This is a genomic window from Sulfitobacter sabulilitoris (assembly GCF_005887615.1).
GTDB classification, from domain to species: domain Bacteria; phylum Pseudomonadota; class Alphaproteobacteria; order Rhodobacterales; family Rhodobacteraceae; genus Sulfitobacter_E; species Sulfitobacter_E sabulilitoris.
The window spans coordinates 339,065-394,662 of sequence record NZ_VANS01000001.1; the positions used below are offsets into that span (position 1 = coordinate 339,065).

Annotated in this window: 57 protein-coding genes (2 of these 57 running past the window's edge); 32 read left to right on the forward strand and 25 right to left on the reverse strand. The window is 64.8% G+C overall.

Annotated features, from left to right (window positions below; all coding sequences use genetic code 11):
* The 13 genes from FDT80_RS01555 to cysE all read left to right on the forward strand — a co-directional run.
* Positions 1–457, forward strand: partial view of a head-tail connector protein gene (locus tag FDT80_RS01555; RefSeq protein WP_138660481.1) — the 3' portion only. The gene continues 143 nt to the left of window position 1, outside the view; only the last 457 of its 600 coding nucleotides appear in the window; its start codon lies off the left edge, out of view; its stop codon occupies positions 455–457.
* Positions 454–792, forward strand: a complete 339-nt coding sequence (locus FDT80_RS01560; protein WP_138660482.1) for a phage head closure protein — start codon at positions 454–456, stop codon at positions 790–792. Before FDT80_RS01555 ends, FDT80_RS01560 begins: the two co-directional genes overlap by 4 nt.
* Positions 789–1,199 (forward strand): DUF3168 domain-containing protein, encoded by a 411-nt coding sequence (locus tag FDT80_RS01565; RefSeq protein WP_138660483.1) that lies wholly within the window; start codon positions 789–791, stop codon positions 1,197–1,199. Before FDT80_RS01560 ends, FDT80_RS01565 begins: the two co-directional genes overlap by 4 nt.
* A 26-nt stretch (positions 1,200–1,225) precedes the next feature.
* Positions 1,226–1,639 (forward strand): phage major tail protein, TP901-1 family, encoded by a 414-nt coding sequence (locus FDT80_RS01570; RefSeq protein ID WP_138660484.1) that lies wholly within the window; start codon positions 1,226–1,228, stop codon positions 1,637–1,639.
* Between the two features lie 4 nt (positions 1,640–1,643).
* Positions 1,644–1,958, forward strand: a complete 315-nt coding sequence (locus FDT80_RS01575; protein WP_138660485.1) for a gene transfer agent family protein — start codon at positions 1,644–1,646, stop codon at positions 1,956–1,958.
* Between the two features lie 8 nt (positions 1,959–1,966).
* Complete coding sequence (locus tag FDT80_RS01580; protein WP_138660486.1) at positions 1,967–2,158, forward strand: rcc01693 family protein; 192 nt, start codon at positions 1,967–1,969, stop codon at positions 2,156–2,158.
* A complete protein-coding gene (locus FDT80_RS01585; RefSeq protein WP_138660487.1) occupies positions 2,155–2,814 on the forward strand; it encodes a phage tail tape measure protein in 660 nt (219 codons plus the stop codon). The genes FDT80_RS01580 and FDT80_RS01585 overlap by 4 nt, the downstream gene beginning before the upstream one ends.
* Before the next feature lie 18 nt (positions 2,815–2,832).
* On the forward strand, positions 2,833–3,465 hold the full coding sequence (locus tag FDT80_RS01590; RefSeq protein ID WP_138660488.1) for a DUF2460 domain-containing protein: 633 nt from the start codon (positions 2,833–2,835) through the stop codon (positions 3,463–3,465).
* Complete coding sequence (locus tag FDT80_RS01595) at positions 3,465–4,352, forward strand: DUF2163 domain-containing protein (protein WP_138660489.1); 888 nt, start codon at positions 3,465–3,467, stop codon at positions 4,350–4,352. Before FDT80_RS01590 ends, FDT80_RS01595 begins: the two co-directional genes overlap by 1 nt.
* Entirely contained in the window at positions 4,349–4,795 is a 447-nt protein-coding gene (locus FDT80_RS01600; RefSeq protein WP_138660490.1) for a C40 family peptidase, read from the forward strand. The genes FDT80_RS01595 and FDT80_RS01600 overlap by 4 nt, the downstream gene beginning before the upstream one ends.
* Positions 4,795–8,727 carry a baseplate multidomain protein megatron gene (locus FDT80_RS01605; RefSeq protein ID WP_138660491.1) on the forward strand — a complete coding sequence of 1,311 codons (3,933 nt, stop codon included), beginning with the start codon at positions 4,795–4,797 and terminating at the stop codon, positions 8,725–8,727. The genes FDT80_RS01600 and FDT80_RS01605 overlap by 1 nt, the downstream gene beginning before the upstream one ends.
* Complete coding sequence (locus FDT80_RS01610) at positions 8,727–9,032, forward strand: DUF7742 family protein (RefSeq protein ID WP_138660492.1); 306 nt, start codon at positions 8,727–8,729, stop codon at positions 9,030–9,032. Before FDT80_RS01605 ends, FDT80_RS01610 begins: the two co-directional genes overlap by 1 nt.
* A 107-nt stretch (positions 9,033–9,139) precedes the next feature.
* Complete coding sequence (gene cysE / locus FDT80_RS01615; RefSeq protein ID WP_138661745.1) at positions 9,140–9,952, forward strand: serine O-acetyltransferase; 813 nt, start codon at positions 9,140–9,142, stop codon at positions 9,950–9,952.
* A gap of 129 nt (positions 9,953–10,081) precedes the next feature.
* On the opposite strand, the gene FDT80_RS01620 is transcribed toward cysE, so the two are convergent.
* The 5 genes from FDT80_RS01620 to FDT80_RS01640 form a co-directional block, all read right to left on the reverse strand.
* Positions 10,082–11,416 (reverse strand): pyruvate dehydrogenase complex dihydrolipoamide acetyltransferase, encoded by a 1,335-nt coding sequence (locus tag FDT80_RS01620; RefSeq protein WP_138660493.1) that lies wholly within the window; start codon positions 11,414–11,416, stop codon positions 10,082–10,084.
* 11 nt (positions 11,417–11,427) lie between these two features.
* Positions 11,428–12,801: a pyruvate dehydrogenase complex E1 component subunit beta gene (locus FDT80_RS01625; protein WP_138660494.1), complete on the reverse strand. Its 1,374-nt coding sequence runs from the start codon at positions 12,799–12,801 to the stop codon at positions 11,428–11,430.
* A gap of 3 nt (positions 12,802–12,804) precedes the next feature.
* Positions 12,805–13,815: a pyruvate dehydrogenase (acetyl-transferring) E1 component subunit alpha gene (gene pdhA / locus FDT80_RS01630; RefSeq protein ID WP_138661746.1), complete on the reverse strand. Its 1,011-nt coding sequence runs from the start codon at positions 13,813–13,815 to the stop codon at positions 12,805–12,807.
* Between the two features lie 170 nt (positions 13,816–13,985).
* A complete protein-coding gene (locus FDT80_RS01635; RefSeq protein WP_138660495.1) occupies positions 13,986–14,285 on the reverse strand; it encodes an FtsB family cell division protein in 300 nt (99 codons plus the stop codon).
* Positions 14,286–14,508: 223 nt separating this feature from the next.
* Positions 14,509–15,702: a phosphoglycerate kinase gene (locus FDT80_RS01640; protein WP_138660496.1), complete on the reverse strand. Its 1,194-nt coding sequence runs from the start codon at positions 15,700–15,702 to the stop codon at positions 14,509–14,511.
* A 139-nt stretch (positions 15,703–15,841) separates the two neighbouring features.
* On the opposite strand from FDT80_RS01640, the gene FDT80_RS01645 reads away from it, so the two are divergent.
* From FDT80_RS01645 to FDT80_RS01655, 3 genes are all read left to right on the forward strand, one after another.
* Positions 15,842–16,348 carry a peptidylprolyl isomerase gene (locus FDT80_RS01645; protein ID WP_138660497.1) on the forward strand — a complete coding sequence of 169 codons (507 nt, stop codon included), beginning with the start codon at positions 15,842–15,844 and terminating at the stop codon, positions 16,346–16,348.
* Complete coding sequence (locus FDT80_RS01650) at positions 16,341–16,898, forward strand: peptidylprolyl isomerase (protein WP_138660498.1); 558 nt, start codon at positions 16,341–16,343, stop codon at positions 16,896–16,898. Before FDT80_RS01645 ends, FDT80_RS01650 begins: the two co-directional genes overlap by 8 nt.
* A gap of 105 nt (positions 16,899–17,003) precedes the next feature.
* Entirely contained in the window at positions 17,004–17,981 is a 978-nt protein-coding gene (locus tag FDT80_RS01655) for a DUF3179 domain-containing protein (protein ID WP_138660499.1), read from the forward strand.
* A gap of 124 nt (positions 17,982–18,105) precedes the next feature.
* Here FDT80_RS01655 and FDT80_RS01660 read toward each other — a convergent pair whose 3' ends face one another.
* The 4 genes from FDT80_RS01660 to FDT80_RS01675 form a co-directional block, all read right to left on the reverse strand.
* A complete protein-coding gene (locus FDT80_RS01660; protein ID WP_138660500.1) occupies positions 18,106–18,606 on the reverse strand; it encodes a bactofilin family protein in 501 nt (166 codons plus the stop codon).
* Positions 18,596–19,927 carry a M23 family metallopeptidase gene (locus FDT80_RS01665; RefSeq protein ID WP_138660501.1) on the reverse strand — a complete coding sequence of 444 codons (1,332 nt, stop codon included), beginning with the start codon at positions 19,925–19,927 and terminating at the stop codon, positions 18,596–18,598. The genes FDT80_RS01660 and FDT80_RS01665 overlap by 11 nt, the downstream gene beginning before the upstream one ends.
* Before the next feature lie 240 nt (positions 19,928–20,167).
* Complete coding sequence (locus FDT80_RS01670) at positions 20,168–20,971, reverse strand: ferritin-like domain-containing protein (RefSeq protein WP_138661747.1); 804 nt, start codon at positions 20,969–20,971, stop codon at positions 20,168–20,170.
* 8 nt (positions 20,972–20,979) lie between these two features.
* Positions 20,980–21,441, reverse strand: a complete 462-nt coding sequence (locus tag FDT80_RS01675) for a peroxiredoxin (protein WP_138660502.1) — start codon at positions 21,439–21,441, stop codon at positions 20,980–20,982.
* Between the two features lie 130 nt (positions 21,442–21,571).
* On the opposite strand from FDT80_RS01675, the gene FDT80_RS01680 reads away from it, so the two are divergent.
* From FDT80_RS01680 to lpdA, 5 genes are all read left to right on the forward strand, one after another.
* Complete coding sequence (locus FDT80_RS01680; RefSeq protein ID WP_246039799.1) at positions 21,572–24,949, forward strand: YhdP family protein; 3,378 nt, start codon at positions 21,572–21,574, stop codon at positions 24,947–24,949.
* Between the two features lie 9 nt (positions 24,950–24,958).
* Positions 24,959–26,035, forward strand: coding sequence for a tRNA preQ1(34) S-adenosylmethionine ribosyltransferase-isomerase QueA (gene queA, locus FDT80_RS01685; protein ID WP_138660503.1), 1,077 nt, complete (start codon positions 24,959–24,961; stop codon positions 26,033–26,035).
* A 100-nt stretch (positions 26,036–26,135) separates the two neighbouring features.
* The gene (locus FDT80_RS01690; RefSeq protein WP_138660504.1) at positions 26,136–27,392 is read left to right on the forward strand and encodes an MFS transporter; all 1,257 of its coding nucleotides are present in this window, start codon (positions 26,136–26,138) and stop codon (positions 27,390–27,392) included.
* Between the two features lie 97 nt (positions 27,393–27,489).
* A complete protein-coding gene (locus FDT80_RS01695) occupies positions 27,490–28,071 on the forward strand; it encodes a DUF924 family protein (RefSeq protein WP_138660505.1) in 582 nt (193 codons plus the stop codon).
* A 96-nt stretch (positions 28,072–28,167) separates the two neighbouring features.
* The gene (gene lpdA / locus FDT80_RS01700; protein WP_138660506.1) at positions 28,168–29,562 is read left to right on the forward strand and encodes a dihydrolipoyl dehydrogenase; all 1,395 of its coding nucleotides are present in this window, start codon (positions 28,168–28,170) and stop codon (positions 29,560–29,562) included.
* A 43-nt stretch (positions 29,563–29,605) separates the two neighbouring features.
* Here the strand turns inward: lpdA and FDT80_RS01705 are convergent, their stop codons facing one another.
* Positions 29,606–30,595, reverse strand: coding sequence for a hypothetical protein (locus tag FDT80_RS01705; protein ID WP_138660507.1), 990 nt, complete (start codon positions 30,593–30,595; stop codon positions 29,606–29,608).
* 286 nt (positions 30,596–30,881) lie between these two features.
* On the opposite strand from FDT80_RS01705, the gene uvrA reads away from it, so the two are divergent.
* Together uvrA and FDT80_RS01715 are read left to right on the forward strand one after the other, a co-directional pair.
* Positions 30,882–33,743, forward strand: coding sequence for an excinuclease ABC subunit UvrA (gene uvrA, locus FDT80_RS01710; RefSeq protein ID WP_138660508.1), 2,862 nt, complete (start codon positions 30,882–30,884; stop codon positions 33,741–33,743).
* Positions 33,744–33,803: 60 nt separating this feature from the next.
* Positions 33,804–34,535, forward strand: a complete 732-nt coding sequence (locus tag FDT80_RS01715; RefSeq protein WP_138660509.1) for a class I SAM-dependent methyltransferase — start codon at positions 33,804–33,806, stop codon at positions 34,533–34,535.
* 101 nt (positions 34,536–34,636) lie between these two features.
* Here FDT80_RS01715 and FDT80_RS01720 read toward each other — a convergent pair whose 3' ends face one another.
* The 6 genes from FDT80_RS01720 to FDT80_RS01745 all read right to left on the reverse strand — a co-directional run bounded on the left by FDT80_RS01720 (position 34,637) and on the right by FDT80_RS01745 (position 41,484).
* Positions 34,637–35,053: an excinuclease ABC subunit A gene (locus FDT80_RS01720; RefSeq protein ID WP_246039800.1), complete on the reverse strand. Its 417-nt coding sequence runs from the start codon at positions 35,051–35,053 to the stop codon at positions 34,637–34,639.
* 105 nt (positions 35,054–35,158) lie between these two features.
* Positions 35,159–37,087, reverse strand: a complete 1,929-nt coding sequence (gene mmsB, locus FDT80_RS01725) for a 3-hydroxyisobutyrate dehydrogenase (protein ID WP_138660510.1) — start codon at positions 37,085–37,087, stop codon at positions 35,159–35,161.
* Positions 37,088–37,095: 8 nt separating this feature from the next.
* A complete protein-coding gene (locus tag FDT80_RS01730) occupies positions 37,096–38,238 on the reverse strand; it encodes an acyl-CoA dehydrogenase family protein (RefSeq protein WP_138660511.1) in 1,143 nt (380 codons plus the stop codon).
* 60 nt (positions 38,239–38,298) lie between these two features.
* Positions 38,299–39,414 (reverse strand): carboxylate-amine ligase, encoded by a 1,116-nt coding sequence (locus FDT80_RS01735; RefSeq protein ID WP_138660512.1) that lies wholly within the window; start codon positions 39,412–39,414, stop codon positions 38,299–38,301.
* Between the two features lie 135 nt (positions 39,415–39,549).
* A complete protein-coding gene (locus FDT80_RS01740; protein WP_170311758.1) occupies positions 39,550–39,876 on the reverse strand; it encodes a cupredoxin domain-containing protein in 327 nt (108 codons plus the stop codon).
* Positions 39,877–39,984: 108 nt separating this feature from the next.
* Complete coding sequence (locus FDT80_RS01745) at positions 39,985–41,484, reverse strand: CoA-acylating methylmalonate-semialdehyde dehydrogenase (RefSeq protein ID WP_138660514.1); 1,500 nt, start codon at positions 41,482–41,484, stop codon at positions 39,985–39,987.
* Between the two features lie 181 nt (positions 41,485–41,665).
* Here FDT80_RS01745 and FDT80_RS01750 point away from each other — a divergent pair, with 181 nt between their 5' ends.
* The 3 genes from FDT80_RS01750 to coaD all read left to right on the forward strand — a co-directional run bounded on the left by FDT80_RS01750 (position 41,666) and on the right by coaD (position 43,682).
* A complete protein-coding gene (locus tag FDT80_RS01750; protein ID WP_138660515.1) occupies positions 41,666–42,562 on the forward strand; it encodes a LysR family transcriptional regulator in 897 nt (298 codons plus the stop codon).
* 58 nt (positions 42,563–42,620) lie between these two features.
* The gene (locus FDT80_RS01755) at positions 42,621–43,055 is read left to right on the forward strand and encodes a CBS domain-containing protein (RefSeq protein WP_138660516.1); all 435 of its coding nucleotides are present in this window, start codon (positions 42,621–42,623) and stop codon (positions 43,053–43,055) included.
* Positions 43,056–43,163: 108 nt separating this feature from the next.
* Positions 43,164–43,682: a pantetheine-phosphate adenylyltransferase gene (gene coaD, locus FDT80_RS01760; RefSeq protein ID WP_138660517.1), complete on the forward strand. Its 519-nt coding sequence runs from the start codon at positions 43,164–43,166 to the stop codon at positions 43,680–43,682.
* A gap of 150 nt (positions 43,683–43,832) precedes the next feature.
* On the opposite strand, the gene gap (FDT80_RS01765) is transcribed toward coaD, so the two are convergent.
* The 3 genes from gap (FDT80_RS01765) to gap (FDT80_RS01770) all read right to left on the reverse strand — a co-directional run bounded on the left by gap (FDT80_RS01765) (position 43,833) and on the right by gap (FDT80_RS01770) (position 46,213).
* Positions 43,833–44,831 (reverse strand): type I glyceraldehyde-3-phosphate dehydrogenase, encoded by a 999-nt coding sequence (gene gap / locus FDT80_RS01765; protein ID WP_138660518.1) that lies wholly within the window; start codon positions 44,829–44,831, stop codon positions 43,833–43,835.
* Positions 44,832–44,947: 116 nt separating this feature from the next.
* A complete protein-coding gene (locus FDT80_RS18805) occupies positions 44,948–45,091 on the reverse strand; it encodes a hypothetical protein (RefSeq protein ID WP_170311759.1) in 144 nt (47 codons plus the stop codon).
* Positions 45,092–45,211: 120 nt separating this feature from the next.
* Complete coding sequence (gene gap, locus FDT80_RS01770; RefSeq protein WP_138660519.1) at positions 45,212–46,213, reverse strand: type I glyceraldehyde-3-phosphate dehydrogenase; 1,002 nt, start codon at positions 46,211–46,213, stop codon at positions 45,212–45,214.
* Between the two features lie 199 nt (positions 46,214–46,412).
* Between gap (FDT80_RS01770) and FDT80_RS01775 the strand changes: the two genes are divergently transcribed.
* Positions 46,413–47,381 (forward strand): DUF808 domain-containing protein, encoded by a 969-nt coding sequence (locus FDT80_RS01775; protein ID WP_138660520.1) that lies wholly within the window; start codon positions 46,413–46,415, stop codon positions 47,379–47,381.
* 3 nt (positions 47,382–47,384) lie between these two features.
* Here FDT80_RS01775 and FDT80_RS01780 read toward each other — a convergent pair whose 3' ends face one another.
* The 3 genes from FDT80_RS01780 to tkt form a co-directional block, all read right to left on the reverse strand.
* Entirely contained in the window at positions 47,385–47,936 is a 552-nt protein-coding gene (locus tag FDT80_RS01780) for an HPF/RaiA family ribosome-associated protein (protein ID WP_138660521.1), read from the reverse strand.
* Between the two features lie 197 nt (positions 47,937–48,133).
* A complete protein-coding gene (locus tag FDT80_RS01785; RefSeq protein ID WP_138660522.1) occupies positions 48,134–48,676 on the reverse strand; it encodes a cytochrome P460 family protein in 543 nt (180 codons plus the stop codon).
* A gap of 171 nt (positions 48,677–48,847) precedes the next feature.
* Positions 48,848–50,863 carry a transketolase gene (gene tkt / locus FDT80_RS01790; RefSeq protein ID WP_138660523.1) on the reverse strand — a complete coding sequence of 672 codons (2,016 nt, stop codon included), beginning with the start codon at positions 50,861–50,863 and terminating at the stop codon, positions 48,848–48,850.
* Positions 50,864–51,134: 271 nt separating this feature from the next.
* Between tkt and FDT80_RS01795 the strand changes: the two genes are divergently transcribed.
* From FDT80_RS01795 to FDT80_RS01805, 3 genes are all read left to right on the forward strand, one after another.
* Positions 51,135–51,668, forward strand: coding sequence for a hypothetical protein (locus tag FDT80_RS01795; protein ID WP_246039802.1), 534 nt, complete (start codon positions 51,135–51,137; stop codon positions 51,666–51,668).
* A complete protein-coding gene (locus FDT80_RS01800) occupies positions 51,668–52,060 on the forward strand; it encodes a cell division protein ZapA (RefSeq protein ID WP_138660524.1) in 393 nt (130 codons plus the stop codon). Before FDT80_RS01795 ends, FDT80_RS01800 begins: the two co-directional genes overlap by 1 nt.
* A gap of 205 nt (positions 52,061–52,265) precedes the next feature.
* Complete coding sequence (locus FDT80_RS01805) at positions 52,266–53,087, forward strand: VOC family protein (RefSeq protein ID WP_170311760.1); 822 nt, start codon at positions 52,266–52,268, stop codon at positions 53,085–53,087.
* A 75-nt stretch (positions 53,088–53,162) separates the two neighbouring features.
* On the opposite strand, the gene grxD is transcribed toward FDT80_RS01805, so the two are convergent.
* The 3 genes from grxD to FDT80_RS01820 are packed head-to-tail and all read right to left on the reverse strand — an operon-like array spanning position 53,163 to position 54,017.
* Positions 53,163–53,525 carry a Grx4 family monothiol glutaredoxin gene (gene grxD, locus FDT80_RS01810; protein ID WP_138660526.1) on the reverse strand — a complete coding sequence of 121 codons (363 nt, stop codon included), beginning with the start codon at positions 53,523–53,525 and terminating at the stop codon, positions 53,163–53,165.
* Positions 53,522–53,767, reverse strand: coding sequence for a hypothetical protein (locus tag FDT80_RS01815; RefSeq protein WP_138660527.1), 246 nt, complete (start codon positions 53,765–53,767; stop codon positions 53,522–53,524). The genes grxD and FDT80_RS01815 overlap by 4 nt, the downstream gene beginning before the upstream one ends.
* 7 nt (positions 53,768–53,774) lie before the next feature.
* Complete coding sequence (locus tag FDT80_RS01820) at positions 53,775–54,017, reverse strand: BolA/IbaG family iron-sulfur metabolism protein (protein WP_138660528.1); 243 nt, start codon at positions 54,015–54,017, stop codon at positions 53,775–53,777.
* Between the two features lie 171 nt (positions 54,018–54,188).
* On the opposite strand from FDT80_RS01820, the gene FDT80_RS01825 reads away from it, so the two are divergent.
* On the forward strand, positions 54,189–55,157 hold the full coding sequence (locus FDT80_RS01825; protein ID WP_138660529.1) for an XdhC family protein: 969 nt from the start codon (positions 54,189–54,191) through the stop codon (positions 55,155–55,157).
* Positions 55,154–55,598 carry the 5' end (the start) of a molybdopterin-binding protein gene (locus tag FDT80_RS01830; protein WP_138660530.1) on the forward strand. 557 nt of this gene lie beyond the right edge of the window, so only the first 445 of its 1,002 coding nucleotides appear in the window; the start codon lies at positions 55,154–55,156; its stop codon lies off the right edge, out of view. The genes FDT80_RS01825 and FDT80_RS01830 overlap by 4 nt, the downstream gene beginning before the upstream one ends.

The following is a 55,598-nucleotide window of genomic DNA, read 5'->3' on the forward strand; positions in this document are numbered from 1 at the left end:
GGCGATCGAGGCGCGCAGCGGCAAGGTGTTGTTGCGACGCGATTTCAGCCTGTCGCTGAGTTTCTGGCGGGATCGCGCTGGCCAGTCGTTGCCGGTGGCGCCGGTCGTTGCGGTGGCGGATCTGACGCTGGTGGATCGCAGCGGGGCCGAGACACAGATCGCGCCCGCTGCCTATTGGCTGGAACGCGATGTGCAGCGGCCACGGCTGCGGCCGACCGGGTCGTGCCTGCCGGCCATCCCCAGTGGCGGATCGGTGCAGATCGCCTTTGAGGCGGGCTATGCCGCGGCCTGGACGAATTTGCCCTCCGACCTCAAGCAGGCGGTGCTGATGCTGGCGGCGCATTATTACGAATACCGCAACGACACGGGGCTAAGCGAGGGGTGCATGCCTTTTGGCGTCAGCAGCTTGATCGAGCGCTACAAGGTCGTGCGCATGGGCTTTGGGGCGGTGCGATGACGGTGCCGCGTCTGGACCGCCCTTTGGTATTGGAAGCCCCGCAGCGCGTGGCCGACGGGGCGGGCGGGTTCGTCGAAGTCTGGCAACCTCTGGGCACGCTGTGGGCAGGGGTGGAGACCCGGACCGGGCGCGAGCGGATTGAAGCGCGCGCGCCCGTGTCCGCCATGCGTTACCGGATCACTGTGCGCGGCGCGCTGGTGGGAAGCCCGCAGCGGCCCCAGCCACAGCAGCGGTTTCGCGACGGTCCGCGCGTCTATGTGATCGAGGCCGTGGCCGAGGCCGACAGCCAGGGCCGCTATCTGATCTGCTTTGCCGATGAGGAGGTGGCGGTATGAGCTATGGAACCGCAGGTGCGCTGCAAAGCGCAATTTATGGCGCTTTGGTGGCCGATGCGGCGCTGGATGCGCTGGTGTCGGGTGCGATCTATGACGCGGTGCCCAGCGGCACGCTGCCGGAGACCTACGTAAGTCTTGGGCGCGAGACGGCGCGCGATGCGTCGGACAAGTCCGGCACCGGGGCGGTGCACCAGGTCGATGTGGTTGTCATCACCTCGGTGCCCGGATTTGCGGGGGCCAAGGCTGTCGCGGCGGCGGTGTCGGACGTGCTGCATGACGCCGACCTGGTGTTGAGCCGGGGCCGGCTGGTGTCGCTGCGGTTCGAGCGGGCACAGGCGCGGCGGATCGAGCAAGGCACGGGGCGCGAGATCGTTTTGCGGTTCCGCGCCCGCGTCGAAGACGAATAACCCCTTTCAGATACAGGAGAATACGAATGGGTGCCCAGAACGGAAAAGACCTTTTGATCAAGGTCGACATGGCCACGGATGGCCAGTTTCAGACGATTGCGGGCCTGCGGGCCACGCGGGTGAGTTTCAACGCCGAGACGGTGGATGTCACATCGCTGGAGAGCCAGGGGGGATGGCGTGAACTGCTGTCGGGGGCAGGGGTGCGATCCGTCGCGATTTCGGGTTCTGGCGTGTTCAAGGATGAAGGCACGGACGAACGGACGCGGCAGTTGTTCTTTGACGGCGAAACCCCGGATTTCCAGGTGGTCATACCGGATTTCGGCATTGTCGAGGGGCCATTTCAGGTCACGGCGATCGAGTATTCGGGCAGCCACAACGGCGAGGCGACCTATGAGCTGAGTCTGGCCAGCGCCGGGGCGCTGACCTTTACGGTGCTGTAGAGCCATGAGCAATCCTTGGAGGGGAGATGTGACGCTGGTCATCGATGGCCAGCGTCATGTGTTGCGCTTGACCCTGGGCGCATTGGCGGAGTTGGAAGCCGCGCTGGAGACCGACACGCTGGTGGCGCTGGTGCAGCGGTTCGAGGGCAACGGCTTTGCCACCCGCGACGTGCTGGCGTTGTTGCAGGCAGGGCTGTCGGGGGGGCAGTGCAACCTGTCGCCAGACGCCCTGCTGCATGGGCAGATCGAAGGCGGGCCGATGGCCGCCGCGCGCGCGGCGGCGGAATTGCTCGCGCGGGCCTTCATGTTGCCGGAATGAGCGTTGGCATGGATTGGCGTGCCTTGATGCAGGTCGGATTGCGGGGGCTGGGGTTGTCGCCCGACGCGTTTTGGGCGCTGACGCCCGCGGAATTGCAACTGATGCTGGGCGACGACCGCGCGCAGGGGCCGCTGCTGGCAGACGGGCTGGAGGCGCTGATGGCGGCCTATCCCGACAATAGCGAAGGAAACCGGACATGATGGACGATGCGAATTTCAACGAACTTGAGGAGCAGGCCGGCAGCCTGAACCAGACGCTTGGGCAGACAACGAACCTGGTGTCGGGCTTTGACGGGGAATTGCGCCGGATGCGGGTTTCGCTGGAGGCGACCCACAAGGATGTGCGGGTGCTGGAGCGCGGTTTGTCGCGCGGGTTGCGCCGGGCCTTTGACGGTGTGGTGTTCGATGGGCTGAAGTTGTCGGACGCACTGAGCACGGTCGCGCAGAGCATGATCAACACCACCTACAACGCCGCGATCCGACCGATCACGAACCATATGGGCGGGTTGATCAGTCAGGGGGTGAACGGGCTGGTGCAGGGTATTTTGCCTTTTGCGCAGGGGGCGCCGTTCAGCCAGGGCCGCGTGATGCCGTTTGCCAGCGGCGGAATCGTCAGCGGTGCCACGCCCTTCGGCATGCGGGGCGGCATGGGCGTGATGGGCGAAGCGGGACCGGAGGCGATCATGCCGTTGGCGCGGGGGCCCGATGGGCAACTTGGCGTGAGGACCGCGGGCGGGAGGGGATCCACGATCGTGATGAACATCACGACGCCGGACGTCGCCGGGTTTCAGCGCAGCCGCGGCCAGATCGCCGCACAGATGACGCGGGCGCTGAGCCAGGGTCAGCGCAATCGCTAAACATAGGGGAGCACTCACATGCAATTTCATGAAGTCAGATTTCCGGCCTCGCTGAGTTTCGGGTCGGTGGGCGGCCCGGAGCGGCGCACGGATATCGTCACGCTGACCAACGGGTTCGAGGAACGCAACACGCCTTGGGCGCATTCGCGTCGCCGCTATGACGCGGGACTGGGAATGCGGTCTCTGGACGATGTCGAAGTGCTGATTGCGTTCTTCGAGGCGCGGTACGGCCAGATGTATGGCTTTCGCTGGAAGGATTGGTCGGATTACCGATCGGGCACCGCCACTGGTGACATCGCGTTTTTCGATCAGGTGATCGCGGTGGGGGACGGCGTGACGCGCGCCTATCCGCTGGTCAAGACTTATCGGTCGGGCGTGCACACCTATGTACGACCCGTCACCAAACCGGTGGCGGGCACTGTTCGCGTAGGCGTGGAGCAGGACGAGCTTCAGGAAGGGATCGATTATGAGATCGATGTGACCACCGGCATCGTCAGCTTTTCGCATCCACCCGATCCCGAGATGCAGATCCTGGCAGGGTTCGAATTTGACGTGCCGGTGCGGTTTGACACGGACCGTATTCAGACCAGCGTCGCCAGTTTTCGCGCGGGCGAGGTGCCGAACGTGCCGATCGTGGAGGTCCGGGTCTGATGGCGGGGATCGACGCGGCGCTTCGGGCGCATCTGGAGGGGGGGCTGACGACGGTCTGCCACGCCTGGGCCATCCTGCGCACCGATGGTGTGCGGTTCGGGTTCACCGATCATGATCTGCCGCTGGCTTTCGAGGGGATCTCGTTTCGTGCCGACACCGGCCTGAGCGCGCTGGCGCTGGCGCAAAGTACGGGGCTGTCGGTTGACAACACCGAGGCGGTTGGCGCGCTGTCCGACACGTCGATCCGTGAGGACGAGATCGAGCAGGGACGGTTCGACGGTGCGGAAGTGATTGCATGGCTGGTCAACTGGGCAGATCCGGAGCAGCGATGGCTGCAGTTTCGCGGAACCATCGGCGAGGTGCGCCGCGCGGGCGCGTCCTTTCGCGCCGAGTTGCGGGGTTTGACGGAGGCGCTGAACCGGCCCATGGGGCGGGTGTATCAGAAGCCTTGCACCGCTGTCTTGGGGGACCGTAATTGCGGCTTTGACCTGACGGCTGCGGGTTATGCGGCGGACCTGCCCGTGGAGGCGGCGGAAGACGCGCGCATTTTCACGTGGGGAGACCTGTCGGGGTTCGACGACGCGTGGTTTACCGGTGGCAGGTTCGAGGTGCTGGACGGTCCCGCGCGCGGATTGTGGGGAATAATCAAGCGGGACAGATTCAAGGACGGCGTGCGGAGTGTCGAGCTTTGGGAGCCGGTGCGGGGGCCGGTAACCGTGGGCACATTGGTGCGATTGATTGCCGGGTGCGACAAGAGGGTCGAGACCTGCCGGTTGAAGTTCAATAATTTCATCAACTTCCAAGGCTTTCCTGATGTTCCTGGCGAAGATTGGGTGATGTCTGTGCCGAAATCGACCGGGCGCAATGCCGGAGGGAGCCTGCGATGACCGCGCAGTCCGAGCGGGTGATCGCGATTGCGCGTACATGGATCGGAACGCCCTATGTGCATCAGGCATCGGTGCGCGGTGCGGGGTCTGATTGTCTGGGTCTGTTGCGTGGCATCTGGCGCGACATCTATGGTCACGAGCCCGAGGCGATCCCGGCCTATTCGATGGATTGGTCTGAGCCGCAGGGCGAGGAGCGGTTGTGGCATGCGGCGGCGACCCATTTGCGCGCCAAGGACCCGCGACGCGAGGCCGCGGGTGATGTTGTGCTGTTCAGGATGCGCGCGGGCGCAGTGGCCAAGCATCTGGGGCTTGTCGGTCGGGTGGGCGCGGGGGCTAGTTTCATACACGCCTATTCCCGCCACGGCGTGATCGAGAGCCCGCTGAGCGCCCCTTGGCGCAAACGCATTGTGGCGCGGTTTGAATTTCCCAAGGAGGGTGAGTGATGGCGACTGTGGTTTTATCGGCAGCGGGTGCCGCGATTGGCGGATCCATCGGTGGCACGCTGGCAGGTCTTTCGTCGGTCGTGATCGGGCGTGCGGTCGGCGCGACGCTGGGACGGGTCGTGGACCAGCAGTTGATGGGGGCGGGGTCGGATGTGGTGGAGACCGGTCGTGTGGACCGGTTTCGCATCACCAGTGCCGGAGAGGGCGCGCCGGTGGCGCAGCTTTACGGTCGAATGCGGCTTGGCGGGCAGGTCATCTGGGCCTCTGACTTTCAGGAGGTGGTGAGTGTCAGCGGCGGCGGAAAGGGAGGGCCGCGGCAACCCGAGACGCGCAGCTACAGCTATTCCGTCAGTCTTGCCATCGCGTTGTGCGAGGGCGAAATCACCCGTGTTGGACGTGTCTGGGCGGATGGCGAGGAAGTGGCGCCCGATGAGCTGAACATGCGGGTCTATACCGGCAGCCACGATCAGTTGCCCGACCCGGTGATGGAGGCGATCGAGGGGCCCGGTCTGGTCCCGGCCTATCGTGGCACCGCCTACGTGGTGCTGGAGGATTTGGGGCTGGAGCGGTTCGGCAACCGGGTGCCGCAGTTTTCATTCGAGGTTGCGCGTCCCGAGCAGCCCGATGCGCCGCAGGCACAAATCGATCCGACCTTTGCGCTGAAGGGCGTCGCACTTATTCCCGGGACGGGCGAATACGGGCTGGCGACCACGGAAGTCTATTATACCGACGGTCCGGCGAGCCGGTGGAACGCAAACGTCAATTCCCCAGCCCAGAAGACGGATTTTGCAGCGTCTCTTGAAGACCTGGGGGGATCGCTGCCGAACCTGGAGGCGACGTCGCTGGTGGTGTCGTGGTTCGGGTCGGATTTGCGCTGTGGCCATTGCCAACTGCGCCCCAAGGTCGAGGACAAGAGCGTCGAAGGTGAGAACATGCCGTGGTCCGTGGCTGGATTGAGCCGTGCCTCTGCCGAGGCGATGGCGCGGGATGGTGACCGGCCATTGTACGGTGGCACGCCCACGGACGCGTCGGTGATCGAGGCGGTTCAGGCGCTGCATGCGGCGGGCAAATCGGTGATGTTCTACCCGTTCATCCTGATGGATCAGATTGAGGGAAACACGCTGCCTGACCCCTATAGCGGAGCCGAGACGCAACCGGCCCTGCCGTGGCGCGGACGCATCACCCTGTCGCAAGCGCCTGGCCGCCCGGCTTCGCCCGATGGCACACCGGAGGCAGAGGCGCAGGTCGATGCGTTCTTTGGGAGCGTGACCGCGGCGGATTTCGACGTGGGTGGCGGAACTGTCGGCTACTCCGGACCGCAGGAATGGAGCCTGTCGCGGTTCATTCTGCACTACGCTGCGCTTTGCGCGGCGGCGGGCGGGGTCGAAGCCTTTTGCATCAGTTCCGAAATGCGCGGTGTGACGCAGATCCGGGGTGTCGGGAATAGCTTTGTCGCAGTCGCACGGTTGCGGGCGCTGGCGGCCGAGGTGCGCTTGATTTTGGGCGCGGACACAAAGATCAGCTATGCCGCCGACTGGAGCGAGTATTTCGGCTATCAACCGCAGGACGGGACGGGGGATGTCTATTTCCACCTTGATCCTCTTTGGGCAGACCCGGACATCGATTTCATTGGCATCGACAATTACATGCCTTTGTCGGATTGGCGCGAGGGACGTGATCATCTGGATGCCCGGAACGGCGCGGCGGCGATCTACGATCTGGATTATCTGCGCAGCAATGTCGCCGGTGGCGAGGGGTATGACTTCTACTATCACTCAGATCAGGCGCGCGAGGCGCAAATCCGCAGCCCGATCACAGACGGTGCGTTTGACGAACCTTGGGTGTTCCGGGTCAAGGACATTCGAAACTGGTGGTCAAACGTGCACCATGAGCGCACCGGCGGCGTGCGATCTGCGACCCCGACCGCCTGGATCGCAGGTTCAAAGCCTATCTGGTTCACCGAGATGGGCTGCGGGGCGGTCGACAAGGCGACCAATCAGCCCAACAAGTTCCTGGATTTCAAATCTTCCGAAAGCAGTCTGCCTCATTTCTCCGATGGCGGGCGCGACGATCTTATTCAGATGCAATATCTGCGCGCGATGGTGTCCTACTGGACGGATTCGGCGAACAACCCTGTGTCCGAGGAGTACTCGGGGCCCATGGTCGATATGTCGCGCGCTTTCGTCTGGGCATGGGACGTGCGACCTTATCCCTTTTTTCCCAACAATCGCGGTCTGTGGAGTGACGGGCAAAACTACCTTCGAGGGCATTGGATCAACGGCCGGACCTCGGCGCGCAGCCTGGCGTCCGTAGTCGGGGAAATCTGTCGCCGCGCGGGGCTGGAGGCTTATGATACATCCGCCCTGTTTGGCACCGTTCGCGGGTATGTCGTGGGGGACGTGAGCGATGCACGCAGTGCCTTGCAGCCCTTGATGCTGCGCTATGCGTTCGATGCGATTGAGCGTGACGGAACGCTGGTGTTCCGGATGCGAGACGGATTGGACCAGACGCCCCTGGTGCGCGCGCAGATGGCCATCAATCCGGAAATGGAAGGTGATGTCGAGGAAAACCGCACTGCGGAGGCCGAGATGGCAGGGCGCGTGCGGCTGCGCTTTGTCGAGGCGGATGCGGATTTCGACACTTTGGCAGAGGAGGCAATTCTGCCTGACGATGCGACCCATGCGGTTGCGACGTCGGAAATACCCATGGCGCTGACGCGCGCGGAGGCGCGGCAAGTGGCGGAACGATGGCTGACCGAAGCGCGGGTGGCGCGGGAAGGGGTGCGGCTGGCTTTGCCGCCCTCAAAACTCTCGCTGGGCGCGGGCGATGTGATTGCGCTGCCGCCCAATCAGACGGAAGGCACCGCCCTCTATCGCATCGACCGGGTTGAGCAGGGGGCGATGCAGGTCATCGAAGGCGTGCGCATCGAGCCGGAAGTCTATCGCGCCGCCGACCTGTCGGACGCCCTTGGCAATATACGCGCCTTTTCGGCACCAGTGCCGGTGGTTCCGTTCTTCATGGATCTGCCGCTGATCAAGGGAGACGAGCAACCGCATGCGCCTCATATTGCAGTTACGGCCCAGCCGTGGCCGGGCAGTGCGGCGGTCTATCGTTCGGCCACCGGCAGCGATTATCGGCTGCAGGATATCCTGCCCACACGGTCAGTGATCGGCACCACGCAGAACGCATTGCGTGCGGCGCCTTCGGGATTGATCGATCGCGGTGAACAGCTTGAGGTCAAACTGATCAATGGCAGCCTGAGCGGGGTCGAGATGGGCGCGCTTTTGTCCGGTGCAAATCTTGCAGCCATCGGCGACGGAAGCAGTGATCGGTGGGAGTTGTTCCAGTTTCAGGACGTTCAAATGGTCGCCAAGGACACTTATTGGCTGACGACCCGTCTGCGGGGGCAACTGGGGAGCGACGGGTTGATGCCGGAGGTATGGCCCGAAGGATCGTGGTTCATTCTGATGAACGGAATTCCCGCGCAAATCGACATCAGCCCCAACCTGCGCCGGGTGGCGCAGCATTACCGTATCGGTCCTGCGCGGCGTGCCGTGAGCGACCCATCGTATGTCGAGCAGGTCCGGGCATTCGACGGCAACGGTCTGCGGCCCTATGCGCCCGTGCACCTGAACGTGACGTCGGGTGCGGATGGCGCGTACCAGGCAAGCTGGATTCGGCGGACCCGTATCGGCGGCGATGGGTGGGAGGCGCCGGAAGTTCCGCTGGGAGAGGAGGCCGAGCGCTACACCGTGCGGGTTGTCAAGGACGGCGCGTTGATCCGGACGCAGGATGTGACGTCGCCGCTGTGGAGCTATGGCGCAGTTCAGCAGGCCGCTGACAGTCTGTCTGCGCCGTTTACCATCGAGGTGGCACAGGTCTCCGCCAGCTATGGTGCCGGGCTTTGGGCGCGGCGGGATGTACCTGCCTGATGCGTCCGCTGATGCACGGTGACATCACACATGCCGCGCGGGCCCTTCTGGCGGTGCCGCGTCTGGCGCGCGTTCACGTTTGCGGCGATCTGATGCGGCGGGCGGATTGGGCGGACTGTTACCGCAAACGGTTGGGCAGGCCGCACCCGTCCTGGGGCAACGGAACGCTGGCCGCGGCGGCGCGGTCGCGCCCGATTGCCCGCGAACGAACACTGGACGATCTGGAGTATTGTAGGTGCGTGGCCCTTGTTCTCGCGGGTATCATGGCGCGAAAGCAGGTGCGCGCGGCCCGATGCCGAGGCTGACGATAGCCAATATCCACATATCGCCGGGTGGAATATCCGCCATCACAGCTTTGCGTTTGGGATTTCGGGCCTATCTAGGGTATGGAGGCATCGAAAGGATCATTCTGATGGCACAAGCACACACGAAGATCGCCGCAATTGACCCGGTCTGGGACAAGATTACGGACGAGGCACGGCAAGCGGTTCACGACGAGCCGTTGATCGGTGGCTTTGTGCATGCCTGTATCCTGCACCACAAAAGCATCGAGAAGGCTCTGTCCTACCGTATCGCCGCGAAGCTTGCGTCCAACGAGATGTCGATGGTCGTGGTCCGTGAGATTGTCGAAGAGGCCTATGCAGAGGCGCCCGAGCTGGTCACCGCGGCGCGGGCGGACCTGGTGGCGATCTATGAGCGCGATCCTGCGTGCCATCGGCTTTTGCAACCGATCCTGTATTTCAAGGGGTATCAGGCGATGCAGGCCTACCGGGTGGGCCATTTCCTCTGGACCAGGGGGCAATATGACTTGGCTTATTTCGTGCAGATGCGCGTGTCTGAGATTTTCGGAGTGGATATTCACCCCGCGGCGCGGATCGGCAAGGGAATCATGATCGATCACGCACATTCCGTCGTCATTGGCGAGACGGCAGTGATCGGCGACAATGTGTCGATGTTGCATTCCGTGACCCTGGGTGGGACCGGCAAGGAAGAAGAAGATCGCCACCCCAAGATCGGCGATGGTGTTCTAATCGGTGCGGGCGCAAAGGTTCTTGGCAATATCACTGTCGGCAAATGCAGCCGCATCGCCGCGGGTTCAGTGGTTTTGGAGGACGTCCCGCCCTGCAAAACGGTGGCGGGAATTCCCGCGCGTATCGTGGGCGAGGCCGGCTGCGAGCAACCGTCCATCATGATGGATCATATGCTGGGTCCGCAGAACCGCTGACCGACGGTACATCCCAAAGACAAAGAAGCCGGGGCATGCCCCGGCTTTTGCGCTTTTGGTTGTCCGCGTATTGCGCGAACTTATTGGGGTTTCACCCCAAACCCCACGGTATTTGGGCCATCTGGAAGATCAGGCAAGCATGGCCACCGGGTTTTCAAGATTGTCCACGATGGCTTGCAGCAGTTGAGCGCCCAAGGCGCCGTCAATTACCCTGTGATCGACGGAAAGGGTCACGGACATCACGGTTGCGACCGCAACGGTGCCGTCTTTTCCGGCCACGGGTTTTTTCACGCCCGCGCCAACGGCCAAAATGGCGCCATGTGGCGGATTGATCACCGCGTCGAAATTGTCGATGCCGAACATGCCGAGGTTGGAGATCGCAAAGCTGCCGCCCTGGTATTCATGCGGTGACAGTTTTCGGTCCCGGGCGCGTGTGGCGAGATCTTTCATCTCTGCGGAGAGCGCGGAGAGGGATTTCATGTGAGAATCCTTTAACACCGGCGTGAAGAGACCGCCATCGATGGCCACAGCCACGGCGACGTCCGAAGGCCTGAGCCGAAGGATGCGGTCGCCCGCCCAGACGGCGTTTGCGTCCGGCACCGATTGCAGCGCCATTGCACAGGCCTTGATGATGAAATCGTTGACCGAAAGTTTGACGCCGCGCGCTTCGAGCTTGGCGTTCAGATCGGCGCGGAAGGACATCAGGGCGTCAAGCCGGATGTCGCGCCGCAGGTAGAAGTGCGGGATGGATTGCTTGGCTTCGGTCAGGCGGGCGGCGATGGTCTTGCGCATGCCATTGAGGGTGATTTCCTCGTAGTCGCGCCCGTCGTACATCGCCTTGACAGTGTCGGCGCCGGGGCCCGCGGCAAGCGCAGGCTTGGCGACGGCTGCTTCGGCGGTTTTGGCAGCGGGGGCTGCCTTTTGGGTGTCGCTGGACGAGAGGCCTTCGACGTCGGCTTTGACGATGCGACCCCGGGGGCCGGAGCCCTTGACAGATGTCAGATCAAGCCCCTTGTCCTTGGCGATCCGCCGAGCGAGCGGCGAGGCAAAGATGCGGTCGCCCTCTGCGGTTGTCGCGGCGGCCGGCGCCTTGGTGGCCTCGGTCGCGCCGCGGCCGTGACCGGGGGCAGGGGCCGTCGCGTCGGACGCGTCGGCAGGAGCGGCGTTCGACGATGCGTCGGTTTTGGGGGCGGCGGAGGTTTCGATGTCGTCGGCGCTTTCGCCCTCTTCGAGAAGGACCGCGATGGCGGTGTTCACCTTGACCCCTTCGGTGCCCTCGGCAATCAGGATCTTGCCGATCGTACCTTCGTCCACCGCCTCGAATTCCATCGTCGCCTTGTCGGTTTCGATTTCGGCCAGAAGATCGCCGGAAGATACGGTATCGCCCTCCTTGACGAGCCATTTGGCCAGCGTGCCTTCTTCCATCGTGGGACTGAGGGCGGGCATGAGAATTTCGGTAGGCATGAGCGCGCTCCTTAGCGGTAGGTGACCTGTTTCACGGCCTCGATCACCTCTGCGGTGGTAACGAGCGCGTGTTTCTCCAGATTGGCGGCATAAGGCATGGGCACGTCCTTGCCAGTGCAGTTGATCACGGGAGCATCGAGATAATCAAAGGCCTCCTGCATGATCACCGAGCTGATGTAGTTGCCCACGGACCCTTGTGGCCAGCCTTCCTCGACGGTCACGCAGCGGTTGGTTTTCTGGACGGACCGGATGATCGCGGCGGTGTCCATCGGGCGGATCGTGCGCAGGTCCAGCACTTCGGCGCTGATGCCATCCTCGGCCAGCTTTTCCGCGGCTTCCAGCGCATAGGTCATGCCGATGCCGAAGCTGACGATGGTCACATCGGTGCCTTCGCGCCAGATGCGGGCCTTGCCGAACGGTACGGTGAAGTCGTCCATGTCCGGAACGTCGAAGGTTCGGCCGTAGAGTATTTCATTTTCCAGGAAAACGACCGGGTTCGGATCGCGGATCGCGGTTTTCATGAGCCCTTTCGCGTCGGATGCGGAATAGGGCATGACGACCTTGAGGCCGGGCACCTGCATGTACCACGCGGCGTAGTCCTGGCTGTGTTGGGCGCCGACGCGTGCGGCCGCGCCGTTCGGGCCGCGAAACACCATCGGCGCGCCCATCTGGCCGCCGGACATATACAGCGTTTTGGCCGCCGAGTTCAGGATCTGGTCGATGGCCTGCATCGCGAAGTTCCAGGTCATGAATTCGACGATAGGGCGCAGCCCGCCAAAAGCGGCACCGACACCGATCCCTGCAAAGCCGTGTTCGGTGATGGGGGTATCGATCACCCGTTTCGGGCCGAATTCGTCCAGCATTCCTTGGGAAATCTTGTAGGCGCCCTGATATTCGGCCACCTCTTCGCCCATCAGGAACACCGAATCGTCACGGCGCATTTCCTCGGCCATGCCGTCGCGCAATGCCTCGCGGACGGTCTGCTGCTTCATCTTGGTGCCTTCGGGCCAATCCGGCGTGACGTCGGCGGCGGGCGTGGGATGCGCCTTTGCCGCGGCAGGAGCGGTTTCCGATGACTGCGCCTTGTCGGCAGGGGCCGGAGCCGAGGCGGACGCGGCCGTGTCGATATCGTCGGCGCTTTCGCCCTCTTCCAGCAGCAGGGCGATGGGTGTGTTCACCTTGACCCCTTCGGTGCCCTCGGCAACCAGGATCTTGCCGATCGTGCCTTCATCGACGGCCTCGAACTCCATCGTCGCCTTGTCGGTTTCGATTTCCGCCATGATATCGCCCGAAGCGACGGTGTCACCCTCTTTCACCAGCCATTTGGCCAATGTGCCTTCTTCCATCGTGGGGCTCAGCGCGGGCATAAGAATTTCAGTTGCCATGTCTCAAGCCTCCTGCGGGACTTCGGTTGCATAGATGTCGGTCCAAAGCTCCTCAAGCGCGGGCTCGGGGCTGTTCTTGGCGAATTCGGCGCTGTCGTTGACGATCTTCTTGATCTCCTTGTCGATGGATTTCAGATCGTCCTCGGTCGCATGATCGCCGGTCAGCAGCAACTTGCGGACCTGTTCGATCGGATCGCGTTCGTCGCGCATCTTCTGCACTTCTTCACGGGTGCGGTACTTGGCCGGATCGGACATCGAGTGGCCGCGATAGCGATAGGTCTTGATTTCCAGGATATAGGGCCCTTCACCGGAGCGGCAGTGTGCCACGGCCTTTTCGCCCGCGGCCTTCACGGCCAGAACGTCCATTCCGTCAACCGCTTCGCCCGGGATGCCGAAGGCTTTGCCGCGCTCCCAGATCTCGGCGCTGGATGTCGAGCGCTGCTGCGAGGTGCCCATCGCGTACTGATTGTTTTCAATCACGAAAATGACCGGCAGATCCCACAATGCGGCCATGTTGAACGTCTCGTAGACCTGACCCTGGTTCGCCGCGCCGTCCCCGAAGTAGGTGAACGTCACGTTGTCGTTGCCCTTGTACTTGTCGGCAAAGGCGATGCCCGCGCCCAGCGGCACATTCGCCCCCACGATTCCATGCCCGCCGTAAAAGCGTTTCTCTTTCGAGAACATGTGCATGGAGCCGCCCTTGCCCTTGGAGTAGCCGTCCTCGCGCCCGGTGAGTTCGGCCATTACGCCGTTGGGATCCATCCCGCAGGCAAGCATGTGACCGTGGTCGCGGTAGGTGGTGATCCGGCTGTCGCCTTCCTTGGCCGTGGCCTCCAGACCGACGACGACGGCTTCCTGTCCGATGTAGAGATGGCAAAACCCGCCAATCAGTCCCATGCCGTAAAGCTGACCCGCCTTTTCCTCGAAACGGCGAATGAGCAACATGTCGCGGTAATAGGACTTGAGCTCGTCCGCCGATACATTCGGCGTTTTGGCTGATTTCTTGGTTGCCATCAGGCGATCCTCCGTCATCACGCCCGCGGCGCCGGGCAGATAGTTTAGCATTAAACTATTCCTTATCGGATTCGCGCCGCCAAGGCGAGTGCATTATGACACGGATGCCCGCTTGTCCGTCAAATGCGCAGGGGGCGTCGACGATCGCGATGGCGCGGCGGGCATCGGGGCTAGCGGATCACGATCTCGTCGGTGCGGATCATGCCCAGCACGCGGCGCGCCTGTTCATCGAGCAGATCGAGATCGAGATAATCATCCGACAAGCGCAGCGTCAGGTTTTCCATCCGGTTCACATCCGCCTCGACCTGGGCCAATTGCGCGCGAAGCGCTTTTGCCTCGGCGGTGATTTCGGCGCGGCGGAAAATCCCGAAGTCGCCCTGCACGGCGGCAAAGGTGAAGTAGAGCCCGAGCGCAAAAGTCACTGCGAAAAACAGCAAAGGTCCGAGGGCGGGGCGTGCGGTGCGGGTCATCTTCGATCTGCCTCAATCGCGCCTCTTGTCGGGCGTCGACGTGACTATGGCACAGACGAATTGACTTGTGAATCCCTCGCGCGCTCTATCTGGCGGTTTGCGAACGATTTTTTTGCTTTTTTGCACCGTTTTGACGGACGTATCGCCGGTAGGCCCGGCGCGCGCCCTGAAGGTGGCCGCGCGGTGCGGCTGCTGGCCGGGCCTGTCTGTCGCCTGGGCAGGCTTACCCGCCCAAGGCCGCGACGCCCGGCAGCGTCTTGCCTTCCATCCACTCCAGAAACGCGCCCCCCGCGGTCGAGATATAGGTGAAATCATCCGCCGCGCCCGCCTGGTTGAGCGCGGAGACGGTATCGCCGCCCCCGGCGACGGAAATCAGTGTTCCGGCCCGTGTCCGCTGCGCCGCATCGCGCGCCGCCGCGTTGGTCGCCTGATCGAAAGGGGCGATCTCGAACGCGCCCAGCGGGCCGTTCCAGATCAGCGTCTTCAGCGTGGCAAAGGCATCCGCGATCGCGGCAACGCTGGCCGGGCCCGCGTCCAGCACCATCTGATCGTCGTCCAGCACCGTATCGGGCCCCAGCGGCACCACGTCATGCGGCGCACCCGCCTTGAACGCCCGCGCCACCAGCCCATCCACCGGCAACACGATCCGGCAGCCTTCCGCCTCGGCCCGCGCCATGATCTGTCGCGCTGTCTCCAGGTGGTCGGGTTCGCTCAGCGATGCACCAAGCCGCGCGCCCTGCGCCGCAAGAAAGGTGTTGGCCATGCCGCCGCCGATCACCAGCACGTCCAGCCGCCCGACGAGGTTCTCGAGCAGCGCGATCTTGGTCGAAACCTTGGCCCCGCCCACGACGGCGCCGACCGGTCGTTCGGGCCGCGACAGCGCGGATTCCAGCGCCGACAGTTCGGCCTGCATCAACCGGCCCGCGCAGCAGGGCAGCAAACGTGCGATCCCCTCGGTCGAGGCATGCGCCCGATGCGCGGCGGAAAATGCGTCGTTGCAATACACATCGCCCAGCTTTGCAAGCCGCGCGGCGAACTCCGGGTCATTGCCCTCCTCGCCGGGATAAAAGCGGATATTCTCAAGCAACACGACGGGTTTGGACGCGACCTCGTCGGTGCCCGCTTCGGCGGCGGCCAGCGTTTCGATGAACCCGACCTTGCACCCCAGCGCCGCCTCGAGCGCGGGCAGGCAGACCCGCAACGACATATCCAGCACCACCTTGCCCTTGGGGCGCCCGAAATGCGCGATCAGGATGGGGCGGCCGCCCTTTGCCAGAATATCCCGGACCGTGGGCGCAATCCGGTCGATACGGGTGGTATCGGTGACGCGGCCATTCTCCACGGGTACGTTGATGTCCACCCGGACCAGCACCTTCTTGCCATCAAGGTCCATATCGTCCAGCGTTTTCCAGCCCATGCCGCGTCTCTCTTTGCTTGTCGTTCATGCCAGTCTTCGCGGCAGTGTTTTGCCGCATTCGACCCTAAGGTCAATCGCTCGCTTGGCAATTGCGGCGCGGAGGCTTAGGTAATCGGCAACGGAATGACAGGAGAACCCCATGGCCGAGATCAAAGACCCCGAAAACACCATCCTGATGGAGCTGAAAGGCGGCACCGTCACGATCCAGCTTTTGCCCGACGTGGCGCCCAAGCATGTCGAGCGGATGAAGGAACTGGCCCGGTCGGGCCAATACGACAACGTGGCGTTTCACCGCGTGATCGACGGTTTCATGGCCCAGACCGGCGACGTGCAGCACGGCGACATGGAAGACGGCTTCAACATCCGCATGGCGGGCACCGGCGGGTCCGACCTGCCCAACCTGCCGGCGGAATTCTCCAAGGTGCCGCACGCACGCGGCAGCCTCGGCGCGGCGCGGTCGGCAAACCCCGACAGCGCCAACAGCCAGTTCTTCATCAATTTCAAGGACAACGATTTCCTGAACGGTCAGTACACCGTCTACGGTCAGGTGATTTCGGGGATGGAGCATGTCGATGCCATCACCAAGGGCGAACCGCCCGCGAACCCCGATCGCATGATCTCGGTCAAGGTGGCCGCCGATGCTTAAGGGTCTGACCGCCTCCGCGCTGGCGCTGGCCTGCGCCGGTGCCGCCGGGGCCAGCGGGATCGAAATCACCGTCGCGGGCGAGGGGGCCAACGGCACCATCACCATCGACCTGTTCGAAGACGTGGCCCCCGGTCACGTCGCGCGCATCACCGACCTGGCCCAGGCGGGCGCCTACGACACCGTGGTGTTCCACCGCGTGATCGACGGCTTCATGGCCCAGACCGGCGATGTGGAATTCGGCAAGTCGGGGGGCGACATGCGCCGCGCAGGCACGGGCCGATCGGATCAGCCGAACCTGGCCGCTGAATTCTCCGACGTTCCCTTCGAACGGGGCGTGGTGGGCATGGCACGGTCCCAAGACCCCGACAGCGCCAACAGCCAGTTCTTCATCATGTTCGACGAGGGCGCCTTCCTGAACGGCCAGTATACCGTCGTGGGGCGCGTCACGCAGGGCCTCGATGTGCTTGACGCGATCAAGCGCGGCACCGGCCCCAACGGCGCTGTCGTGGGCCAGCCCGACATGATGCAAAGCGTCGCGGTCATCGACTGATCCGGGCACCGGGCCCGTGCGCGGGCTGCGCACGTTGCGTCAAATTCTTGTGGGGCGGGCTTTGCGGCCCGCCCTTTTTGCGTCAGTCTGTGGTGGATCCAAATCATGGGTGCCGCCGTGCCGACGTTTCGCCTGATCCTGTTTCTATGCCTGCTGCCTGCCATTGCGGTCGCCGATCCCGCGCGGTGGCGATCGGAATGGCCGCAGACCGATTTTTCCATGACAAGCGTGACCGACTGGTCGGAAATACGCTCCGGAGGTCCGGGAAAGGACGGCATTCCGGCGCTTGATGCGCCGAAGTTCCAAAGCGCCGCGCAGTCGGGCGATCTGGCCGGGACCGAGCCGGTGATCACGCTCGAACTCGAGGGGGCCGTGCCGCGCGCCTATCCGGTCCGCTACCTGATCTGGCACGAGATCGTGAACGACACCGTTGCCGGCCTGCCGGTCGCAATCACCTTTTGCCCGCTCTGCAATTCGGCCCTGACCTTTGACCGGCGCACGCCCGCGGGGGTGCTGCGGTTCGGTGTCACCGGAAAGCTGCGGCATTCGGACATGGTGATGTATGACCGCGAGACCCAGAGCTGGTGGCAACAGGCCGAGGGCCGTGCCATCGTGGGCACGCTGACCGGGACCACCCTGCGTGCCTTGCCGACATGGATGGAAAGCTGGGCCGCGTTCCGGGAACGGCACCCCAAGGGGCTGGTGATGGTCGAACCGGCCTTCAACCGCAGCTATGGTCGCAACCCTTATCGCGGCTATGACACCGCGGCAAAACCGTTCCTGTACGACGGTGCGCCGCCGCCACATGGAATCGCGCCGCTGGCGCGGGTCGTGCGGGTGGGCGACAGGGCCTGGCCGCTGACCCGGCTGGCCCGTCTGGGCGAATTGCGCGAGGCGGGGCTGGTGTTGTCGTGGCGCGCGGGCCAGGCGTCGGCGCTCGACACCGCGAATATCGCACAGGGGCGCGATGTCGGCAGCATCCGGGTGCGCGACGCGTCGGGCCGCGATGTGCCGCATGATGTCATGTTCGCCTTTGCCTTCGATGCCTTCTGGCCCGAAGGGACTTGGATGATCGGCCGGTAGGGCGGAACGAACCCAGATCGCCGCAGCCCGGCGCCGGATTCGGGATAACCGGCACGCCGCTATAGAAAACAGGCGCCGCAGAACCCTGCGACGCCTGTGTATCCGTTGCCGAAATGCGCGTCGCTCAGGACGCGGGGTTCGGCTTGGCCGTCGGCGTGGTCTTGGCGCCGGGGTTCAGCGGATCGTCCTGACGCTGCACCGAACCTTCGAAATGCGCGCCGCTCTCGATCGCGATGGTCTTGTGGATGATGTCACCCTCGACCCGCGCGGTCGAAGTCAGCCGCACCTTGAGACCGCGCACGCGGCCCACGATACGTCCGTTGATCACCACGTCGTCGGCAATCACTTCGCCCTTGATCGTGGCGCTTTCGCCAATGGTCAGCAGATGGGCGCGAATGTCGCCCTCGACCGTGCCTTCGACCTGGATGTCGCCGGTGGTCTTCATGTTGCCCGTCACATGCAGGTCCGACGACAGGATCGACGCAGGCGGCTTTGCCTTGGGTGCGCTGGCCTTGAATTCGTTGGACTTGTTGGTCGCGGCCGGGGCCGACTGGCTGGGTGCCGCAGGCTTGTCCGCCTCTGCCGACTTGGGGCCAGGTTCGTTGATTTTGCTCTTAGAAAACATCGTTTGCAGCCTTGATATAGATCATGGGATTGACAGCTTTTCCACCGACGCGGACTTCATAGTGCAGGTGCACGCCGGTAACTCGTCCTGACGCTCCCATATCACCAATGTGGTCCCCGCGCGATACCCTTTGGCCAACTTTCACCCGCAGCTTGGACAGATGCGCATAGCGGGTCTCGATCCCGAATTCGTGCTGGATCTTGATCAGCCTGCCATAGCCTGACGCCCAACCCGAGTGGATCACGACGCCATCCGCCGTGGCATGCAACGGGGTTCCGATGGAGGCGGCGAAATCGACGCCGTTGTGCATCCGGCGACCGCCCGTCTTGGGGTCGCGCCGAAAGCCGAATTCGCTGGTAAAGCGGAAAGCGCGTTTCACCGGCGATGCAAACGGCGCCTGCTGCGCGGCGATCCGGTAGAGGTTCAGCGTGTCCATCTGACGCAACAGGCGGTTGGCGCGCATCGCATCGGGCGACGGCTCCTCGCCTCGGGTCGAAAAGCTGAGCGGCGTCAACGGGCCGCCCTGGCCGGAATAGCCCCGGCGCACCTGCTCCAGTATCCGGTCGGTCGGCATGCCCGCGCTGCGGAACATCTTGTCGAGCGGGGCAACCGACACCGACATGGCCTCTTCGAGCTGGCGAAAGATCTGGTCGTTTTGGTCTTCCATCAGGGCGATCTGATGCGCCATCTCGTCGGCGCGCAGCAACGCGTCCTGCGCATCGGCAATCACCTGGTCACGCTCGGCGGCGGTCTGGGCCAGCGCGGTCGCTAGGAAATCGGTGGGCGTGCTGCCGGCGGGTGCGGCGCTGGCGGTGCCCGCGCCGCCGGTCTCGATCTTGCTCTGAAGATCGGCCAGTTCGCTGCGCGCGGCTTCGCGGTCCTTCATGGTGCCACGCAGAGTTGACTGGATCACGTCGATCCCCGTCTCCAGTTCGCGGCGCCGTGTTTCCGAGGACAGCAATTCGGATTGCATAACGGAAATCTGCGCCAGTGCCGCGTTGAACCGCTCCTGGGCGGCCAGCGCCTCTTCGGCGCGCCCGTCGCGTTGGGCCGACAGATCGTTGAGCCGCGCCTGGTATGTCTTTTGCTCGCGCTTGGCCTGTTCGCGGAAGTTGCCCGACCCGATGCTGTCCATCAGGATGATCGCGGTCGCCACGATCGCCCAGGCCACCAAAAGCGCGCAGCCGCCAAAGGCGATGACCTGTGTGCCCGGACGCAGGCGGATGAACCGGGTGTCAGTGTCGGATTTCAGAAAGACCCGGCGCTCGGGAAAGTACTGTTCCAGAATGCTGTGTATCTTGATTGCGACGCGTGTGCGCACTTGCTCTTCCTCGTCCCTGTCCCATCTTGCGGCGCGCCAGTCCCCCAACCACAACGCCTTGAGGGTCGTGAATAGACAGCACGCCCCAATGGGGCAACCCTGTTCACCGATGCGCCCCGCAATGCGCGACCAAATGCAGCATATGGGCAAAAAACCGCCTACCCCAAGGGTTTGCGGCCTGGCCCTGATCTTTGTCATGCGCGAATCGCGGATCGCGACCAGCAGCGTCGCAGCCCGGCGTCACACCGCCAGCGGCCAGTAGAAATCGGGCGGGATGCCCGCCTCGGCACGCTTTTCCTCGTTGAAGGGCGGCTTCAGCCCGCCGTGGAAATACTGGCCGACCAGGGCGTGAAACCGTTCCTTGGGGTCTTCGTCATGGCGCCCGCAGAGAAAGTGAAACCACTTCGATCCATAGGCCACATGCGCGACTTCCTCGGCATAGATCGTCTCCAGCGCCGCGACCGCGCTGTCGGCCTTGGCGCGGCGGAACACCTCTATCATGCCGGGCGTCACGTCCAGCCCGCGCGCTTCCAGTACCATGGGCACGACCGCCAGCCGCCCCATCAGGTCGTCGCGGGTATCCTCGGCGGCGCGCCACATGCCGGCGTGCGCGGGCAGGGCACCGTACTGGCTGCCCAATTCCTCAAGGCAATCGGCCATCAGGTTGAAATGCTTGGATTCCTCGTCTGCCGCCTTGACCCAGTCGTCATAGAACCCCATCGGCATTGGCACATGCGCAAAGCGCGCGATGACGTCCCAGTGCAGGTCCACGGCGTTCAGTTCGATATGCGCCACCGCATGCAGCAGCGCCACGCGCCCTTCGGGCGTGCCGGGGCGCCGGCGCGGCACGTCGCGCGGGCTCAGCAGTTCGGGGGCGTCGGGCCGCGCGGGATGCAGGGGCGGATCCGCGCGGCCGATCGGGGGCGCGTTCCCGGCTGCGCGCGCCGCCTGCCACTGCGCGGCCAGCCGCCGCGACAGGGCGGTCTTTTCGCGGCCCTCCGCGGTGCGCAAGACGGCCTCGGCCATCTGCGCCAGCGGCATCACCGCATCGCTCACAGCGCGCGCACCGCGGCCAGCACCTCTTCGACGTGACCGGGCACCTTCACCTTGTTCCAGACCTTCGCGACCTTGCCGTCCGCGTCGATCAGCACAGTGGTCCGCTCGATCCCCATGAATGTCTTGCCGTACATCTTCTTTTCCGTCCACACGCCGTAGTCCTCGCAGACGGTGCCATGCTCATCCGACAGCAAGGGCACGCTCAGGTCATGCTTGGCGGCGAACTTGTCATGGCTGGCAATGCTGTCCTTCGACACGCCAAAGACCTGCGCGCCGGCATCGGCGAACGCCTGCCGGTGATCGGAAAATCCGATGGATTCCTTGGTGCAGCCCGGCGTATCGTCGCGCGGATAGAAAAACAGCACGACCGGTGCGCCGCGCAGGTCCGACAGGGTCACATCATCGCCACCGTTGCGGGGCAGGGTGAAATCGGGGGCAGGTTGGGAAATCTCCGGCATGGCACTCTCTTGGCTTGGAACGTGAATATGTGACTGTCATACTAGGGCAGGCCCCGCCAGATGAAAGGGGCCGCCCCGCAGATTGCGCCCAGCGTTTTCCATCCCGTCACAGACGAGACCTTCACCGATCTTGAGCCAGCCCAACGCCCCCTTGGACCGACGACCGCGCAAGACCCGCTTGCGCCGGGCCGGACTGTGGTCGCTCGTGACGGTGCTGGCGCTGGCGCTGGTGGCCGGTGGCGGCATCATCTGGCTTCTGGGCAAGCCGATCCTCGCGCCGGATTGGGCCCGCGACCGGATCGAGACGCGGCTGGCGCAGGTCCTGCCCGAGGCGCGCGTGCAATTCGGCGAGGTGGAAGTGGTCGTGGACGAGGGCTGGCGGCCCCGCGTGCGGGTGCGCGACGTCGCGGTCGCGGCGCCCGACGGCACACCGATCGTCGAAGTGCGCGAACTCAAGGCCAGCCTGTCGATGCGCGCCCTGCTGCAACGCCAGATCGAGCCGCGCGCGATCAGCCTGACGGGCATCCTCGCCAGCCTGCGGCGCGGGCCGGATGGTCGCGTGGCGCTGTCGGGCGGCGGCCTGCCACAAGCACCCGCGCGCGAGGCCGCCGACCTCGCGCAACTGGTCGGTCAGGTCGATACACTGCTGCAACGCCCCGGACTGGCGAGCCTGCGCAGCCTCGAGATCCGGGCCCTGACCCTGCGGTTCGAGGACGCCCGCGCCGGTCGCGCATGGACGGTGGATGGCGGGCGCGTGCTGCTGACCCGCGCGGCCGACGATCTGCAACTCACCGCCGATCTCGCGCTTCTGAGCGGCAGTGCGGGCGTGGCGACCCTGGCCGCGAACTACGCCAGCACCATCGGATCGCGCGCGGCCAGCTTCGGCATCACCATCGACGGGGTCGAGGCCGCGGACATCGCGACGCAGGGCCCCGCCTTTGCCTGGCTGCGCGCCCTGCGCGCACCCATTTCCGGGGCGCTGCGCAGCGGTGTGGCGGCGGATGGCACGCTGGCGCCGCTGAACGCGACGCTCCAGATCGGGTCGGGCGTGATCCAACCCACACCACAGACCAAGCCGGTGCCCATCGACGGCGCGCGCAGCTATTTCAGCTACGATCCCGCGACCCGGGTGCTGACCTTCGACGAACTGTCGCTGCGCAGCCAATGGGTGTCGGGCCGGGCCGAGGGTCAGGCCTTCCTCGAAGCGCCGAGGGCCGCTGCCGGCGGCGCGGCGCTGGGGGATCTCGTCGGGCAGTTCCGGCTGACCGACCTGACAGTCAACCCCGCCGACCTCTATCCACAGGCGGTGCGGATCGACACAGCCGAGATGGATTTTCGCCTCGCCCTCAATCCCTTCGTGCTGACGCTGGGGCGATTGCAGATCGCCGATCAGGGCGGGGTGCTGACGGCCAATGCCACCCTTGCCGCCGATCCGGGCGGCTGGCGGCTGTCGGCGGATGCGGGGATGGACGGCCTGACGCCCGCGCGCCTGCTTGAACTTTGGCCGCAAGCGGTCAAGCCGCGCACCCGCGACTGGCTGGACGCGAACCTGTCCGGCGGCGTCCTGCGCGATATCGACGTGGCGCTGCGCAAAGCGCCCGGTCAACGCGCCGGTCTGTACCTGAGTTTCGATTTCGACGGCGCCGACATCCGCGTCATGAAGACCCTTCCGGTGATCGACGCGGCGCAGGGGCATGCCAGCCTGCTGGAGAACCGCTTTGTTCTGGCGGTCGATCACGGCACCCTGTCCGCGCCGCAGGGCGGCGAGGTCGATATGGCGGGATCGTCGTTCATCATTCCCGATGTCACCGTCAAGGGCGGCGCGCCCGCCATCGTGCGCCTGTCCACGCGCAGCACCATCACCGCCGCGCTGTCGCTGCTCAACCAGCCGCCGATGCAGGTGATGGACAAGGCGGGCCAGCCGGTGACGGTCGCTGACGGGCGGGCGCTCTTGCAGGGCACCGTCGCCCTGCCGCTGATGCCGAAATTGCCGCCCGGATCGGTCGAATACGACGTGGCCGGAACGCTGCTCGACGTGCGCGCCGACGGGCTCGTTCCGGGCCGTGTGCTCGCCGCGCCGCGCCTGTCGCTGACGGCGTCGAACGAGGCGGTGCGCATCGGCGGGCCGGGGCGGATCGACGGGGTGAATTTCGATGCCGCATGGCTTCAGCCGCTGGGACCGGACCGCGCGGGTCAAAGCAGCGTCAGTGGCACACTCGAAGTGTCGGAGCGCACGCTCGATACCTTCAACATCGCCCTGCCGCCCGGATCGGTGCGCGGGCAGGGCACCGCCCGGATCGACATCGCCCTGTCCAAGGGACAGCCCCCGCGCTTCGATCTGCGCTCCGATCTGGTGGGGCTGCGCGTGGCGGTGGACCCGCTGAACTGGCGCAAGGCGGCGGGGACGGCGGGCAGCCTGGCGGTGGCGGGGCACCTGGGCGCGGTTCCGGTGATCGACAGGCTGGCCTTCGATGCACCGGGGCTCAGCGCTGCCGGCTCCGTCACACTGGCCGCCGGCGGCGGGCTCGACCGGGTCCGCCTCGAGCACTTGCGCGCAGGTGACTGGCTGGATGCGCCGATCGATCTGGTGGGGCGCGGCGCGGGGGTGCCGCCGCGGGTCGTCGTGCGGGGCGGCACGCTTGATCTGCGCCGCGCCGAATTCGGATCGTCGGGTGGCCCCGGCGGCCCTGGCGCCCCGCTGACCGTCGCGCTGCAGCGGCTGCAGATCAGCGACACGGTGGCGATCACCGCGCTGAACGGCGACTTCACAAGCGGCGGCGGACTGGACGGCAGCTTCACCGGTGCGGTCAACGGCGGCGCGACCGTCGCGGGGCGGGTGGTGCCGGAAAACGGGCGCAGCGCCGTGCAACTGACCGCACAGGACGCGGGCGGCGTGCTGGCCTCTTCGGGGCTGCTGCGACAGGCGCGCGGCGGCACGATGGGTCTGACGCTGCGGCCCGTGGGATCGGGCGGCGCCTTTGACGGAACATTGAACGTGCGCGATGTCCGGGTGGCCGATGCGCCCGCAATGGCGGCCTTGCTGAATGCTATCAGCATCGTGGGCCTGCTCGATGAACTCAGCGGCACCGGCATCTATTTCTCCGAAGTCGACGCCAAGTTCCGGCTGAGCCCGTCGCGCGTCACCCTGACGCAAGCCAGCGCCGTGGGTCCGTCGATGGGCCTGTCGATGGATGGGGTCTATGCCACCCAGACCCGGCAACTGCAGATGCAGGGCGTGATTTCGCCGGTCTACCTGCTCAACGGGATCGGCAGCATCCTGACCCGCAAGGGCGAGGGGCTTTTCGGGTTCAACTACACGTTGCGCGGCACGGCGGACAAGCCGTCGGTGTCGGTCAACCCGCTGTCGGCTCTGGCGCCGGGCATGTTCCGCGACATCCTGCGCGCGCCCGCGCCCACCGTCCCGCGCGAAGCCGGCGAGGCACCGGCGCCTTCGCCCGATCCGGGGCCCGTCAATCCACCGCTTGTCGATCCGGGCGTGGGCCGCTAAGGCCAAGCCATGAAACTGAGCGATTTCGATTTCGACCTGCCCGAAGAGCTGATTGCGACGCGGCCCGCGACCCCGCGGTCCTCGGCGCGGATGCTGGTGGCCGAGGGCTGCCGCCTGACCGATCAGGTGGTCACCGACCTGGTGGGGTGGCTGCGCCCCGGCGACCGGCTGGTGCTGAACGACACCCGCGTGATTCCCGCGCGCCTGTCGGGCCTGCGCCACCGCACCGGCGCGCAGGGCGCCACCAGCGCCCGGATCGAAGCGACCCTGCTGGAGCCGCGCAGCGACGGCACCTGGGCGGCCCTGGTCAAACCGCTGAAAAAGCTGAAGATCAACGAGCAGATCGTGTTCAGCGACCAGTTGTCGGCCAGGCTCGAGGGGATCGCGGACGGGCAGGGCCACCTGCGCTTCAACCTGACGGGAGAGGATTTCGACGCGGCGCTGGCGCAGGCGGGCGCGATGCCTCTGCCGCCCTATATCGCCGCCAAACGCCCCGCGGATTCGCGCGATCTGCAGGATTACCAGACCGTGTTCGCCCGCACGCCCGGCGCGGTGGCCGCGCCGACGGCCTCGCTGCATTTCGACCGGCCCCTGCTCGATGCGCTTGCGGCGATGGGCGTGACCTTTACGCATGTCACCCTGCATGTCGGCGCGGGCACGTTCCTGCCGGTCAAGGTCGAGGATGTGACCACCCACAAGATGCATGCCGAATGGGGCCAGGTGAGCGCCGACGCGGCCGCAGAGATTGCCGCCACCCGGGCGGCGGGCGGCCGGGTGATTCCCGTCGGCACGACCGCGTTGCGCCTGATCGAAACCGCGGCCCGCGGCGGCACCATAAAACCGTGGGAAGGACCGACCGATATTTTCATCTATCCGGGCTTTGAATTTCACGTGACCGACGCGCTGATGACCAATTTTCATCTGCCAAAATCGACACTTATGATGCTTGTTTCGGCGCTGATGGGCCAACAGGCCGTGCGTGACATCTATGCGCACGCCATCGCCGCGCGGTATCGTTTCTTCTCTTATGGCGATGCCTCCTTGCTCTTGCCGGCCGGGCGTGACAGGCGGAAACCGACGCCTTAGGTCGCGACCTGGCCCGACAGGGCCGGCGCAACACGTCAGGTGTCGCCTCACGTTGTACCCCCGAAGGCCTCTGAGCCCGACCAGACCGGAGATCCCTATCATGCTGCAGGTTTTATCTAGCGCCTGGGCCCTGCTTCTTGGCATGGGGCTGCTGATGATCGGCAACGGCATGCAGGGCACGCTGCTGGGCATCCGCGGCGAAATCGAAGGCTTTTCCACGCTGCAGATGTCGATCGTGATGTCGGCCTATTTCGTGGGCTTTCTGGGCGGCTCGCGCATGGCGCCGGGGATGATCCGCCGGGTGGGTCACGTGCGGGTCTTTGCCGCGCTGGCGTCGATGATCTCGGCGGTGATGATTCTCTATCCCACCTTTGCCGAGCCGTGGCTCTGGACGATCGGCCGGGTGCTGATCGGGTTTTGCTTTTCGGCGGTCTACGTGACGGCCGAAAGCTGGCTGAACAATGCCGCCACGAACGGCACGCGCGGCCAGGCGCTGTCGCTGTACATGATCGTCCAGACGGCGGGCATCGTGGTCAGCCAGGCGCTCTTGCTGACGGCGGACCCCTCGGGCTACGTGCTGTTCGTGATCCCGTCGGTGCTGGTGTCCATCGCCGTGACGCCGGTCCTGCTGTCGATCAGCCCGACACCGGCCTTCGACACCACCAAGCCGATGAGCCTGCGCGCGCTGATGAATTTTTCGCCGCTGGGCTGCGTGGGGATGTTCCTGCTCGGCGGGATCTTTTCGGCGCAATTCGGTATGGCGTCGGTCTATGGTGCCAAGGCGGGGCTGAGCGTCGCGCAGATCTCGACCTTCGTGGCGACGTTCTTTGTCGGCTCGGTTGTGCTGCAATACCCGATCGGCTGGATTTCCGACCGCATGGACCGACGGTTCCTGGTCATCATTGTCTCCGCGATCGGCGCCGGAGGGTCTTTCCTCGGCATGGCCATGGGCCATCAGTTCACGTTTTTGCTGATCTCGGCCTTTGTCGTAGGCGGCATGTCGAACCCGCTCTATTCGCTGCTCATCGCCCACACCAACGACTTCCTGCAACACGAGGACATGGCCGCGGCCTCGGGTGGGTTGATCTTCATCAACGGTCTGGGCGCGATTTCTGGTCCTATCATAACTGGCTACATGATGGATTTCGCGGGGCCGGGGGGCTTCTACCTGTTCACCGCGGTGCTGTTTCTGGCGCTTGTGGGATATGCTGCCTATCGCTCCACCCGTCGCCCATCCGTTCCGTCCGACGAGACATCCAGCTACGTGGCCGTGACGCCGTCTTCGACCTCGGTCGCGGTGGGATTTGCACAGGAATACGTCATCGAATCCGACCAGTCGGGCGAAAACGCTGCGTAAATGCCTCTGGCTGTTGCATTTGTCGCAATTCGTGAGTGGATAGACAGATCAGGATTTCATTAACTTGTTACAGAACGACGACGCAAGGACACCCGCGATGACACGACCCGACGACATTCTCGAATTCTGGCTCGACACGATCGGACCCGACGGCTGGTACAGAACCGACGCCGCCCTCGACGAAGAGATCCGCACGCGGTTCCACGATGCCTGGATCGGGGCGACCGAGGGGCGGTACTCGCTCTGGCTGACGTACCCGGCGGGAGCCTTGGCCTACATCATCCTGACGGATCAGTTTCCGCGCAACATGTTCCGCGGCGAAGGACGCGCCTTTTCCACCGACCGCGCGGCGCTGGCCGTGGCCAAATCGGCCATCGCGAAAGGCTGGGACATGACGATCGACGAACCGGCGCGGCAGTTCTTCTACCTTCCGCTGATGCACTCCGAAAACCTCTGCGATCAGGACCGCTGCGTCCGGCTGATGTGCGACCGCATGTCGGCGAAGGGGGATGGCAACCTGCTGCATGCCCGCGCCCACCGCGAGGTCATCCGACGCTTTGGCCGCTTTCCCTATCGCAACGACGCCCTGCACCGCGCCCATACCGCGCTCGAGGCCGACTACGTCAGCCACGGCGGCTATGGCTCCACGCTGCGCGCCCTTCAGGGCGAAGCCGCCTGATCCGGCCAGGGATTTCGCACCGGCGAATGTTGCCGGGCGGGTGGAATTGGTTTAACGGTAAACTAATTTCCAGTGGCGCACGTGCGAGGACATCCCATGGCTGAAACATCCTTTGACCTGATTGTGATCGGTGCGGGGCCGGGCGGCTATGTCGCCGCCATACGCGCGGCGCAGCTCGGCCTCAAGGTGGTCATCGTCGAGCGCGAGCACATGGGCGGGATCTGCCTGAACTGGGGCTGCATCCCGACCAAGGCGATGCTGCGCTCTTCGGAGGTGTTTCACCTGATGCACCGGGCCAAGGAATTCGGCCTGAAGGCCGACAACGTGGGCTACGATCTGGATGCGGTGGTCAAGCGGTCGCGCAAGGTCGCGGGCCAGTTGTCGGGCGGCATCGGCCACCTGATGAAGAAGAACAAGGTCACGACCGTGATGGGCGAGGCCAAGATCACCGGCAAGGGAAAGGTCAGCGTCAAGACCGACAAGGGCGCGCAGGAGCTGACCGCAAAGAACATCGTGCTGGCCACCGGCGCGCGGGCGCGCGAACTGCCGGGGCTGGAGGCGGACGGCGACCTGGTCTGGACCTACAAGCACGCGCTGCAACCCGCGCACATGCCAAAAAAACTGCTGGTCATCGGGTCGGGCGCCATCGGCATCGAATTCGCCAGCTTCTACAACACGCTGGGCGCCGATACGACCGTGGTCGAGGTGATGGACCGCGTTCTGCCGGTGGAAGACGCCGAAATCTCGGCCTTTGCCAAAAAGGCCTTCGAGAAACAGGGCATGAAGATCATGCAAAAGGCCATGGTCAAGCAGCTTGACCGGGGCAAGGGCAAGGTCACCGCCCATATCGAGACGGGCGGCAAGGTCGAAAAGCACGATTTCGACACCGTGATCAGCGCCGTGGGGATCGTCGGCAACGTCGAAAACCTCGGGCTGGAAGATCTGGGCGTCAAGATCGACCGCACCCACGTGGTGACCGATGAATATTGCCGCACCGGGGTCGATGGCCTGTATGCCATCGGTGACATCGCCGGGGCGCCATGGCTGGCGCACAAGGCCAGCCACGAGGGCGTGATGGTGGCCGAATTGATCGCCGGCGGTCATCCGCACCCCGTCAAACCCGAAAGCATCGCGGGCTGCACCTATTGCCATCCGCAGGTCGCCAGCGTGGGCTATACCGAAGCCAAGGCCAAGGAATTGGGATACGACATCAAGGTCGGGCGCTTTCCGTTCATCGGCAATGGCAAGGCGATCGCCCTGGGCGAACCCGAAGGCATGATCAAGACTGTCTTTGACGCCAAGACCGGCGAATTGCTGGGCGCGCATATGGTCGGCGCGGAAGTGACCGAACTGATCCAGGGCTACGTCGTGGGCCGACAGCTTGAAACCACCGAGGAAGACCTGATGAACACGGTCTTTCCGCATCCCACCCTGTCCGAGATGATGCACGAAAGCGTGCTGGACGCTTACGGGCGCGTCATTCACATGTGACCTCTCTGCGCCCGCACCGGATGCTGCGGGCGCGGGTGGCGCATCAGGCCCGAAACATCTCGGGATTGATGAAACTGACATAGTCGCCGGGCTGCTGGCCAAACAGGGTCGTGTAGTTCTTGGTGCCGATGGCATCGGCAAAGCCGTTCATGGCCTCCTTGACGTGCGGCTTGGCCTGCATCGCAAGTTCGACCGGGTCGAACTCCGGAGCGGCCGTCAGCGGCACCGTGTCGGAGGCCTGCTGCGGAATGTCGGCGCGCCTGTCGAGGTGCGCATAGACCGATTGCATCTCGCGGATCTCGGCATCCGAGATGGCGTCGCCCAATTCGTCGCGCAGCATCAGTTCGATTTCGGCCTGATGCGCGTCGATCTGGGCGGACCGCGTAATCAGTTCGGCTGCGTCCAGACGGTCGTGCAGGTCGTCCACCATCATCGGCAGGCTGCGTTCGCCGGGCTGCGCCATCTTCAGCTTGCCGCTCTTCTTCTTGCGTTGTTTCCAGTCCCAACAGATCTTGGCCTGTACGGCGGTTGCCACGGGCGCCAGCGCGGTCAGCCAGACAAACGCCGGGATCGATGTGCCGTAAACGCCGTAAAACGCCTTGGTGACGTTATACTGCTTGGCCTGCCGCACCGTGGCGCCGGTATGGTACAGGATCCGGTTGGTGATTTCGTGGCAAACCCCGTGCACCGCATAGACGATCCCCGCAGAGCAGGGGATCTTCATGAAGGTGGTCCGCATCGGATCGCCCAGGTATTTTGCCCGCTGAATGCTGCCGGTGCCGTTTTCAGGCAGCAGACGGCTGCCCTTGGGCGGGGTGTATTTCCCGTCGCTCCACCGCTTGGGCCCACAATAGAAACTCTTGTCCGTACCGCCCAACGCCGGCCAGCAGACTCCCGGCTCATCGGTGCTGGCCCAGGTGTGATCGCTTAGGGGGGTGCCGTCGGGCAATTTGTAACTCAAGGCCTTGGCATAGGCGCGAAATCGCGTGTTGGACTTGGCGGCGCCCATCGGGTCTGTCTCGTCTTGTGGCATGATGAAATCTCCTTTGGAAAATACAGCGCATGGCTTACGCAACGGAAGGTTCTACCAGGGGTCGCAAAAAATCAACTCTCGTCGCCTTGTGGTTCCCAAGCGGGCGCCTATCTGCCGGGGATCGTCGGTCCAAATCCAAAGACCGGGTCCATGCCGCACCGCGATAGGCGCGCATTCGGGTGGTGTCGCTGCGTCGAAGCGTCCGTGTTCGCGGTACGTTCCGTTTTTTACGTTGGAGAATCCCGCCAGCCACCCTATGTCTAGATCGTTAACCCGGGGGCATGTGATGGCTGAGCAAAAACACATCGAAGTGCGTGGCGCGCGCGAGCACAATCTCAAGAACATCGACGTGAACATTCCGCGCGATCAGCTTGTGGTCATCACCGGCCTGTCGGGGTCGGGCAAATCGTCGCTCGCCTTCGACACGATCTATGCCGAAGGTCAGCGCCGCTATGTCGAATCGCTGTCGGCCTACGCGCGGCAGTTTCTCGACATGATGCAAAAACCCGATGTCGATCATATCAGCGGCCTCAGCCCCGCGATCTCCATCGAGCAAAAGACGACCTCCAAGAACCCGCGGTCCACGGTCGGCACGGTCACGGAAATCTACGACTACATGCGCCTGCTATATGCCCGCGCGGGAACGCCCTATTCGCCCGCCACCGGCAAGCCGATCGAGGCGCAGCAGGTGCAGGACATGGTCGACCGCATCATGACGATGGAGCAGGGCACGCGCGCCTATCTGCTGGCGCCGATCGTGCGCGACCGCAAGGGCGAGTACCGCAAGGAGTTCCTGGAACTCAGGAAGCAGGGGTTCCAGCGCGTCAAGGTCGACGGCGCGTTCTACGAACTCGACGAGCCGCCGACGCTCGACAAGAAATTCCGCCACGACATCGACGTGGTGGTGGACCGTATCGTGGTCCGCGAGGGTCTGGAGACGCGGCTGGCCGACAGCCTGCGCACCGCGCTCGATCTGGCCGACGGCATCGCCATCCTGGAAACCGCCCCCAGCGAGGGCGACCCCGAGCGCCACACGTTTTCAGAGAAATTCGCGTGTCCTGTCAGCGGCTTCACAATTCCTGAGATCGAGCCGCGCCTGTTCTCGTTCAACGCGCCCTTCGGGGCCTGCCCCGATTGCGACGGTCTGGGCGTCGAGCTTTTCTTTGACGAACGCCTGGTCGTGCCGGATCAGAACCTCAAGATCGCCGATGGCGCGATCGCCCCGTGGCGCAAGGGCAAGTCGCCGTATTTCCTGCAGACCATCGAGGCCATCGCCAAGCATTACGGCTTCAAGCAGTCGACCAAGTGGAAGGACCTGCCGGAAAAGATCCAGCAGGTGTTTCTCTATGGGTCGGGCAAGGATGAAATCGCCTTTCGCTATGACGAGGGCGGGCGCGTCTACAACGTCAGCCGCGTGTTCGAGGGGGTGATCCCCAACATGATCCGCCGCTATCGCGAGACCGACAGTTCCTGGGTGCGCGAGGAATTCGAGCGCTACCAGAACAACCGCCCCTGCGGCACCTGCGAGGGGTTCCGCCTGCGGCCCGAAGCGCTGGCTGTCAAGATCGCCGACCTGCACGTGGGTCACGTGGTGCAGATGTCCATCAAGGAGGCGTTCGATTGGTGCAACACCGTTCCCGACCGCCTGAGCCAGCAGAAGAACGAGATCGCCCGCGCTATTCTCAAGGAAATCCGCGAGCGTCTTGGATTCCTGAATAACGTTGGATTGGAGTACCTTACGTTGTCACGTTCAAGTGGCACGTTGTCGGGCGGCGAGAGCCAGCGGATCCGGTTGGCCAGCCAGATCGGTTCGGGCCTGACCGGTGTTCTCTATGTGCTCGACGAGCCCTCTATCGGGCTGCACCAGCGCGATAACGACCGGCTTCTGGGCACGCTCAAGAACCTGCGCGATCAGGGCAACACCGTGATTGTCGTCGAACATGACGAAGAGGCGATCCGCGAGGCGGACTACGTGTTCGATATCGGTCCGGGTGCCGGCGTGCACGGCGGGCAGGTGGTCAGCCACGGCACACCGGCGCAGATCGCCGCCGATGCCAATTCCGTCACCGGGCAATATCTAACCGGCGCGCGCGAAATCGCCGTGCCCGAGACCCGGCGCAAAGGCAAGAACAAGAAGGTGCAGGTCGTCAAGGCGACCGGAAACAACCTGCAGGACGTCACCGTCGATTTCCCGCTGGGCAAGTTCGTCTGCGTCACCGGCGTGTCGGGTGGCGGCAAATCCACCCTGACCATCGAGACGCTGTTCAAGACCGCCTCGATGCGCCTCAACGGGGCGCGTCAGACGCCCGCGCCCTGCGAGACGATCAAGGGGCTGGAACACCTCGACAAGGTGATCGACATCGACCAGCGCCCCATCGGGCGCACGCCGCGCTCCAACCCCGCGACCTATACCGGCGCCTTCACCCCGATCCGCGACTGGTTCGCCGGTCTGCCGGAGGCCAAGGCGCGTGGCTACAAGCCGGGGCGGTTTTCATTCAACGTCAAGGGCGGGCGCTGCGAGGCCTGTCAGGGCGACGGTGTCATCAAGATCGAAATGCACTTTCTGCCTGACGTCTACGTGGAATGCGAAACCTGCAAGGGCGCGCGGTACAACCGGGAAACGCTTGAGATCAAGTTCAAGGGCAAGAGCATCGCCGACGTGTTGGACATGACGGTCGAGGATGCGCAGACCTTCTTTCAGGCGGTGCCATCCATCCGCGAGAAGATGGATGCGCTGATGCGCGTGGGACTGGGCTATATCAAGGTCGGCCAGCAGGCCACGACCCTGTCGGGCGGAGAGGCGCAGCGCGTCAAGCTGAGCAAGGAGCTGAGCAAGCGCGCCACTGGCCGCACGCTCTATATCCTCGACGAACCTACCACCGGCCTGCATTTCGAAGACGTGCGCAAGCTGTTGGAAGTGCTGCATGAATTGGTTGATCAGGGCAATTCGGTGGTCGTCATCGAACACAACCTCGACGTGGTGAAAACTGCCGATCACATCATCGACATCGGCCCCGAAGGCGGCGATGGCGGTGGCCGTGTGGTGGCCACCGGCACGCCCGAAGAGGTGGCCGAGGTCGCCGACAGCTACACCGGCAAATACCTCAAGCCGATGCTGCAACCGCGCAGCAAGGTCGCGGCGGAATGATCCGAGCGCGGGCGGTCGTGGTGCGGTGACACCCGTACCCAAATCGGCATAGGCTTCGCGATGCGTGTTTTATACGACAAGATCGGCCTCAATTACGCGAACCTGCGGCAGCCTGACCCACGCCTTGCGCGCACCATCGACCGGGCGTTGGGCGACGCCCGAACCGTTCTGAACGTCGGGGCGGGTGCGGGATCCTACGAGCCGGAGAACCGGCGGATCACGGCGATCGAGCCGTCGGCGGAGATGATCCGCCAGCGCCCAGCGTCAGCCGCGACGGTGGTGCAGGGCAGGGCGGAACACCTGCCCTTTGCCGACGGGTCGTTTGATGCGTCGATGGCGGTTCTGACCATCCACCACTGGTCAGATCAAAGGGCGGGCGTCATGGAAATGCGCCGCGTGACACGCGGAAACCTCGTTTTCCTGACCTTCGATCCGGCGTTCCGCGGCTTTTGGCTGGCTGACTATTTCCCGGCGCTTGTCACGCTGGACGAAGGGCAGATGCCGCAAATGGCCGATTTCCATAGCTGGCTTGGCCCTGTCACGGTGTCGACCGTCGCCATCCCGCATGATTGCACGGATGGCTTTCTGGCAGCCTACTGGCGGCGTCCGGCGGCCTATCTCGACGACAGGGTGCGGGCCGCCATGTCGCCTTTCTGGGCCTTGGGCGATGTGTCCGCCGAGGTTGCAAGGCTCGCGGCAGACCTGGAAAGCGGCGCCTGGGCGGATCGCTACGCGCATCTGTCGGAGCGGGACGAACTCGACTGCGGCTACCGATTGGTCGTGGCCGGATAAAGCGGCGCAGCGCGCAGGCCTCTGTCGGGGCCTGTCCCCGAAAGCGGCTGGCAACCGTGACCCTTCGATCAGGATCACGGCCAGTGGCGCAATGACCGGCGTCAGTTCAGGATGGCGGTCACAGCCCCGATCAGATCGAGGATTTCGCGCGTGTCGCGGTCGACACGGTACACACCGCCGCGCGCCTGGTAATAGGTGCCGTAGGGATCAAGACCGTACCGGCCGGGATCGCGGATGATCACGTAGTCGCCTTGGCGGATCACGTCGCCCCGACGGTAGCGCCCTTCGCGGTAGCGGTCGTCGTCGTAATCATCATAGCGGTCGTGGTCGTAGCGGTCGCTATAGTAGCCATCCTTGTGCTTGCCCTTTGAATAGTGCTTTTTGGCCTGTCCGGGCGGCACGCAAGGCACGGCTTTCTTGGCCAGGCCGGGCGGGCACCCCTTTGGGCCTGCCTGGGCCGCCGGAACAAGGGTCATGGCGGCCATCAGGGCCACGGCGGGTATCATGTATCTGCGCATTGGATCACTCCTTAACTTTCAAGGGTATAACTCATTGCGCGCCGATATCGTTTCACGGCTTCGTGCGCATCGGCGCGCTCCCGCCGATGCGCAGGCGGAAATCCGTCACCCGTCGTCCCGGGTGCGTTTCTCGAACCGCGGCAGCATGGCCGAGAAATCCATGCCCTTGCCGCCTTCCTGCTCGACGAACTGCGCATAGAGCGCGCGCGCCAGTTGACCCATCGGGGTATCGGCATCGACGGCTTCGGCGGCCTGTTGGCTCAGCCCCAGATCCTTGAGCATCAGTTCCGCCGCGAAACCGGGCTTGTAGTCATTGTCGGCGGGCGACTGCGGCCCCACGCCGGGCGCCGGGCAATAGGCGTTCATCGACCACGAATAGCCCGACGAGGTGCTGACGACATCGAACATCTTTTGCCGGTCCAGCCCCAGCTTGTCGGCCAGCGCAAAGGCCTCGCAGGTGGCGATCATGGTCACGCCAAGGATCATGTTGTTGCAGATCTTGGCCGCCTGGCCCGCACCCGATGCGCCGCAATGCACCGCCTTCTGGCCCATGATGTCAAACAGCGGTTCGGCCTTGGCAAAAGCCGCGTCACTGCCGCCGGCCATGAAGGTCAGCGTGCCGCCCGCAGCGCCGCCGACCCCGCCCGACACCGGTGCGTCAACGGCCAGAAGCCCGGCGGCTTCGGCGTCTTGCGCCACAGCGCGGGCGCTTTCCACGTCCACGGTCGAACAATCGACAAAGGCGGCGCCGGGCTTCATCACCGGGATGATCTGCTCGGCCACGCTGCGCAGGATCTGGCCGTTCGGCAGCATCGTGATGACCACATCTGCGTCGCGCGCGGCCTCCTCGGCGCTCGCGGCCTGTGCCACACCTTCGGCGCTCACGCCCGCGCTGTCATATCCGGCGACGTCGTGCCCCGCCTTGGCGAGGTTCGCGGCCATCGGCGCACCCATGTTTCCCAGTCCGATAAATCCGATCTTGAGGGTGGTCATCTGTTTGTCCTCCAAATTCAGTGCAGCCTTGCCCAGGGGTTGCAGCATTCTGGCCGTCGCGACCGGGGGCACGTTCATATCCGCATATTGCCACTTCGGGCTGCGGTCCTTGTCGATGATCGCGGCGCGGATCCCCTCAAGGAAATCGCCATGCTCCATCGCACGGTAGGTAAAGCGGTATTCCAGATCCAGCGCCTTGGCGATGCTGATCGAGGGGCCGCGCAAACGGTGAACCAGCTCGACGGTGCAGGCCATCGACAAGGGGCACATGCGCGAAAGCGTCTTCAGCGTCCCGGTCGCAAAGGCGCCATCGTCGGCGCGCAGGCTGCGCAGGATGTCACCAAGGGATTCGCCCGCGAAATGGCTGTTGATCTGGTCTTGTTGTGCCGCCAGCGCACTGGCGGGGGCGTCGGCATGAAAGCCGACGAGCGTCCCGACATCGCCGGTGTCCTCAAGCAGCGCCTTGGCGTCCGGCCACTTTAGCTCCGGCATGTAATGATCTGCAAAACCTGCATAAATCGCATCCGACCCGTCCATCCGCGTGCCGGTCGTTCCAAGGTATTCGCCCAACCGCCCCGGTGCCAGCGCCAGCATCAGCGTCCCGCCCACGTCCGGTATCAGCCCGATCCCGCATTCGGGCATGGCGATCTGGCTGCTTTCGCCCACGATGCGGTGCGAGCCGTGACAGCCGATGCCGACACCGCCCCCCATCACGAAGCCCTGCAGAAACGACACCACCGGCTTGGGGTAGTCGAAGATCTTGGCGTTCAGCCGGTATTCATCGGCCCAGAACCGGCGACCGTAGTCGTAGTCGCCCTTCGTTCCGGTCGCGTATAGTTCGGCAATGTCGCCGCCAGAGCAAAAGGCGCGGTCGCCCTCGGCGTCGATCACGACGACGGCCACCTCCGGGTCGTCGCGCCACGTGTCCATCGCATCTTCGATGGCCAGGCACATGGCATAGGTCATGGCATTGAGCGCGTGCGGACGGGTCAGGGTGATCCGGCCCGCGCGCCCGGTGATGCGGATGTCTATATCGCTCATATCCGGCCTCAGCGATTCTTGAGCATGTCGCGGGCGACGATCACGCGCATGATCTCGTTTGTGCCTTCCAGGATCTGGTGCACCCGCAGATCGCGCACCAGCTTTTCGATCCCGTAATCCGCCAGGTATCCATAGCCGCCGTGCAGTTGCAGGCACTGGTCCACGATGCGGCTGCCGGCCTCGGTGACGAATTTCTTGGCCATCGCGCAGAACTTGGTCGCATCCGGCGCGCCGGTGTCCAGCTTCCAGGCCGCCTGCCGCAGAAAGACGCGCGCGGCCTGCAATTCGATCTCCATGTCGGCCAGTCGGAACTGTAGGCCCTGAAACTGGTCGATGCTTTGCCCGAAAGCCTTGCGTTCGCCCATATAGGTCAGCGTGGCGCTCAATGCGGTCTGCGCCGCGCCCACCGAACAGGCGGCAATGTTCAGCCGCCCACCGTCAAGGCCAATCATCGCATATTTGAAACCTTTGCCCTCTTCTCCGATCAGATTTGTGGCAGGAATGTGGCAATTGTCGAATTGCACCTGCGCCGTCGGTTGGCTGCGCCAGCCCATTTTTTCCTCCAGGCCGCCAAAACTCAGCCCCTCGGTGCCATCCTCGACAAAGACGGTGGACACGCCCGCCGCCCCGTCATCGGAGGTCCGCACCATGCAGACATAGGCATCGGAATACCCGCCGCCGGAGATGAACGCCTTGGTGCCGTTGAGCGTGTAGCCTTCGTTCGTGCGCACTGCCTTGGTCTTGAGCCCGGCGGCATCCGATCCGGACCCGGGTTCGGTCAGGCAATAGCTGAGCACGGTCTTCATCGACAGCACGTCGTCCAGAACCCTGTCCTTCAACGCGTCCGATCCGAAAGTGTCGATCATCTTGGCGCACATGTTGTGGATCGACAGGAACGACGCGACCGACGGGCACGCCATGCTGAGCGCTTCGAACACCAGCGTCGCGTCCAGCCGGCTCAGACCGGATCCGCCCGCCTCCTCGGACACGTAAAGCCCGCCGAAGCCAAGCTCCGCGATGCGCGGCCACAACTCCTTCGGGATCGTCCCCTCGCGTTCCCAGGCGCGCGCGTGGGGTGCGATATGCTCCTGCCCAAAGGCGCGGGCCATATCGAATATCGCGGTTTGTTCTTCGGTCAGTGCAAAATCCATTGCGGGGTTTCCTCCGGGTCTTACGTGTACGTCAGGTGATGGTGTGATGGGGGCGGGGCGTCACAGATCGGCGTGATACTCCTCGATCAGGTGGCGGACGACGGCCTGTCCGCGCGCGGTGGCGTCGCCCGATGCCTGCGCATGGGCGCTGCGTTGACGGGTGGCGCTGGTGCCGGCCTCGACGATCATGCGCAGCCGCTCGACCTCGGCGCGGCAGCCAAGCTGATCGGCGTCCTGTGCGACCAGTTCCAGCATGTCGTCAAGCAGGGCGGCGAACGGGCGCAGGCTGCGTTCGCCAAAGTCGATCAGCGGTTCGGTGATGCCGTAGCGCTGCGCGCGCCAGCGGTTTTCGGAAATCAGGAACCGGTCGTAGTCGCGCCAGCGCATGTTCTCGTCGCGCAGCCGGACCAGCCTGCGCACCAGCGCCTGCGTCAGTGCGGCGATCGACAATGCGTCCTCCATCCGGGGGCTGACATCGCAAATCCGCGTCTCGAGCGTCGGATAACTGTGCGAGGGCCGCAGATCCCACCAGATTTCCGTGGGATCGTCGATGACGCCCAGATCGATCAGCGTTCCGGTGGTGCGCTCGTAGGCCGCCCAGCTGCTGATCTCGGGGGGCAGGCCGGTGCGCGGCATGTTGTCGAACACCGACAACCGGTAGGACGCCAAGCCGGTATCCTGCCCCTGCCAGAACGGCGAGGAGGTGGACAGCGCCAGAAGATGCGGCAGGAAATAACTGAGCTGCGGCATCAGATCGACGCGTTGGCTGTCGTCGTCGACGCCCACATGCACATGCATTCCGCAGATCAGCATCCGGCGCGCTACCCCGGCCAGGTCCGCCTCGAGGTCGCTATAGCGCTCTTTTTGGGTGAACGACTGCGCCCGCCAGCGCGAAAACGGATGGCAGGACGCGGCGATCGGCGCCAGATTGTGGTCGGCGGCATGGCGCGCCACAGTGGCCCGCAGATACCGCAGGTCGGCGCGGGCCTCGGCGATGGTCTTGCAGACACGGGTGCCGATCTCGATCTGGCAGTCCAGAAACTCCGGGCTCACCTGATCCTGCAGATCGGCGCGGCACGCCTCCATCAAGGCATCCGGCGCGCGGGCCAGCGCAAGACTGTCCTTGTCGACGAGGAGGTACTCCTCCTCGATCCCCATCGTGAATTCAGTCTGCATGTCGTGACGTCTCCTGCGCGCGATGGGTCACTTGAACAGAGCGGTGCGCGCAGCGCAAGATGCGGGCGGTTTCCCGCGCCCGGTATCGCCCGCGCGCAAGACCATCCCGCCGAAACCAGACCGGCGTGCAGCCCGTCAATTGACGATTATTCTGCCCTTCATCGAGGGATGGATCGAACAGAAATATGCGTGTGTTCCCAACTCGGTAAAGGTGACTGTCGCTGCCGATCCGGGCGGCAGGACGCCCGTGTTCCAGCGTCCCTGCGTGCCGGTGACGGTATGGCGCGACAGACCCCGGTTGACCCAGGTGACGCTGTCGCCCGGCCGGATCGACAGGCTCGCCGGTTGAAAGGCCATGTTGCGGATGACGACCTCGTGGCGCAGGGCGGAGCGGGCAGGGGTCGGGACGAATACGGCGGCAAGTGGGGCCAGAACCGCACTGCGGCGTGTGATCATAAGCATTGGACATGCTCCCGTTTTGCGCGAGCCCAAAGCCGTGGTGGCCCGCAGCACCATCATACAGCATTTCGCGCTGTTTGTGATCCTGCGGAGCCTGCATCGGAGCGCTGGTTACTCCATCACGGGGATGGAGAATTCGCCGCCGTCCTTGATGCCCGAGGGCCAGCGCGCGGTCACCGTCTTGGTGCGGGTGTAGAACTTGAACGCGTCCGGCCCGTGCTGGTTCAGGTCGCCAAAGACCGATTTCTTCCAGCCGCCAAAGGTGTGGTAGGCCAGCGGCACCGGGATGGGCACGTTGATGCCGACCATGCCGATGTTGATGCGGTTGGCGAAATCGCGCGCCGCATCGCCGTCGCGGGTAAAGATCGCTGTGCCGTTGCCGTACTCGTGGTCCATCGCCAGACCCAGCGCCTCTTCGTAGGATTGCGCGCGCACGCAAGTCAGGACAGGGCCAAAGATCTCCTTTTGGTAGATGTCCATGTCCTTGGTCGCGTGATCGAAAAGGTGCGGGCCGACGAAAAAGCCGTCCTCGTATCCCTGCAGGTTGAAGTTGCGGCCATCGACCAGCAGTTTGGCGCCCTGGTCGATGCCGGTCTGCACCAGGCGTTCGATATTGGCCTTGGCCGCGGCGGTCACGACGGGCCCGTAATCCACGTCATTGCCCGCGGTATAGGGCCCGACCTTTAGCTTTTCGACACGCGGCACCAGCTTTTCCATCAGGCGGTCGGCGGTATCGTCGCCCACCGGCACGGCGACCGAGATTGCCATGCAGCGTTCACCTGCGGCACCGTAACCTGCGCCGACCAGCGCATCGGCGGCCTGATCCATGTCCGCGTCGGGCATGATGATCATGTGGTTCTTGGCCCCGCCGAAACACTGCACGCGTTTGCCGTTGGCGCACCCGGTGGCATAGATGTATTCCGCGATCGGCGTCGATCCGACAAAGCCCACCGACTGGATCACCTCGTGGTGCAGGATCGCATCGACCGCTTCCTTGTCGCCGTTCACGACCTGGATGATGCCCTTGGGCAGGCCCGCTTCTTCCAGCAGTTCCGCCAGCATCAGCGGCACCGACGGATCGCGTTCGGAGGGTTTCAGGATGAAGGCGTTGCCGCAGGCGATGGCGGGCGCGAACATCCACATCGGGATCATCGCCGGAAAGTTGAAGGGGGTGATGCCCGCGGTGACGCCGAGCGCCTGGCGCATCGAATACATGTCGATACCGGGGCCCGCGCTGTCGGTGTATTCGCCTTTCAGCAGTTCGGGCGCACCGATGCAGTATTCCACGACTTCAAGCCCGCGCTGCACGTCGCCTGCGGCATCGGGCAGCGTCTTGCCGTGCTCGCGGCTCAGCGCCTCGGCCAGCTTGTCCATGTCGCGGTTGAGCAGGGCGACGAATTTCATCAGGACCCGCGCGCGCCGCTGGGGGTTGGTCGCGGCCCAGGCGGGCTGTGCGGCCATCGCGTATTGGACGGCGGTGTCGAGTTCCTCGGCGCTGGCCAGCGGGGTCCGGGCCTGCACCTCGCCGGTGGCCGGGTTGAAGACATCGGCAAAGCGGCCGGATGTGCCTTTGACGTGTGCGCCGTTCAGGTAGTGGGTCAGCTCTTGCATGGTGGATCCTCCGCTGGGATTGGGTTTGGCGCGACAGTAGGCTTGCAAAAACCCAAGGGGAAGGGGCAAGATGCCAAAACCGTCTTGCATTTTTGCAAAACGCGCGAGGGGCCAGCCCCGTCCCGGCACGCCGGGGCTCCCCCAAGGCATTTGGGGTCAAAAGATACGGGAGCGAGACCGGATGCACACGAACTGGGAGGATCTGAGGCTGTTTCTGGCGGTCGCGCGGGAAGAAAGCCTGTCGGGCGCGGGAAAGCTGTTGCGGCTCGATCCGGCGACGCTGGGGCGGCGCATGGCGCGGCTGGAGGAGGGCCTGCAGGCGACGCTGTTCGCGAAATCGCCGCAGGGCTATGCGCTGACCGACGCGGGCGCCGAATTGCTGGCGCGGGCCGAGGTCGCCGAGCAGGCAATGCGCGCGGCCACCGCCGGATTGCCGGTGCCGTCCGGGCGGCTGACCGGTCAGGTGCGGATCGGTGCGCCCGACGGGGCCGCCAATTTCCTGTTGCCGCAGGTCTGCGCCGCAATCGCCCGCGACAATCCGGACCTCGACATCCAGATCGTCGCCCTGCCGCGGGTCTTCAACCTGTCGCGCCGCGAGGCCGACATGGCTATCGGTGTCAGCGCGCCGACGGCGGGGCGGCTGGTGGTGCAGAAAGTGACCGATTACAAGCTGCACCTGGCCGCGGCGCAGACCTATCTTGATCGCAATCCCGCCCCCGAAAGCCTGGCCGATCTGAAGGCCCACCGGTTGGTGGGCTATATCCCCGACATGATTTTCGACCGGGAACTGGATTACCTGTCGGAAATGGGAATCGGGCGGGTGCCGCTGGCGTCGAATTCCGTGTCGGTGCAGATCAACTGGATCCGGCAGGGCGGCGGCATCGGGGTCGCGCATGATTTCTCGCTGCCGGCGACGCCGGGCGTGCGCAGGATCCTGATGGACCAGGTCAGCCTGCGGCGCGCCTTCTACCTTATTCGCCACGCCGACGATCAGCGCAATCTGCGCCTGTCGCGCTTTGCCGAGGACCTGGCCGGCGGTCTGCGTGCCGAAGTGGCCCGGCTCGAGGCACTGGCTTGACTTGCAACGGTAATGCGGTGACGCTGAAGCATGGCTGCATTTTCCGAGGGAGGTTGAAATGCTGGTGTCTCAGATCCTCAAGAGCAAATCCGACGACGCGGTGGTGACGGTTCCGCCGACGATGCTGCTGTCCGAGGCCGCGGGCATCCTGTCGGAGCGACGCATCGGGACATTGGTGATCTCGCGCGACGGTCAGAGCCCCGACGGCATCCTGTCGGAACGCGACATCGTCCGCGAGATCGGTCGGCGCGGGTCGGGGTGTCTGGCGCACACGGTGTCGGAGTACATGACCTCCAAGCTGGTGACCTGTTCGCGCGACGACCGTGCCGATGCGATCCTGCAACAGATGACCGACGGACGGTTTCGTCACATGCCGGTGATCGAAGGCGGCCAGCTTGTCGGGCTGATTTCGCTGGGCGACGTGGTCAAGGCGCGGCTGACCGAACTTGCGATGGAAAAAGACGCGCTCGAAGGCATGATCATGGGTCACTAGGCGCAGGATCGGTCGGGCAAAGACGGTGATGCGCGCACACAAGCGGCTTGCAATCGCCTGCGCGACCTGATTGCTTGTACCGCAAGATCAAATATCAGGAGCGTCCGCATGCGCGTTGGCCTCTATCCCGGCACCTTCGATCCGATCACATTGGGTCATCTCGATATCATACGCCGGGCGGCGGCACTTGTGGACCGGCTTGTGATCGGGGTCGCGATCAACCGCGACAAGGGGCCGTTGTTTTCGCTGGAACAGCGCGTCGCCATGATCGAGGCGGAATGCGCCAAGCTGAGCGATCAGACCGGCACAGAGATCGTCGTGCACCCGTTCGAGAACCTGCTGATCCACGCCGCCCACGATGTCGGGGCGCAGGTCATCGTGCGCGGACTGCGCGCGGTGGCGGATTTCGAATACGAATACCAGATGGTCGGCATGAACCGGCAACTCGATGACAGCGTCGAGACGGTGTTCCTGATGGCCGAAGCCCAGCATCAGGCGATCGCCAGCAAGCTGGTCAAGGAAATCGCCCGGCTTGACGGCGATGTCAGCAAGTTCGTGACGCCTTTGGTCAATCAGGAATTGCTGCGTCGCTTCGGCGCCAAGGCCAAGGCCGCCGCGACGGCCTGATCCGTCGATCGGGGCCGGCGGGCGGCCGCAATCCGTCGGATGTCAATCGCGCCGCCATTTGGCCTGATACCACGTCTGATGCCGCTGAGCGCGCATGACCGGGTTGATCGACTGTCATCCGATCGCCGCGCGCCGCGCCGCGTACCCTGCCTAGAGCCCGGCCATCAGGGCGGCTGTATCCAGCATCCGGTTGGAAAAGCCCCATTCGTTGTCATACCACACCAGGACGCGCACCATGCGCGCATCCAGCACCTGCGTCTGGTCGGCGGCGAACACGGCGGAGTGGGGGTCGTGGTTGAAATCCACCGACACCAGCGGGCGGGCGGTAACGGCCAGAATGCGGCTGTAGGGGCCTGCGGCGGCATCGGCCACGATCTGGTTGATCTCCTCCACGCTGGTGTCGCGCCCCGCCTCGAAGGTGAGGTCGACGCAAGACACATTCGGTGTCGGCACCCGGATCGCGGTGCCGGCGATGCGACCGTCGAGTTCGGGCAGCACCAGGCCGAGCGCCTTGGCGGCACCGGTCGTGGTGGGCACCATCGACAGTGCTGCGGCGCGCGCGCGGTAGAGATCCCTGTGTGCGGTATCATGCACCGGCTGATCGCCGGTATAGCTGTGCACGGTGGTCATCATCCCGCGCGTGAGGCCGACAGCGTCGTTCAGGATCTGCGCGATGGGGGCCAGGCAATTCGTGGTGCACGACCCGTTCGACACGATCCTGTCGTCCGCCGTCAGAATGTCGTGGTTCACGCCGAAGACCACCGTTTTCATCGCGCCCTTGCCGGGGGCCGAGATCAGAACCTTTTTCGATCCGTTCGTGAAATGGCGCGCCGCCGCCTCGGCTTCGGTAAAGACGCCCGTGCACTCAAGCGCCACATCGACACCGTCCCAGGGCAGATCCTCGGGCGTGCGCAGGGCCGTCACCGTGATCGGGCCCTGGCCCACGTCCATCGTGCCGTCCGACAGGGTTACGGGGCGGCCATAGCGGCCATGCACGCTGTCGTATTCGAAAAGATGCGCATTGGTGTCGAGCGGGGCGAGGTCGTTGATCGCGACAACCTGAAGGTCGTCGCGCCCCGCATCCATCAGCGCACGCAGTACATTGCGGCCGATCCGGCCAAATCCGTTGATTGCGATACGGGTGGTCATCCGAAATCCCCTTTGTCCGGTGCGGCCGGTCCGCGGGGTCCGTCCCGGCGACACCGATAGCGCTAACATCGAGCGTGAAACAAAGCCATTTGACCGGCGATGTCAACCCTTGGGTGTCAGCGCCAGAAGGCGATCCATTCGATCAGTTCAAAGAGTTTCTTGCTGAGGAAAACCACGTGATCGGATCCAAAGAGGATCACGTCGGTCACCACAATCGCCATGATCAGCAGGCCGAGGACAAGCGCGATGCGGTTGGTCATGGGGCCTCTGGGATGGGGCGGGGCACCGCGAGCGGCGCCGGAGCGGGAAATGAAAACGGCAAGGCCGGTATGACAGCCTTGCCGGATGCTCGCAAGCCGGGTGATGCGCGCGCGGCGCGACTAACCCAGGCGCCCCATCGCGACGGCGACGTCGGCCATGCGCACGGAAAACGCCCATTCGTTGTCGTACCAGCCCAGTACACGCACGGTCCGGCCCGCGACCACGATGGTCTGATCCGGCGCAAAGATGCAGCTATACTCGGTGTGATTGAAATCGACCGATACCTTCTGCTCCGGATCATAGGCCAGTACGCGGGCCATGTGGCCCTGGGCGGCGGCGCGGGCGGCCTCGTTGATCTCTTCCACGGTAACGTCGCGCGACGCCTGGAACGTCAGGTCTACGGCGCTCACGTTAGGTGTGGGGACGCGCATCGCGGTGCCGTCCAACCGGCCCTTGAGCGCCGGCAGCACCTCGCCCAGCGCCTTGGCCGCGCCGGTCGATGTGGGGATGATCGCCATGGCGGCGGCGCGCGCGCGGTACAGATCGTCATGCCGGCGGTCCAGCGTGGGCTGATCGCCGGTATAGCTGTGGATCGTGGTCATCAGCCCGCTTTCGATGCCCACGGCCTCGTGCATGACCTTGGCCAGCGGGGCCAGGCAGTTCGTGGTGCACGACCCGTTCGACACCATCCGGTCCGACGCGGTCAGCGTGTCGTCGTTGACGCCGAAGACCACGGTGCGGTCCACGTTCTTGCCGGGCGCGGACAGCAAGACGCGCTTGGCCCCGCGATCCAGGTGCACGCCGGCCTTGGCGCCGTCGTTGAATTTTCCGGTGCATTCCAGCACCACGTCGCAGCCCGACCAATCCAGTTCTGCCATGTCATAGGTCGAGGACACAGGGATCGGCCCATGCCCCAGGTCCAGCGTACCGTCACCCACCGTCACCTCGCCGGGAAAGCGGCCATGCACGCTGTCGTACTTGATCAGATGCGCGGCCGAGGCCAGCGGCCCGGTGGCGTTGATCTTGACCACTTCGATATCGTCGCGCCCGCTGGCCGCGATATGCGAAAGCGTACAGCGGCCGATGCGGCCAAACCCGTTGATGCCGACTTTGATGGTCATGCTCTTTCCTTTGGTCATGCTGGTGTCGCGCGTTCTATATCGGCGGGGGCCGAGGGGTGAAATGGACAAAACGCACCGATTTCCGGGTGTTAGCGATAAACCTGCCGGTCTGACGCGACGGCGCGCAAAGCGGTTGGCCAAACCGCGCGCGGGTGCTAGCTGATACGGGAACACGAGCAAGGAACCGAGGAGCGGTGATATGAGTGGTCTTTTGGCCCTGCTGGACGATGTGGCGTCGATCGCCAAGGTGGCCGCGTCTTCGGTCGACGATGTGATCGGGCAGGCGGCCAAGGCCGGGTCCAAGGCCGCGGGGGCGGTGATCGACGACGCCGCTGTCTCGCCGAAATACGTTCAGGGTTTCTCGGCCGAGCGTGAACTGCCGATCATCTGGCGCATCACCAAGGGATCGCTCAAGAACAAGCTGGTGTTCTTGTTGCCGATCGGGCTTTTGCTCACCAACTTCGCGCCCTGGCTGATCACCCCGCTTCTGATGTTGGGCGGGGCCTATTTATGTTTCGAGGGGGCGGAGAAGGTGCAGCACGCGCTGTTTCCCCACAACCCGGCGCAGGTGTTCAAGGAGGATTTGCCGGGCGATCCCGCTCATCTGGAAGAAGAAAAGGCGCAAGGCGCGATCAAGACCGATTTCATCCTGTCGGCGGAAATCATGACCATCGCCCTGGCCGCCATCCCCGAAAGCAATTTCTGGTTCGAGGCGGCGACCCTCGCGGTGGTCGCGATCATGATCACGGTTGTGGTCTACGGCGCGGTGGCGCTTATCGTGAAAGCCGACGATGTCGGACTACATCTCGCCTCCGAAGGGTATTTCGGTGCCACTCGCGCCTTTGGCCGCGGGATCGTCAAGGCGATGCCGGGCCTGATGAAGGGCCTCACGATCATCGGCACGGCGGCGATGCTCTGGGTCGGGGGCAACATCGTGATCCACGGGCTGGACGTGGTCGGGTGGAGCTGGCTCTACGACCGGATCCACGACATCGCGGTGGCGCTCGCGCATCAGGTTCCGACGCGGATCGAGGCGGCCACCGAATGGGCGGCGACCGCGGCGATGGACGGGGTGCTGGGCCTGGCGCTCGGGCTCGTGCTGATCCCGGTGGCGACACGGGTCCTGGTGCCGATCTGGGGCAAACTGTCGGGCGGCAAGACCGCCTGACGCTCAGTCGCGCAGCGATACGTTGACCGCGTAGGGGCCCTTTTCGCCCTCCATCAGCGTGAAGTGCAACGTGCTGCCGACGGTCACGTCCTTCCAATCCCTGCCGACCATGCTGTCGCGCTGGAAGTACACTTCGTCGCCCGATGGCAGCGCGGCAAAGCCGAAGCCATCGCGCGGAAACACATCGACCACGGTGCCCTGCTGTTTTTCGGGATGGGTTTTGACGTGCACGCCGTCGTGGCGCCGCAGGTGCCCCACCAGTTGCCGCCGGGCGCTGGCAAAGCTGTCGCGCAAAGCGACCTTGAGGTCCTCATGGGCATTCACATCGCCGGGCTTGCGGCTGACCGACACCTTGCCCGTCGGCACTTCGATGTCGATGGACACCCGGTAGATATGGCCCTGAACGCCCTTTTTCTTGGGCAGGTCCACGGTGACGGTGCAGGATGTGATGCGGTCGTGCACCTGTTCGAGCTTGGCGATCCTGTCGCGGATCAGCGGCTCGATGTCCGGGGCCGGGTCAAAGCCGCGATAGATGATCCGGGGTTGCGTTTCCATGAGCTGTCCCTCTGTGGCCGGAAAGATACGCGGCACTGTGGCACCGCGGTCCGGCGCGCATACTGATCGGGGTCAATTCGGCTGCGGGGCGGATCATGGGCGTGGAGGTCGACACGGGGTGTCGCGCGCGCGACCCACCATTGCCGACGCGGCGGTGCCGTTCGGCCCAAGGCGTGATCGCACCGGTGACGCCGCCGCTATTCCACTGTCAGGTCGGCATCCGTCGTGAACAGATAGTCGCCTCCGCCAGCGTCCTGATGACAGGCGATGCAGCCGGCCTCGGCACCCTTGCCCACCAGCCCCGCAAGCGCCATGCCCGCCGGGTTCTGATCAAGCGTGCCATCTGCCAGATACTTGGCCCAGAACCAGTTTCCGGTCTCGGGATCATAATCCGCCTCGCGTTGAAACATGACGGTGATCGACCCAAGGTGATCGTCGGGGTTCGACAGGATCTCGTCGACGGACACCCCCTCCGGTCCGTAGTTGCGCTTGACGACCAAAGCTCCGGTGTGCCCGTCGATCGTGGTGCGGGTATAGAATGTCTGAAGCATCAGGCCGTGCGGTTCGACGCCCTGGTAGGGAAACGCCTGGATGGCGCTGTCGCCCGTCAGGCCCAATGCCTCCATCCGGGCCCAAAGTTCGGCCGCGTAGGATTTGTCGGCTTCCGTGCCTGCAAGCTGTTGGGACAGTGCCGTTGTCGCGCTGACAACAAGAGCGATACCGATCAAAGACTTTTTCATATGAGCCTCCTCGATTTGCTACCTCAAGTAGAAAGTCTTTGCGCGCGGCGGTCAAATCACTTTCCCTCGACGGTGCGGGCACCGGCCTTTGGCGGATCAGTCAGCCGTTTTGACAGGCAAAGGGCGCGACCCTTGCGGATCGCGCCCCGTTTTCCACCCGGTCGTCGGGTGTTACAGCAACGCCTTTACCTTGTCGACCACGGCCTGGGGCGTGATGCCGAACTTGTCGAACAGCACTTCGGCGGGTGCGGAGGCGCCGAAGCTGTCCATGCCGACGAAATCGGCCTTGCCCCATTTGCCGCGCTCGCCCAGCAGCCACTGGTCCCAGCCCTGGCGCACGGCGGCCTCGATGCCGACGCGGACCGGACCGCCCGGCAGAACCCGTTTGCGGTAGGCTTCGTCCTGCGCGGCGAACAGCTCCATGCAGGGCATGGACACGACACGCGTGCCGATCCCGTCGGCCTGCAGCATGTCGCGCGCGGCCATCGCCACGCTGACTTCGGATCCGGTCGCGATCAGGATGACCTGTCGCTTGCCTTCCGCGTCGGCCAGGACATAGGCGCCCTGCGCGGTCAGGTTCTTGGTCTTGTGGTCGGTGCGCACGGTTGGCAGCCCCTGACGGGTCAGCGACAGGACCGACGGCGTTTCGGTCGCGGTCAGCGCGATTTCCCAGGCCTCGGCCGTTTCGATCGTGTCGGCGGGGCGGAAGACATAGGTGTTGGGGGTGGCGCGGCTGATCGCCAGATGCTCGACCGGCTGATGGGTCGGCCCATCCTCGCCGAGGCCGATGCTATCGTGGGTCATCACGAAGACGGTCGGGATGCGCATCAGCGCGGCCAGCCGCATCGCCGGGCGTGCGTAATCGGTAAAACACATGAAGGTGCCGCCATAGGGCCGCACCCCTCCATGCAGGGCCATGCCGTTCATCGCCGCCGCCATGCCATGTTCGCGGATGCCCCAATAGACATAGCGCCCTGCACGGTTGTCCACGTCGAACACGCCCAGATCGGCGGTCTTGGTGTTGTTCGATCCCGTCAGGTCCGCCGAGCCGCCGACGGTTTCCGGCAGGATCGGGTTCACCACTTCTAGCACACGCTCCGAGCTGGCGCGGGTGGCCAGCTTCGGCGCGGTTTCGGACATCTGCTTTTTGAACGCCTTGATCGTCGCCGACAGCTTGTTCGGCGCCTCCAGCCTGTAGGCGCGGTTGAAGGTCTCGCGCTTGGCGCGGGGCAGGGTGTCGAACCGCTCCTCCCAGGCGCGGCGGGCATCGGCACCGCGTGCGCCGATGGCCTCCCATGCGGCTTTCACCTCCGCCGGCACCTCGAACGGCCCGGCTGTCCAGCCATAGGCGGCTTTTGCGGCAGCCATCTGATCGGCGTCGGTCAGCGCGCCGTGCCCCTTGGAGGTGTCCTGCGCCGCGTGGCCCAGCGCGATATGCGTCTTGCAGGCGATCATCGTGGGCAGGTCGCCCTCGCGGGCCTGTGTCAGGGCCGCGTCGATCGCCTCGGGGTCGTGGCCGTCGATTTCGATCACGTCCCAGCCCGCCGCCCTGAAGCGCGCCGGCTGATCGGTGCGGTCGGACAGGCTCACGGGGCCGTCGATGGTGATGTCGTTGTTGTCCCACATCACGATCAGCTTGCCCAGTTTGTGACGCCCCGCCAGCGTGATCGCCTCCTGGCTGACGCCCTCCATCAGGCAGCCGTCACCGGCGATGACATAGGTGTAATGGTCCACGGCCTTCTTGCCATAGGTGGCGCGCTGGATTTCCTCGGCCATCGCAAAGCCCACGGCGTTGGAAATGCCCTGTCCCAGCGGGCCCGTGGTGGTCTCGATCCCGCCGGCATGGCCATATTCGGGGTGGCCCGCTGTGCGCGCGCCCCACTGGCGGAAATTCTTGACCTGCTCCAGCGTCATGTCCTCGTACCCGGTCAGATACAACAGCGAATAGATCAGCATCGATCCGTGACCGGCCGACAGGATGAAACGGTCGCGGTCGGGCCAGGCGGGGGCCTTGGCGTCGAACTTGAGGTGCCGCTCGAACAGGACGGTGGCGACATCGGCCATGCCCATCGGCATGCCGGAATGGCCTGAATTGGCCGCTGCGACCGCGTCCAGCGTCAACGCGCGGATGGCGGTCGCCTTGGACCAGTGATCGGGATGGGCGGTGGCGAGGGCGTTCAGATCCACGGGGCAGGCTTCCTTTGGGTATGAGCTTTGGGCTAGGTCCATACCAGCCAGCGGCCAAAGATCAAGCGCCGCCGCGCGCGCAGGCCCTTGCCGGGCGGTTCGGCAGGATGAAGCGCAGCGTGCAAGGCGTTGATCGCAAAGGGGGGCGCATTTATTTTGCCCTTTGGGTAGGATTGCCCCACACAAGCGCCACAGGCGCGATTCGCGGATCGGACCGCCCGGGGGGCGCCGCCGAAGAGACCGCGGGGCCCTGATAGACATAGAGGTGGGTATGAGTGACATCGACGAGTTGCAGCGGCGGATCACCGCAGCGATGGACCGGGTGGCCAAGGGGCTGGACGGACTGGCCGCGCAGGGCGACCGCGACGACGCCTCCGTCCGGCAGCAGCTGGACGAGGAAAAGACCGTCAACGCGCAACTGACGGAACGCGTGCGGGTGTTGAAAGAACGCCAGGACGCGGCGCTGGCCCGGCTGGAGGCGCAGGGCGCACAGGCCGAGGCGCGGATGACAAAGCTCGACACCGACCTGCAAAAGCTGCGGCGGGTGAATGCGCAACTGACCGAAGCCTGCGATGCGCTGCGGCGCGCCAACGAAGAGGGCGTGGGCGAGCCGCATCTGATCAACAAGGCGATGATGGCCGAACTGGAAAGCCTGCGCGCGGCGCGGGCCGTCGATCTGTCCGAGGCCGACACGATCCTTGGAGCGTTGACCCCGCTGTTGCAAGCCGCTGCACGCGATGACGGCGCCGGAGCGGGGAATGCCGCCGAAGCCGCCGGGACCAAGACCGAAGAGGAGAGTGCCTGATGCCCGAAGTGACGATTTCCATCGGTGGCCGGCAGTTCCAGGTGGCCTGCCAGGAGGGCGAGGAGCATTATCTGCACTCGGCCGCCAAGATGCTGGACGACGAGGCCCAGGTCCTGTCCGACCAGGTGGGCCGCATGCCCGAATCGCGGATGCTGCTGATGGCGGGCCTGCTGCTGGCCGATAAGACCGCCAGCGTCGAGGACCGGGTGACCGAGGTGCAGGCGAAACTGGCCGAGCGCGAGGCCGAACTCGAAGGGCTGCGCGGCGCTGTCGTGGAGCCGGAGCGCGTCGAGGTGCCGGTGGTGCCGCAAAGCGTCACCGACACACTGGCCGAACTGGCCGCGCGCGCGGAGGCGCTGGCCGCGTCGGTAGAGGAGAAAGCGGCGTCCTGACCACGGGGCACGCGCCCGCCCCGGCGATGCGTGATCCGAAGGCGCGGCTGCGCCGCACGACAGGTCCGCGATCATTCTCTGCGACAATGATCGCGGGGCGGGTGCCGCGCGTGATCGGGCGATGCGCCCTCGCGGCACTTGAGCAACATCAATGCGGCTTGGCCGCATCCGCGCTATGCGACAGCAGTCCTTGTCCAGATGCGGAGTGGCCCAGATCATGATCACCAATGGCGATATTCCCTTTGGCGCGCCCAACTGGGCCGATTGCGCCACCACAGATCCCGACGCGGCGGAGCAGTTCTACCACAAGGTGTTCGGCTGGACGAGCCAGGACATCGGCAACAAGGACAGCGGAGAATACGCGCTCGAGCGGCTGGAAGGCATGCTGGTCGCGGGCATCTATCCGTTGAACCCCGAACTGCGCGCACAGGACGTGCCGCCGCATTGGGCGACCTATTTCAAGGTGCGCGACGTGGACGCCACCCTGAAACGTGTCGAAGAGGCGGGCGGCGCATGCGTCGACGGCCCATTTGGCGCTTTCGAGGGGGGCAAGATCGCGGTGATCCGCGACCCCGTCGGCGCGCTGGTCCGAATCTGGAGCGGCGGACATGGCCACGGCAGCGAGGTCATGGGCGTGGCCGGAGCGATGATGTGGAACGAGCTTTGCACCCGCGAGCCGGACCGCGCGGGGGAGTTCTACGCCCGCGTCTTTGACCTGGAACGCCAGGAGGTCGAGGCCGGACCGGAGCCCTATACCATCCTCAAGCGCGATAACCGCCCCGTCGCGGGCATCCTCCATCAGACCGAGGACATGGAAGACCGGCCACCAAGCTGGGACGTGTATTTCGCCAGCGACGATATCGACGCGACCGTGGAGGCCGTCAAAAAGGCGGGCGGCAGCGTGGTGAAAGAGCCCTTCGACCTGCCTGTCGGCGCGCGGATCGCCGTGTTGCAGGATCCGCAGGGTGCGACGTTTGCCGTAATGCGCTGGCTCGATATTCCCGAAACGGCGCAGGCCGCGGGCTGACATCCGGATCACCGGAAAAGACCCGGTCGCGCGCAGGGCGGCGGCCGGGCCTTGCGTAGTGCACTGGGGCGTGGATCAGCCGTTGGCTTCGCGGATCTTGTCGGCGGCGTCCTTGTCATAGGTGACGCCGCTTTGCTCGAACAGGGTGTCCAGCTCGCCCGAGAGGGTCATCTCGGTGATGATGTCGCAGCCGCCGACGAATTCGCCTTTGACGTAAAGCTGCGGGATCGTCGGCCAGTCGGAGAATTCCTTGATCCCCTGACGCAGGGCCTCGTCGGCCAGCACGTTCACATCGTTGAATTCGACACCCATGTAGTTGAGCACGCCGGCCACCCGGCTGGAAAATCCGCATTGCGGCATTTCCTTGGTGCCCTTCATGAACAGGACCACATCGCTTGCGGTGATGGTTTCACGGATCTGGGTCGTTGCGTCGGTCATTTCGTTTTGTCCTTTGGTATGAAGGTTCTGGCGTATTCCTGCGGGTCGCGGGGCACCTTGAAGCTGCTGGCGTGTCCGCCGCCGCCGCCACCTGAGAAATAATTCGCCTCGATCGTGTGATAGCCCTTGCCGGGCAGGCTGCCGCGCTCGGTGTCCCTGGTGTGGCGCAGGGCCTGCAGCCCGCGCAGCACCGCAACCACGACGATCGCAATGCACAGGATCCCGATGAGCAACCAGTCCATCGCGCCGTTACTCCGGCGCCTTGGTGGTCAGCGCCAGCGCGTGCAATTCGCCCGCCGATCCGTCCATCTTGCCCTTGAGGGCCGCATAGACGGCACGCTGTTGCTGGACGCGGTTCAAGCCCTTGAACGACGCGTCGACCACCTCGGCGGCATAGTGGTTGCCATCGCCGCGCAGGTCGGTGATCGTGATCTGTGCGTGTGGAAACGTCTCGCGGATCAGGTCTTCGATGTCGCGGGCTTGCATGGGCATGGGCGGGCTCCGGTCTGGTGTGGCTTCATCGCCAGATGTAGTGGCCATGGCCAAGTGCTACAAGATGTGAATTTGTGCGCAGGCGGCGGGCAAGCCTGCGCCGGTGCAACGGAAATATCGGCAGACAGGGTCGCGCGGAGCCGCCATACTGTGTGCCAGGGGAGAAACGCGATGGATGTCTTTGATAACGCACCGGAACGGGCGCTGGAATGGGTCGATGCGGGCCGCGGGGCCGTTCTGGCGACGGTGATCGAGACATGGGGGTCCGCCCCGCGTCGGGTGGGCGCGCAGCTTGTCATCGCGGGCGACGGCGAAATGCAGGGCTCGGTGTCGGGCGGTTGCGTCGAGGGCGCGGTGGTCACGGAGGCGCTGGAGGCGCTGGAGGATGGTGCGCACCGGGTTCTCGAATACGGCATCAGCGATGGCGACGCCTTTGCCGTGGGGCTGGCCTGCGGCGGAACGATCCGCATCCTGGTCGAACCCGTTGGCGCGGCGATGCCCGAGGCGCTGCTGCGCGAACTGGTCGCGGCGCGCGCCGCGCGCAGCCCCGTCGCCTACGAGGTCAACCTCGACACCGGGGCGCGGGCGCTGGTGGACCAGGGCCATGCGCACCGCTTTGCCACGGATCGGTCGGGGTTCGAGGAGGACGGCGCGCTGTTCGTGGCGATTCACAACCCGCCGCTTCGCCTGATCGTCGTGGGCGCGGTGCATATCGCACAGGCACTGGTGCCGATGGCGCGCATCGCGGGCTACGACCCCACCATCATCGACCCGCGCGGCGCCTTCGGGTCGGAGGCGCGCTTTCCCGGCGAGACCATCGTCGCGGACTGGCCCGACGAGGCGATGCAGGACCTGCGCGTCGACAGCCGCACCGCCGTCGTGCTGCTGACCCACGATCCCAAGCTGGACGATCCCGCGCTGCACATCGCGCTTCGCTCGGGCGCGTTCTATGTCGGTGCGCTGGGATCGAAACGCACCCATGCGTCGCGCATCGCCCGGCTGCAGGAGGCGGGCTTTACCGGCAAGGAGATCGCGCGCATCCATGGCCCCATCGGCCTTGATATCGGCGCGGCCAGCCCGCCCGAAATCGCGGTGTCGGTGCTGGCCGAGATGACCCAGGTCCTGCGGCGCGGCGCATGAGGTTCGGCGCGGTTCCGCTGGCGCAGGCGCAGGGCGCCGTGCTGGCCCATTCGGTGCCGGTCACGGCGGGCCGACTGCGCAAGGGGCGTGTGCTGGCGCAGGCGGATATCGCGGCGCTGCAAGAGGCGGGCATCACCGAGGTGATCGTGGCGCGGCTCGACGATGGCGATGTCGGCGAGGATGCGGCGGCGCAGGCGCTGGCCAATGCCCTTGTGCCGGATCCGGCGGCGGCGCAGCTTGACGTGACCAAGCCGTTCACCGGGCGCGTGAACCTGCTGGCACGGGGTCCGGGCGTGGCGGTGCTGGATGCGGGCGCGGTGCAGGCGGTCAATCGGATTCACCCGATGATCACCGTCGCCACGGTGCCGCCCATGCAGCAGATGGCGGGGGGCGGCATGGTCGCCACGATCAAGATCATTTCCTACGCCGTTCCGGGGGCCG

Excerpts from the sequence above, each read along its gene's own strand:
- FDT80_RS01560 (WP_138660482.1), top strand. The coding sequence starts at position 454 with ATGACGGTGCCGCGTCTGGACCGCCCTTTGGTATTGGAAGCCCCGCAG.
- FDT80_RS01695 (WP_138660505.1), top strand. The coding sequence starts at position 27,490 with ATGACACGACCCGACGACATTCTCGAATTCTGGCTCGACACGATCGGA.
- FDT80_RS01730 (WP_138660511.1), bottom strand. The coding sequence starts at position 38,238 with ATGGATTTTGCACTGACCGAAGAACAAACCGCGATATTCGATATGGCC.
- FDT80_RS01750 (WP_138660515.1), top strand. The coding sequence starts at position 41,666 with ATGCACACGAACTGGGAGGATCTGAGGCTGTTTCTGGCGGTCGCGCGG.
- FDT80_RS01800 (WP_138660524.1), top strand. The coding sequence starts at position 51,668 with ATGCCCGAAGTGACGATTTCCATCGGTGGCCGGCAGTTCCAGGTGGCC.
- FDT80_RS01820 (WP_138660528.1), bottom strand. The coding sequence starts at position 54,017 with ATGCCCATGCAAGCCCGCGACATCGAAGACCTGATCCGCGAGACGTTT.
- FDT80_RS01735 (WP_138660512.1), bottom strand. The coding sequence starts at position 39,414 with ATGCAGACTGAATTCACGATGGGGATCGAGGAGGAGTACCTCCTCGTC.
- FDT80_RS01570 (WP_138660484.1), top strand. The coding sequence starts at position 1,226 with ATGGGTGCCCAGAACGGAAAAGACCTTTTGATCAAGGTCGACATGGCC.
- FDT80_RS01675 (WP_138660502.1), bottom strand. The coding sequence starts at position 21,441 with ATGCCGGAGATTTCCCAACCTGCCCCCGATTTCACCCTGCCCCGCAAC.
- queA (WP_138660503.1), top strand. The coding sequence starts at position 24,959 with ATGAAACTGAGCGATTTCGATTTCGACCTGCCCGAAGAGCTGATTGCG.
- FDT80_RS01690 (WP_138660504.1), top strand. The coding sequence starts at position 26,136 with ATGCTGCAGGTTTTATCTAGCGCCTGGGCCCTGCTTCTTGGCATGGGG.
- mmsB (WP_138660510.1), bottom strand. The coding sequence starts at position 37,087 with ATGAGCGATATAGACATCCGCATCACCGGGCGCGCGGGCCGGATCACC.
- FDT80_RS01580 (WP_138660486.1), top strand. The coding sequence starts at position 1,967 with ATGGATTGGCGTGCCTTGATGCAGGTCGGATTGCGGGGGCTGGGGTTG.
- FDT80_RS01705 (WP_138660507.1), bottom strand. The coding sequence starts at position 30,595 with ATGCCACAAGACGAGACAGACCCGATGGGCGCCGCCAAGTCCAACACG.
- FDT80_RS01825 (WP_138660529.1), top strand. The coding sequence starts at position 54,189 with ATGGATGTCTTTGATAACGCACCGGAACGGGCGCTGGAATGGGTCGAT.
- FDT80_RS01640 (WP_138660496.1), bottom strand. The coding sequence starts at position 15,702 with ATGGGCTGGAAAACGCTGGACGATATGGACCTTGATGGCAAGAAGGTG.
- coaD (WP_138660517.1), top strand. The coding sequence starts at position 43,164 with ATGCGCGTTGGCCTCTATCCCGGCACCTTCGATCCGATCACATTGGGT.
- cysE (WP_138661745.1), top strand. The coding sequence starts at position 9,140 with ATGGCACAAGCACACACGAAGATCGCCGCAATTGACCCGGTCTGGGAC.
- FDT80_RS01565 (WP_138660483.1), top strand. The coding sequence starts at position 789 with ATGAGCTATGGAACCGCAGGTGCGCTGCAAAGCGCAATTTATGGCGCT.
- FDT80_RS01585 (WP_138660487.1), top strand. The coding sequence starts at position 2,155 with ATGATGGACGATGCGAATTTCAACGAACTTGAGGAGCAGGCCGGCAGC.
- FDT80_RS01625 (WP_138660494.1), bottom strand. The coding sequence starts at position 12,801 with ATGGCAACTGAAATTCTTATGCCCGCGCTGAGCCCCACGATGGAAGAA.
- FDT80_RS01740 (WP_170311758.1), bottom strand. The coding sequence starts at position 39,876 with ATGCTTATGATCACACGCCGCAGTGCGGTTCTGGCCCCACTTGCCGCC.
- FDT80_RS01780 (WP_138660521.1), bottom strand. The coding sequence starts at position 47,936 with ATGGAAACGCAACCCCGGATCATCTATCGCGGCTTTGACCCGGCCCCG.
- FDT80_RS01645 (WP_138660497.1), top strand. The coding sequence starts at position 15,842 with ATGGCCGAGATCAAAGACCCCGAAAACACCATCCTGATGGAGCTGAAA.
- FDT80_RS01775 (WP_138660520.1), top strand. The coding sequence starts at position 46,413 with ATGAGTGGTCTTTTGGCCCTGCTGGACGATGTGGCGTCGATCGCCAAG.
- FDT80_RS01635 (WP_138660495.1), bottom strand. The coding sequence starts at position 14,285 with ATGACCCGCACCGCACGCCCCGCCCTCGGACCTTTGCTGTTTTTCGCA.
- lpdA (WP_138660506.1), top strand. The coding sequence starts at position 28,168 with ATGGCTGAAACATCCTTTGACCTGATTGTGATCGGTGCGGGGCCGGGC.
- FDT80_RS01605 (WP_138660491.1), top strand. The coding sequence starts at position 4,795 with ATGGCGACTGTGGTTTTATCGGCAGCGGGTGCCGCGATTGGCGGATCC.
- grxD (WP_138660526.1), bottom strand. The coding sequence starts at position 53,525 with ATGACCGACGCAACGACCCAGATCCGTGAAACCATCACCGCAAGCGAT.
- pdhA (WP_138661746.1), bottom strand. The coding sequence starts at position 13,815 with ATGGCAACCAAGAAATCAGCCAAAACGCCGAATGTATCGGCGGACGAG.
- FDT80_RS01655 (WP_138660499.1), top strand. The coding sequence starts at position 17,004 with ATGGGTGCCGCCGTGCCGACGTTTCGCCTGATCCTGTTTCTATGCCTG.
- FDT80_RS01595 (WP_138660489.1), top strand. The coding sequence starts at position 3,465 with ATGGCGGGGATCGACGCGGCGCTTCGGGCGCATCTGGAGGGGGGGCTG.
- FDT80_RS01590 (WP_138660488.1), top strand. The coding sequence starts at position 2,833 with ATGCAATTTCATGAAGTCAGATTTCCGGCCTCGCTGAGTTTCGGGTCG.
- FDT80_RS01785 (WP_138660522.1), bottom strand. The coding sequence starts at position 48,676 with ATGAAAAAGTCTTTGATCGGTATCGCTCTTGTTGTCAGCGCGACAACG.
- FDT80_RS01620 (WP_138660493.1), bottom strand. The coding sequence starts at position 11,416 with ATGCCTACCGAAATTCTCATGCCCGCCCTCAGTCCCACGATGGAAGAA.
- gap (WP_138660519.1), bottom strand. The coding sequence starts at position 46,213 with ATGACCATCAAAGTCGGCATCAACGGGTTTGGCCGCATCGGCCGCTGT.
- FDT80_RS01720 (WP_246039800.1), bottom strand. The coding sequence starts at position 35,053 with ATGCGCAGATACATGATACCCGCCGTGGCCCTGATGGCCGCCATGACC.
- FDT80_RS01610 (WP_138660492.1), top strand. The coding sequence starts at position 8,727 with ATGCGTCCGCTGATGCACGGTGACATCACACATGCCGCGCGGGCCCTT.
- FDT80_RS01745 (WP_138660514.1), bottom strand. The coding sequence starts at position 41,484 with ATGCAAGAGCTGACCCACTACCTGAACGGCGCACACGTCAAAGGCACA.
- FDT80_RS01715 (WP_138660509.1), top strand. The coding sequence starts at position 33,804 with ATGCGTGTTTTATACGACAAGATCGGCCTCAATTACGCGAACCTGCGG.
- FDT80_RS01795 (WP_246039802.1), top strand. The coding sequence starts at position 51,135 with ATGAGTGACATCGACGAGTTGCAGCGGCGGATCACCGCAGCGATGGAC.
- FDT80_RS01815 (WP_138660527.1), bottom strand. The coding sequence starts at position 53,767 with ATGGACTGGTTGCTCATCGGGATCCTGTGCATTGCGATCGTCGTGGTT.
- FDT80_RS01755 (WP_138660516.1), top strand. The coding sequence starts at position 42,621 with ATGCTGGTGTCTCAGATCCTCAAGAGCAAATCCGACGACGCGGTGGTG.
- uvrA (WP_138660508.1), top strand. The coding sequence starts at position 30,882 with ATGGCTGAGCAAAAACACATCGAAGTGCGTGGCGCGCGCGAGCACAAT.
- FDT80_RS01650 (WP_138660498.1), top strand. The coding sequence starts at position 16,341 with ATGCTTAAGGGTCTGACCGCCTCCGCGCTGGCGCTGGCCTGCGCCGGT.
- FDT80_RS01600 (WP_138660490.1), top strand. The coding sequence starts at position 4,349 with ATGACCGCGCAGTCCGAGCGGGTGATCGCGATTGCGCGTACATGGATC.
- gap (WP_138660518.1), bottom strand. The coding sequence starts at position 44,831 with ATGACCACCCGTATCGCAATCAACGGATTTGGCCGGATCGGCCGCAAT.
- FDT80_RS01660 (WP_138660500.1), bottom strand. The coding sequence starts at position 18,606 with ATGTTTTCTAAGAGCAAAATCAACGAACCTGGCCCCAAGTCGGCAGAG.
- FDT80_RS01575 (WP_138660485.1), top strand. The coding sequence starts at position 1,644 with ATGAGCAATCCTTGGAGGGGAGATGTGACGCTGGTCATCGATGGCCAG.
- FDT80_RS18805 (WP_170311759.1), bottom strand. The coding sequence starts at position 45,091 with ATGACCAACCGCATCGCGCTTGTCCTCGGCCTGCTGATCATGGCGATT.